Below are 56,360 nucleotides of genomic sequence, written 5' to 3' on the forward strand. Positions count from 1 at the left end.
GCGCCCGCCGCCCCCGCCGCCCCCCCCCCAACCCCCCCCCCCCCCCCCCCCCCCCCCCCCCCCCCCCCCCCCCCCCCCCCCCCCCCCCCCCCGCTTCGTCGTATCTCCTGCGCGGGACCTTCGGATGTGCGCTGATCGGCCGGTTGGTGACTGACCGCCGTTCGTCCGGTCCGGAGGCCGGTAGGCTGACCGCGCCGTGCTCCCGACCCCGAGGGTTGACATGAAGATCGCCGTGACCGGCTCGATCGCGACCGACCACCTGATGAGCTTCCCCGGCCGGTTCGCCGACCAACTCATCGCCGACCAGCTCGACAAGGTCTCGCTGTCCTTCCTCGTCGACGAGCTGGTGCTCCGGCGCGGCGGCACCGCGGCGAACATCGCCTTCGGGATGGCCCAGCTCGGGCTGCGGCCGGTGCTGCTCGGCGCGGTCGGCGCCGACTTCGCCGACTACCGCTCCTGGCTGGAGCGGCACGGCGTCGACTGCGACTCGGTGCACGTCAGTGAGGTCGCGCACACGGCACGCTTCGTCTGCACCACCGACACCGACATGTGCCAGATCGCCTCGTTCTACGCCGGGGCGATGAGCGAGGCCCGCAACATCGAGCTGGCCCCGGTGGCGCAGCGCCTCGGTGGCCTGGACCTGGTGCTGGTCAGCGCCAACGACCCGGCCGCGATGATCCGGCACTCCGGCGAGTGCCGGGATCGCGGCTACTCCTTCGTCGCCGACCCGTCGCAGCAGCTCGCCCGGATGGACGGCGCGGACGTGCTCGGCCTGGTCGAGGGCGCCGACTACCTGATGACCAACGAGTACGAGAAGTCGCTGCTGCAGAGCAAGGCCGGCCTGACCGACGAGCAGCTGCTCGACCGGGTCAAGGTGCGGGTCACCACGCTCGGCAAGCAGGGTGTGGAGATCGCCGGCCGGGAGATCGGCACGCTCCGGGTGCCGATCGCGCGGGAGATCCAGGCGGTCGACCCGACCGGTGTCGGCGACGGCTTCCGGGCCGGCTTCTTCGCCGCGCTCGACTGGGGCGTCGGCCTGGAGCGGGCGGCCCAGGTCGGCTGCCTGCTCGCCGCGCTCGTGCTGGAGAACTTCGGCGGTCAGGAGTACGAGGTCCGCCGGGACCTGTTCGTGAAGCGACTCGCCGAGTCGTACGGGGACGCGGCCGCCGAGGACGTCCGGCCGCACCTGCTGTGACCGGCCCCGCCGGCGGGCTGGACCCGAACGCGGCCCGCCCCGGCTCCGGCCAGCCGGTGCTCGTCGCGTTCGCCGGGCTGCCGGGGGTGGGAAAGAGCACCCTGGCCGCCCGCGTCGGCGCCGCGCTGCGCGCCCCGGTCCTGCCCGTCGACCCGGTCGAGCGCGCCCTGCACCGCTATGGCCTCACCGGCGACGTGCCCGGGATGGCCGCCTACGGCGCTGTCGCCGGGCTGGCCGAGGTGCAGCTCGGCCTGGGGCTCAGCGTGGTCGTCGACGCGGTGAACCCGGTCGCCAGCGCCCGGGGCCTCTGGCACGACGTGGCCGAACGGGCCGGGGTGCCGCTGCGGGTGATCGAGGTGCACTGCGGCGACGAGGCGGAGCACCGCCGCCGCGTCGAGGCCCGCCCGCCCGAGGAGAACGTCACCTGGGAACAGACGCTGCGCCGCCGGGCCGAGTACGAGCCGCTGATCGGCCCGCGCCTGGTGGTCGACACCGCGGTGGAGGGCGACCCGCTGCCGGGCATCCTCGCCTACCTGCGCTAGCCGCTCACCCGGACGTCGTAGGCGGGCCCCGGGCGCGCGTCCAGGAACTCGTGGCCGCGCATCCGGCACCACGCCGGGATGTCCACCGCCGCCGCCGGGTCGTCGGCGAGCACCCGCACCACCGCGCCGGCCGGCAGACCGGGCACCAGCCGGGCGAGATTGATCACCGGCAGCGGGCAGCGCTGCCCCCGGCAGTCCAGCACCTCGTCCGGCTCGCTCACAGGTCGGTCACCCCCGCCTCCGCACGCAGCCGCGCGACGATCCCGGGCAGCTCGGCCAGGAACCGCTCCACGTCCGCCTCGGTGGTCTCCCGGTGCAGCGACACCCGTACGTTGCCGTGCGACAGCACTCCCATCGCCTCCAGCACGTGTGACGGGCGCACCGTCGAGGACGTGCAGGACGACCCGGAGGACACCGCGAAGCCGCGCCGGTCCAGCGCGTGCAGCAGCGCCTCGCCGTCGACGTACAGGCAGGAGAACGTCACCAGGTGCGGCAGCCGGTCCACCGGGTCGCCGACCACCTCCACGTCCGGCACCTCGGCCGCCACCCGCGCCCGGATCCGGTCCACCAGCGGACCCAGCCGGGCCGCCTCGGCCGCCGCGTCGGCCGCCGCCGCGCGCAGGCTCGCCGCCGCCGCGACCACCGCCGGCAGGTTCACCACCCCGGGGGTACGCCCCGACTCCCGCTCGTCGGCCGGGTACGGCGACTCCCAGCGGGTGCCCTTGCGCACCGCCAGCAGCCCGACGCCGGGCGGCCCGCCCCACTTGTGCGCGCTGGCGGTCAGCACCGACCAGCCCGGCGGCAGCGGCGCCCGGCCGGCGAGCTGCGCCGCGTCCACGTACAGCGGCACGCCCGCCTCCGCGCACAGCTCCGCCGCGGCGGGCACCGGCTGCACGGTGCCCACCTCGTGACTGGCCCCGATCAGTGCGGCCAGGGCCACGCCGGGCGCGGCCACCGCCGCCGCCCAGGCGTCCAGGTCCAGCCGGCCCGACCGGTCCACGGGTACGGACACCGCCGCGCCGCCACCGGCCGTGTGCCGCTGCGCGGCGTGCAGCACCGCCGAGTGCTCGATCGCCGAGTGCACGAGCGTCGCGCCGGCCCGCCGTCTCCCCGTGAGGCCACCGAGCACGGCGGCGTGTGCTGCCGCCGTACCGCTGGGGGTGAAGGACAGCTCGTCGGCGCGGACGCCGAGGATCTGCGCGGCGGCCCCGCGGGCGGCGTCGAGGAGCTGGCGGGCGCGGCGGGCCGCCGAGTAGAGCCGGGCCGGGTCGGCCCAGCCGTCGTCCAGGGCGGCCAGCATCGCCTGCCGCGCGACCGGATGCAGCGGGGCCGCGGTGGCGGCGTCCAGGTAGACCGGGGAGGCGCTCATGAGGTTCCACGCTATCGCCCGGTTACGCCCAAGATCCCCCCGAAGGGGGTGGACAGCGACCCCAAGACGGCCTGGCCGGTCATGGTCGAGTAATCTGCGACCGTCGGTGACGCCTTTGCCGTCGGTGTCAGGAGAACAACCGCCGCGGCGCGCTAGGGAGGCAGGACCAGGTGGTCGCAAGGAGTTCGGAGGTACGGCGCTCGGCCGTACGGGACAGCGCTTCCCCGGGGGCCGGTGTGCGCCGGCGGCGTGGTGCTGGTCGAATCGCCGGGCTCGGTCTCGGCGCGGCGGCGCTGCTGGTCTCGCTCACCGGCTGCGACGTCGGCAAGGCGTTCGGCGGGTTCGGCTGGCCGCAGGGCGGCATCACGCCCGAGTCGCACCGCATGTACGACCTGTGGATCGCGTCCTGCATCGCGGCGCTCGCCGTCGGCGTGTTCGTGTGGGGCCTGATCTTCTGGTGCGTGGTCCGCTACCGCAAGCGCGGCAACGAGCTGCCGGTGCAGACCCGCTACAACCTGCCGATGGAGTTCCTCTACACCATCGCGCCGATCCTCGTGGTCTCCGTGCTCTTCTACTACACGGCGGTCGTGCAGACCGACGTGAACAAGCAGTCGAGGAACCCGGACGTCACCGTCGAGGTCGTCGCGTTCAAGTGGAACTGGCAGTTCAACTACCGCGACGGCCAGGGCCCGGAGGCCAACACCGTCGCCTCGGTGCTCGGCACCAGCGAGGTCATCCCGATTCTGGTGCTGCCCAGCGGGCGCTCGATCCGCTTCGAGGAGACCAGCCGCGACGTCATCCACTCGTTCTGGGTGCCGGAGCTGCTGTTCAAGCGGGACGTCATGCCGGGCAACGTGCGCAACACGTTCGAGGTCTCCAGCATCGACCAGGAGGGCGCGTTCGTCGGCCGCTGCGCCGAGCTGTGCGGCAGCTACCACGCCTTCATGAACTTCGAGCTGCGAGTCGTCTCGCCGGAGAAGTACGACCAGTTCCTGGCGGCCAAGAAGGCCGGCAAGTCGACCCAGGAGGCGCTCGGCGAGATCGGTGAGGAAGAGTACGCCACCGAGACGAAGCCGTTCGACACCCGGCGCGACGTGAACAACTTCAACCCGTCCGACGCGTCGGCCGGCGCGGGAAGCTGAGGGGTTCGGCATGAAGACCGAGTGGAAGATCTTCCTCACCATCGCCACGTTCCTCCTCGGCGCGACGATCCTCTACGGCGCCTGGACGTACGGCGACAGCGGCGGCCACATCGAGTGGATCGGCACCGTGGCGCTGCTGCTGTCCTTCCTGCTCTGCGCGATGTGCGGCGGCTTCTTCTGGTTCGTCTCCCGCCGTATCGACCTGCGCCCCGAGGACCGGCCGGACGGCGAGATCGCTGACGGCGCCGGCGAGGTCGGCTTCTTCAGCCCCGGTAGCTACTGGCCGTTCGGCCTGGCGCTGGCCGCCGCGATCGCCGGCCTGGGCCTGGTGTTCTGGCAGTTCTGGCTGCTGGGACTGGGCCTGGTGGCGGTCGTCTTCGCCGCCTGCGGGCTGCTCTTCGAGTACTACTCCGGCACCCGCCGCACCGCCGAGCACTGACCCGACACACGCCGAAGGCCCGCGCCCCCGTCCCCGGGGTCGCGGGCCTTCGGCGTTCCCTCCTCGCACCAGGGTCCGGACCGGAGCCGGGCCGGAGGGGAGGGGAGGGGAGGGGAGGGGTGCGGTTCAGGCGGCCCGGGGGTGGGACGGCCGGCGCGGGGTGCGGCGGCTGGACAGGCGCGTCGGGCGGAAGGTGAACGTGGCGATCACCACTGCCGCGCCGCAGCCGGTGCAGATCAGCTCGGGGCAGTCGGCGCCGTGCCCGTCGCCGCACGGCGGCGCCTCGAACAGCACGACGTCCGCACAGGTGTCGCAGTGCAGCTCGCGGTTCGACACGGGTGTCTCCTCTCGCTCCGGGCGCCGGCCGAAAGGCCGCAAACGGAAAGGCCGCAAACGGAAAGGCCGCAAACGGAAAGGCCGCAAACGGAAAGGTCGAAAAAGGAAAGGTCGAAAAAGGAAAATAACTCCCGTGTAGTTTGGCACGCGGGTACGACAAGACCCGCGTCAGGCCGCCGTCAGGCGGCGCGCGCCACCTCGAGCCAGCGCTCAAGCGCGGCGGCGGCGGCGCCCGAGTCGACCGCCTCGGCGGCGCGGCCCAGGTTGGCCCGCAGCGCCTCGTGCAGATCGCCGTCCAGCGGGCCCTGGGTGGCCAGCGCCACCGCCGCGTTGACCAGCACCGCGTCCCGTACCGGGCCGGTCTGGCCGGCGAGCAGGCGGCGTACCACGTCGGCGTTGTAGACCGCGTCCCCGCCGCGCAGGTCGGCCAGGGTGGCCCGGGGCACCCCGAGCTCCGCGGCGTCCAGCAGCGCCTCCGTGACGGTGCCCTGCTGGGCCACCCAGACCCGGGTGGGCGCGCCGGTGCTGAACTCGTCCAGGCCGTCCTCGCCGCGTACCACTATCGCGGAGTCGCCCCGGGCCGCGAAGACGGCGGCCATGACCGGGGCCATCCGCTTGTCGAAGCAGCCCACGGCGCCCGCGCGGGGCCGTGCCGGGTTGGTCAGCGGGCCGAGGAAGTTGAACGCGGTGGGTACGCCTATCTCGCGGCGGACCGGGCCGGTGTGGCGCATGCCGGGGTGGAAGCGGGCGGCGAAGCAGAAACCGATGCCGGCCTCGGTGACGCAGCGGGCCACCTGCTCGGGCTCCAGATCAAGGGGCACGCCGAGCTGCTCCAGCACGTCGGCGGTGCCGCAGGAGGAGGAGGCGGCCCGGTTGCCGTGCTTGACCACGCGCACCCCGGCCCCGGCGACCACGAGCGCCGCCATGGTGGAGATGTTCACCGTGTGGGCGAGGTCGCCGCCGGTGCCGACCACGTCCAGCGCAGTCGCGCGTACGTCCTCGGGCAGGTGCACCGGCACCGCGCGGGTCAGCATGGTCTCGACCAGGCCGCCCAGCTCGGCGGGCGTCTCGCCCTTGGTGCGCAGCGCCACGGCGAACCCGGCGATCTGCGCCGGGGTGGCCGAGCCGGCCATGATCTCGCCCATCGCCCACGCCGTGTCGGCGGTGGAGAGCTCCTCGCCGCGCAGCAGCGCGTTGAGCAGAAGCGGCCAGGTCCGTTCGCCCATGACGGGCCTCCCGAGCGGCGTGAGGAAAGCGGTTGGGGCACGCCACGGCCGCGTCGCCGTGGCGCGCGAAGGCCGGAGGGTCAGGCCGCGGCGTGGGTGCGGCGCAGCAGCTCCGCCACGGTGCTGCCGGCGACCACCGGGTCCAGCGGGTGGGTGAGCGTGGCGTCGACCTCGGCGTACGCGGCCAGCCAGCGGTCGGCGGCGCGCGCCAGCACCACGCAGGTCGGCGGCGCGTCGTCCCGGTCGTCCTTGATCTGGCGGGCGATGCCGATGCCGCCGCCGGGGCTCGCCTCGCCGTCGAGCAGCATCAGGTCGATCTCGTAGTCGTCGACCAGCCGGATGCACGCGTTGTACTCGTCGGCCTCGACGAACTCGATCTCGATTCCCGGCGCCGGCCGGGTGCCCACGGCGAGGCGCATCCGGTCGCGGACCTTCGGGTCGTCGCTGTAGAGCAGGACGGTGCAAAGACGATCGCTCATCGTGACGTGGCTCCCACCTCGTAGCTGCCCGCTGATCGTAGCCGTTGTCACATCCGGGCCGTCGGCCCGCCCGGCCGGGCTCGGGGCGTACCCCGGAACGGGTCTCAGGCGCTGGCCTCCGCGGCGCGCTGGCGGGCCTCCTGACGGTCCAGCTCGCGGTCGAGCCGGCGCGCCTCGCGCTCGGACTGCTTGACCCACTGGACGACGAGGACGGCGAGCATGGTGACGCTGACGAACTCGCCGCCGGCCCACAGGATGCCGCCGGCCACCACCTGGTCGTTCCAGGGGTCGGACCAGGACAGGTTGAGCGACGGGTACCAGTCGCCGCCGAACAGCGTGGTGCTCTGCATGATGGTCAGCCCGAGGACCGTGTGGAACGGCACCGAGAGCAGCATGAGCAACGCGCGTCCCGGATACGGCCAGCGGCCGGGCAGCGGGTCCAGGCCGAGCAGCGGCCAGAAGAAGACGCAGCCGGTGGCGATGAAGTGCGCGTGGACCAGCTCGTGCGCCCACTCGTGGCGCAGGGTGAACTCGTAGAGGTCGGTGAAGTACAGCGCGAACGGATTCACCACGAAGATGGCGAACGCCACAAGCGGGAAGCTGTAGATCCGGATCACCTTGCTGTGCACGATCGCGAGCAGCCGCTTGCGGGGCCGCACCGGCAGCGTGCGCAGCGCCAGCGTCATCGGGGCGCCGAGCGCCAGGAAGATCGGCGCGACCATGGACAGCACCATGTGCTGGACCATGTGCACCGAGAGCAGCGCGGTGTCGTACGCGCCGAGGCCGGTGAGCGTGACCAGCGCGATGCCGCCGAGGCCGGGGCCGAGGAACGAGACGGTACGGATGACCGGCCAGCGGTCGCCGCGCAGCCGCAGCCGGTGCACCCCGTAGAGGTAGAGGCCGGCGGCCAGGACGATGCCCAGCGTGAGCCAGCTGTCCAGCCGGGTCTCGGTGAACACCCGGGTCACGGTGAACGGCGGCGGGGCACCCTCGCCTCCCGCGGCCAGCGTCGCCGGAACAGCCGAGGTGACGGCGCGGATCTGATCGACGTGCAGCACGCTTTTCAGGGTAGGTCAGGCGAAGCGGACCACCACGATCGGGCCACGGAAGGGCCAGGTTTGGCACCCCGCTGATCCTCGGTCCCGGTCAGGGGCAATAATGACCGCGTGACTGCGGCCCCAGCCATTGACAAGAGCCGGATCCACTCCCTGACCCGACCCAACATGGTCAGCGTCGGGACGATCGTGTGGCTCTCCAGCGAACTCATGTTCTTCGCGGCGCTGTTCGCGATGTACTTCTCCATCCGCGCGGCGGCGCCGGAGCAGTGGGAGAAGCACACCGAGGTGCTGAACATCCCGTACGCGACCACGTTCACGGTGATCCTGGTGCTCTCCTCGATCACCTGTCAGATCGGCGTGTTCGCGGCCGAGCGCGGTGACGTCCACGCTCTGCGCCGGTGGTTCACGATCACCTTCGTGATGGGTCTGATCTTCGTGCTCGGTCAGTTGAACGAGTACCGGACCCTGGTGCACGAGGGCGTGAAGATCAACGAAGACGGTTACGGGTCGATGTTCTACCTCACCACCGGCTTCCACGGTCTGCACGTGACCGGCGGTCTCATCGCCTTCGTGATCTTCATGATCCGGACCACGATGGGCCGGTTCACCCCCGCGCAGGCGACCTCGGCGATCGTCGTGTCCTACTACTGGCACTTCGTGGACGTCGTGTGGATCGGGCTCTACGTCATGATCTACTGGCTCCAGTGATCTTGGCGCGTCACGAACCGCGCCGCTGCTCCGTCCCCTGAGACAAGGTCCAACCGGTTAAGGACACAGGTCATGACTTCTGACAACGACCGCCGACGCGGTCTGCTCGCGCGGCTGCGCGGGCGGCCCGTGGCGCGCAGCAGGGGCCGCCGCCGGCTGGGCGCCGCGGTCCGGCTGTTCGCCGCGCTGATGCTGGCCGGCGGTGCCTACACCGTCTTCGCCCCCGGCGTGCAGGCGCAGGACAACCCTCCGTTGACCGCCGCAGGCAACGAGGGCAAGGCGCTGTTCGACGTGAGCTGTGTGACCTGTCACGGTCGCAACGCCCAGGGCGTCGAGGGCCGCGGTCCGAGCCTGATCGGCGTCGGGGCGGCCTCGGTGGAGTTCCAGGTCAGCAGCGGTCGCATGCCGATGGCCCGGCAGGAGGCCCAGGCCATGCGCAAGCCGCCGCAGTTCACCGACGAGCAGGTGCGCCAGCTCGGGCAGTACGTCCAGGAGCTCGGCGGCGGCCCGGAGGTCCCCAACGGCGACCTGCGTGAGGGCGCCAACCTCTCCACCGGCGGTGAGCTGTTCCGGATCAACTGCTCCCAGTGCCACGCCTTCGGCGGTGGCGGCGGCGCGCTGTCCTCCGGCAAGTACGCCCCGAGTCTCGCCCCGGCCAGTGACCGGCAGATCTACGCCGCGATGCTGAGCGGCCCGCAGAACATGCCGGTGTTCGGCGACAACCAGATCACGCCCGAGGAGAAGGCGGACATCATCGCCTACATCCAGGAGACGCTGAAGCACGACGGCGACCCGGGCGGCTTCAACCTGGGCCGCTACGGCCCGTCGACCGAGGGTCTGGCGATCTTCCTGGTCGGCATCGTCGCGCTGGTCTTCGCGAGCCTGTGGATCGCAGGCAAGTCGTGACCGGACCGATCATTGCTTCCAGTGCCGTGGCGCCGGTCCCCGGCGTCACCCGTAGCGAGGTGACGGCATGAGCACCCACACCGAGCACCAGGCCCAGCAGGGCCCGGAGCCGCTCGACGTGAACGACCCGCGGCTCTCCCGGTTCGAGATCGTCCAGGAGGGCGCGCGGCGCGACGACATCGAGATCGTCCACTACGAGCCGCAGGTGGCCCCGGGCAGCAGGGCCGAGCGCCGGCTGACTCGTACGGTCGCCCTGATGTTCCTGCTGACCGGGGTCTTCGCGACCGCCTTCCTGGTGGTCTACATCTGGTGGCCGTGGCAGTGGGAGCCGGGTCGCGGCGGCGACAAGCTCTACACGCCGCTGCTCGGCGTGACGCTGGGCCTCGCGCTGCTGGGCATCGGCTTCGGCATCCTGACCTGGGGCAAGAAGCTGCTGCCCAAGGAGGTCTCGATCCAGGACCGGCACGACCAGGTCGACAACCCGGAGGGTCGCAAGATCACCGGTGAGACCATGCTCTACATGGCCGACGAACTCGGCGTGAAGCGTCGGCCGCTGCTGGGCATCTCCCTGCTCGCCGGCCTGGCCCCGGTGGGCGCGGTGGCCGCCGCCCCGCTGATCGGCGGCCTGATCGAGCAGCCGCACAAGAACAACCAGATGTTCACCACCGGCTTCCAGCCCGGCAAGGGTGGCGAGAAGATCCGGCTGATCCGCGAGGACGGCCGGCCGATCCGCCCCGCCGACGTCAGCGTCGGCGGCCAGCTCACCGTGTTCCCCGGAATCGACGGCGGCGTCAGCAACCTGCACGCCGACTCGCCCACCCTGCTCATCCACCTGCGGGAGGACGACGCACAGAAGTCGCGCGAGGCGAACGAGCGCAAGGGCCACGGCGACTACATGTGGGGCAACTTCGTCGCGTACTCCAAGATCTGTACGCACGCCGGCTGCCCGGCCAGCCTCTACGAGCAGCAGACCAACCGCCTGCTCTGCCCCTGCCACCAGTCCCAGTTCCTCATCACCGACAACGCCAAGCCGATCTTCGGCCCGGCTAACCGGCCGCTGCCACAGCTGCCGATCGAGGTGGACGAGGAGGGCTTCTTCGTGGCGAAGTCCGACTACACCGAGACCATCGGTCCCGACTTCTGGGAGCGGCCATGAAGCGCCGAAAGTTTGATGCGGCCGCGTTGCCGGCCAAGAGCGCGCGGGCGGTGGACGACCGCTTCCAGGTGGCCACGCCCCTGCGCAAGCTGCTGAACAAGGTCTTCCCCGACCACTGGTCCTTCCTGCTCGGCGAGATCGCGCTGTTCTCGTTCATCGTCCTGCTGCTCACCGGCGTCTTCCTGACGTTCTTCTTCGAGCCGGCGATGACCGAGGTCATCTACAACGGCAGCTACGCCCCGCTGCGGGGCACCCCGATGTCGGCCGCCTACGCCTCCAGTCTGGACATCTCGTTCGATGTCCGGGGTGGTCTGATCATGCGGCAGATGCACCACTGGTCGGCCCTGCTGTTCATGGCCGCGATCGTGGTGCACATGCTGCGGGTCTTCTTCACCGGCGCGTTCCGCAAGCCGCGTGAGACCAACTGGATCATCGGCTCGCTGCTGTTCTGGGTCGGCTTCCTGGCCGGCTTCACCGGCTACTCGCTGCCGGACGACGGCCTGTCCGGCACCGGTCTGCGGATCGCCTCCGCGATCATCCTGTCGATCCCGGTGATCGGTTCCTGGGTCAGCTCGTCGATCTTCGGCGGGGAGTTCCCCGGCACCATCATCATCAGCCGCTTCTTCATCGCCCACGTGCTGCTCGTCCCGGGCCTGCTGGTGGCGCTGATCAGCGTGCACCTCGGCCTGGTGTTCAAGCAGAAGCACACCCAGTGGCCCGGCCCCGGGCGGACCAACGACAACGTGGTCGGCGAGCGGATGTTCCCGCGCTACGCGCTCAAGCAGGGCGGCTTCTTCATGGTCGTCTTCGGCGTGATCGCGCTGCTGGGCGGTCTGTTCCAGATCAACCCGATCTGGCTGTTCGGCCCGTACGAGGCGTGGGTGGTCTCGGCGGCCAGCCAGCCCGACTGGTACGTCATGTTCCTCGACGGCTCGACCCGACTCATGCCGGGCTGGGAGATCCACATCCCGATCGGCAACGGGTACGTGATTCCACCGTTGTTCTGGCCGACGGTGGTGCTACCCGGAATCCTGGTCGGCCTGTCGACGATGTACCCGTTCCTGGAGGCGCGCCGCCTCAAGGACTACAAGCACCACAACCTGCTCCAGCGGCCCCGGGACGTTCCGGCCCGGACCGCCGTGGGCGCCATGGCGCTCGCCTTCTACATCGTGCTGACCCTCTCCGGCGCCAACGACGTCATCGCGGACAAGTTCCACATCAGCCTGAACGCGATGACCTGGGGCGGCCGGATCGGCCTGCTGATCATCCCGCCGATCGCGTACTACATCACGTACCGGATCTGCCTGGGCCTGCAGCAGCACGACCGGGAGGTGCTGGCCCACGGCGTGGAGACCGGCATCATCAAGCGGCTGCCCGACGGCCGGTTCGTCGAGGTCCACCAGCCGCTCACCTCGGCCGAGGGCCACGACGGTCACCCGCCGGCGCTCGACTACGTCGGCTGGGTGGTGCCCAAGAAGATGAACCGGCTCGGAGCCCTCGGCCCGGCGATCCGGGGCTTCTTCTACCCGATCGAGAAGCCGGCCGAGGCGCCGGTCTCGCCGGGACACCCGCCGGTCGAGGCCGCGCCGGAGCGGGAGGAGATCGGCAGCGGCGAGAGCCGTCGCTGACCCTCCCCGGTACGACTGACAGTGGCGCCCGCCGGATCATCCGGCGGGCGCCACAGCCGTTTCCGCCCCTGCCGTCCGGTTGCCTCCCGCGCACGCCGGGCGACCGGTGCACCGACGGCCGTCGCCCCCGACACGGACGGGTGGAATCGCAGGAATAACCCCGGTCAGCCGGGTATCCGTGCGGTCCGACGTCTCATGGGGGAGGAACGAATGTGGGGAATCAAACGCCTGGGCCTGCTGGCCGCGCTGGTGGTCGTGGGGCTGGCGCCCGCCGCCGCGGCGCAGGCCGCGGCGCAGCCGTCGACGCAGGACACGCAGTACCTGCAGGCGGTGCACCAGGTCAACCTGTTCGAGATCACCGCCGGTAACCTGGCCCAGCAGAAGGGCCAGAACCAGCAGGTCAAGGACCTGGGCAAGATGTTCGTCACGGACCACACCCAGCTGGACCAGACGGTGCAGTCGACCGCGCAGCAGCTCAACGTGCAGTTGCCGGCCGACCCGAGCGCCGACCAGCAGAAGGTCCTGGACAAGCTGAACAATCTCAACGGCGCCGAGTTCGACAAGGCGTGGGTGACCGCGCAGCTCGCCGGTCACGTCCAGGCGATCCAGGCCACCCAGACCGAGATCTCGCAGGGCTCGGAGCAGTCGGTGGTGCAGATCGCGCAGGACGCGCTGCCGGTCCTCCAGGCGCACTACGACGCGCTTGTGGCCCTGGCGCAGACCCTGGGCGTCCCGGTGCCGCAGACCAGCGCCAGCGGTACGCCCAGCCCGGGCGGCACCACGTCCCCGGGGGGCACCGAGTCGCCGGCTCCGGGCGGCACCCAGACCGAGGAGCCCGCTCCGGGCACCACGGAGACCCCGGTGCCCAGCCAGAGCTGACGTATCGCACGGTCGACGGTGGCCGGTCCGCCCGGGAGGGCAGGCCGGTCACCGGCTCGTGTCAGTCGGCGTTCGCCAGCCCGATCGCGAACGCCGACTCCAGGTCGTGCTGCGAGTAGGCGCGGAACGCGATGTGCGACTCGGTGTTCAGCACGCCCGGCACTTTCGAGATGCTGCCGGCGATGACCTGCGCGATCTGCTCGAACTCCCGGACCCGGACCATGGCGATCAGGTCGACGTGTCCGGCCACCGAGTAGACCTCGCTGACGCCGGGCAGGTCGGCCAGGGCCTCGGCCACCTCGGGGATGGAGTCGGTGGCGCAGTCGATCAGCACGATCGCGGTGATCACGGGACGTTTCTCCGTTCGTCGGCGACGAGGCCAATGCTAGAGCCAGTGGCCCTCACCGCGCCGCCGGGACGGTCAGGTCGTCGCCGGCCCGGATCACCTCGCGCAGGCGTTCCCCGGCCGCGACGCTCGCGCCCGGCCACACCACCGACCGGTCGACGTCGCCGTGCACCAGCGCCCCGGCGCCGACCACCGAGCCGTCGACCCGGCCGGTCACCGTCGCGGTCGGGTCCACCAGCCCGTGCGGGCCGGCCGCGTGCAGGTTGGCGGCCAGGTAGTCGGCCGGGGTGCCGGTGTCGTAGAACGTGCCCCGGTAGGGCACCACGGTCAGCTCACCGGCCGCCTCCGCGGGCCGCCACACCGCCCGGACCAGGTCGCCGAACGTGGCCGGCAGGTCGCGGACCAGCCGCCAGGGCAGCAGCGAGAAACCCACGAAGTCGTGGCCGTCGAAGGTCCCGAGGGCGTCCGGGTCGTCGGCGGGCCGGCCGAGCAGGCGTACGCCGTGCCCGTCCCAGCCGTCCAGCAGCGCGGCGATGTCCTTGCCGGGTGGCGCCTGCGGATCGGCCAGGTACGCGTCGGCGTTGCCGACCAGCACCCCCCGGCCGTCGATCCAGTCCCGCAGCCGGCCCACGCCCCCGGCGGTGCCCAGCGGAGCGCCCGGCTCGACGGACAGGTGCGCCCGTTCGCCCACCCGCGCGACCACCTGGTCACCCAGGTAGCAGGCGTTCACCGCCACCCGGCGTGGGCCGGTCAGGCCGAGCCCGGCCAGCCGGGCCAGCGCCCGGTCCAGCAGCGGGACGTTGCCGACCGGGCAGAGCGCCTTCGGCACCCGCTCGGTGAGCGGACGCAGCCGGGTGCCCTCGCCCGCGGCCAGCACCACAGCGCACACCTCGACGCCCGGCGCGGCCGCGGCGCCCGCGTACGCGACCGGGGTGCTCATGCGGCCGGCGGGTGCTCGCCCGCCCGCGGGCCGATGCCGTAGTACCCGAGCAGGTTGGCGGTGGCGCGGCTGAGCCGGGGCAGGTCGTCGAGCGGATGGAAGGCGGCCTCGAAGACCTCGGCGCCGTCCACCTTCAGCTCGGTGCGGGAGGCCGGCACCTCCGCCTCGAAGACCACGTCGACCCAGCCCTTGGCGTGCACCACCGCGTTCGGCACCGCCGGGCGCAGCGCGTCGGGCGACAGGCGGACGCCGGACTCCTCGTACAGTTCGCGGGCGGCGCCGACCACCGGGGCCTCGCCGCGTTGCAGCAGCCCGGCCGGCAGCGTCCAGCTGTACCCGGGCGGCTGGCGCAGCAGCAGGAGACGGCCCGCGCCGGTGGCCTCGGCGTCCCGCAGCAGGGTGACCGCGCCGACGATGTACTTCGGTACGGCCAGCCGGACCAGCCGCCGCCGCAGCGGGACCGGAAGCCGGTAGAAGAGCTTGTAGCCGAGGGCCCGTCCGGTGGCACGCGCGCGGGGGATCATGCCGTTCAGGCTAGTGGTCCCCGGGCGGGCCGGCTCCGCCTACTGCCGGTGGTCGACCAGATCGATCAGCTGCTGGACCACCGTGTCCGGCTCGACGGTGCGGTCGAAGACCGCCACCAGCAGCGTCTCCAGGTCGGGGTAGCCCAGTTCCTCGGACAACCGCAGCAGCGGAAGGTCGTTGGCCAGGCCCCGGTTGTGCTTGCGCAACGCCAGGCCGATGGAGGCCCGGCCGAGCCGGACCTTGTCGGCGATCGAGATGCCCGGCTCGGTGTGCTCGGCGAACCAGCGGTTGATCTGCATCTGGGCGTGCGGGGACTTCACGAAGCCCAGCCACTCCCGGCGTGGGCCGCGCGGGGCCGCGTCCGCCTCGAACCCGCTCTCCGCGTCGTTCTCGGTGAAGATCTCCACCACGTCGCCCTCCTCCAGTTCGGAGGCGAGCGGCGCGAGCCGGCCGTTGATCCGGGCCGCCAGGCAGCGGTCCCCGCGCTCCGTGCCCAGCTCGTACGCGAGGTCGACAGGGGTCGCGCCGGCCGGCAGCACCACCTGCCGCCCGTCGGCGACCACCTGGATCTGCGCCTCGGACAGGTCGCAGCGCAGCGACTCCATGAACTGCGTGGGGTCGACCGTCTCCTGTTCCCAGTCGAGCACCCGGCGCAGCCAGGCCAGCTCGTCCGCCCGGTCGACGGCCCGGCCCGCGGTGCGGGGGAAACGGTAGTGGGCGGCCACGCCGTACTCCGCCGAGCGGTGCATCTCGGTGGTGCGGATCAGCACCTCGACAGTGCGGTCCTGCGGCCCGCAGACGCTCGTGTGCAGCGACCGGTAGAGGTTGTTCTTCGGGGAGGCGATGAAGTCCTTGAAGCGGCCCGGCACCGGACGCCAGAGCCCGTGCACGGCGCCCAGCGCGGCGTAGCAGTCGGTCGCCGGACCGTCCACCACGATCGCGATGCGGGGCAGGTCGTACGGGGCGGTGTGGTCGCCGGCGACGGTGTCCTTCCAGATCGAGTAGAGGTGCCGGGGACGGGGGGAGACCTCGGCGTCGACCCGGTTGCGGCGCAGCGCCACCCGGGTGCGGGCCACCACGTCGGCGAGGTAGGCGTCCCAGCCGGGCCGGTCGTGCACGAACCGGGCGATCCGCGCGTGCTCCTCGGGTCGCAGGTGCAGCAGCACCACGTCGTCGAGCTCGCGTTTGAGCGTCTGGATGCCCAGCCGGTCACAGAGCGGGACCAGCACCTCCTGGGTCTTGCGGGCGATCCGCTCCCGGGATGCGGCCGAGCGGACGCCGAGCGTACGCATGTTGTGCAGCCGGTCGGCCAGCTTGATCACCAGCACCCGGACGTCCTTGCCGGCCGAAACGATCATCTTGCGGACGGTCTCCGCCTCCGCGGCCTTGCCGTAGAACGCCTTGTCGAACTTGGTCACGCCGTCGACCAGGTGGGCGACCTCGCGACCGAAGTCCTCCTGGAGCGCCTGGAGCGTGTAGCGGGTGTCCTCCACCGTGTCGTGCAGCAGGGCGGCGACCAGCGTGATGGTGTCCATGCCGAGGCCGGCGCAGATCTGCGCCACCGCCAGCGGGTGGGTGATGTACGGCTCGCCGCTCTTGCGGAACTGACCGCGGTGCATGTTCTCGGCGATCGTGTAGGCCCGGCGCAGCACCGAGGCGTCGGCGCTCGGGTGGATGCCGCGATGAGCCCGGACCAGTGTGGTGACCGGATCTCCGTCGGCAGTCGGCCAGGTGAGCAGGGAACGGAGGCGGCGGCCCAGCGGCAACTCGCCCTGGGTCGGGAGCGCGCCACCCAGGGCGGCGCCGTGTCCGGCGTCGACGTCCACCTGGGACACCTCCTCACCCCGGCCCTCGGCCACCGGAAGCCGGCGGCCGGGAGCAGAGCCCGCGAAACGGGCAGGTCTGCACTCCTTTAACAGACTAAGGGAGGCAAGGTAGTCCGATCGGTCAGTTGGTCATGAGCGTTCGGTCGAGAGTTTGGCGGATCCGCCACTCTCCGCCTTCGCCAGCAGGTCGCGGAAACGCCCCGCGCCGGCCACCGGCGAGGCCCATCCGGCGGTCGTCTCGACCAGCCGGGTCTCCGGTCGCTCCAACCAGGACAGGATCCGCTCGGTCTCCTCGGCGGTCGCGGCCGGCACCGGACCGTGCCCGGGCAGCACCGTCTCGGCGGTGGCCCGGATCGCGGCGATCGTGGGGCGCGGGTGGACACCGGGCGGGGACACCCCGGCCCCGGCGAGCCGGCCGTGCCGGACCAGCGCCAGCTCCCAGCCGCCCCGGGCGGCCGGGCGGGCGGCGGCCAGCTCGGCGATGCCGGTCAACGCGGCCAGCCGCTGCATCCGGACCGCCGCGCGCAGCACCGCCACCAGCCGGCCGCGTACCGCTGCTGCCTCCTCGTAGCGCTGGGCGGCCGACAGCACCTCGATGCGGGCGAGCAGCGCGTCCACCACCACACCCGGGTCGTCGCTGGTGGCGGTGCGGAACGGCGTCGCCGCGCGGTCGTCGTACTCCTCGGGGGTGATCCGGTGTTCGCAGGGCGCCGGGCAGCGGCCCAGCTCGGCCAGCGCGCAGGCCGGCATGGTGGTGCGCCGGGAGAGCCGGTGCGTGCACTGACGCAGCGGCACCGCGTCGTGGAAGCCGGCGGCGGCCAGCTCCGCGGCCTGCCGGGACCGGAACGGCCCCAGGTAGGCCGTGTCGGTGGGCGCGATGTCGCGCACGATCGACAACCGGGGGTACGCCTCGTCGGTGAGCTTCAGCCACACCTGGCGCTCCGGATACTTCGACCGGCGGTTGTACGGCGGCGCGTGGGACGCGATCAGCCGCAGTTCACGGACCTCCGCCTCCAGCGAGTGGGCGCACTCGACCGCCTCCACCCGTTCGGCTGCGGCGAGCATCTCGGAGATCCGGGCCCGCTTCTCGGCGGCGGTGAAGTAGCTGCGGACCCGGGTGGCGATGTCGCCGGACGTGCCGACGTAGAGCGGCCGGTCGTCGGCGGCCCGGAAGATGTAGACGCCCGGCACCTTGGGCAGCCCGTCGGCGAGGTGCCGCTTGCGGCGCTGGGTCGGGGTGACCGCGCGGGCGAACTCGATCGCCTCGCCGACCGTGTCGACCCGGTGCCCGCCGAGGCGGCCGATCAGCCCGTGCAGCACGTCGACGGTGGCCTTGGCGTCGTCCAGCGCCCGGTGGTTGGGCTGGGTGGCGGTGCGGAAGTAGGCGGCGAGCGTGCCCAGCTTGCGGTTGGGCACCTCGTCGCGGGTGAGCACCCGCCGGGCCAGCGCGGCCGTGTCCAGCACCCGGGGGTTGGGCCAGCGGTAGCCGTGCTTCGCGCAGGCCGCCTTGAGGAAACCCACGTCGTACGGCGCGTTGTGGGCGACGAGCACGGCGTCGCTGATGAACTCCAGGAAACTCGGCAGCACCTGCTCGATCGGCGGAGCGGGCAGCAGCATGGCCTGGGTGATGCCGGTGAGCACGGTGATGAACGGCGGGATCGGCACGCCCGGGTTGACGAGCGTGGCGAGCACGCCCAGCTCCTCCCCGCCGCGGACCTTCACCGCGCCGATCTCGGTGATCCCGCCGCCGTCGGGCGCGCCCCCGGTGGTCTCCAGGTCGACCACCACGAAGGTGGTCGCGTAGAGCGGCAGCGCCGGGTCGACACCGCTGCCCGCCGGGTCCAGGCCGGCCAGCGGCTCCTGGACGTACTCCGCTCGTGTCACCCGCGGGACGCTAGCGGCACGGTCCGACACTCCTGTCACTGCCGTCCCAGGAGCTACCACGGGGTACGATGAGAGATCGGCTCACTCACCGGGCGGTGGGCCCGTTCGGGGTGGGAGACTTGCCTCATGCCCCTCACCGAGCCGTACGACGACCACTCCTCCGCGGAGGAGCCGGTGGTCGGCGTGCCCGCCGATGAGGGCACACCCCCGACGGTCGAGCCCGAGCCCGTGCTGCCCGAGCCGGTCCGGCAGCGGATCGTCACGCTCACCGCCGCCGTGCTGCCCGGCCTGCCCGCCGACGAGGTGCCGGTGCCGCTGCGGCGGGTCGCCAAGTTCGCTCCCAACCGCCGGGCCCGCCTCGGCGCGCCCGCGATCGCCACCCAGCTCACCGCCGACCCGCTGTTCCGGCAGCGGATCACCGCCCGGGTGCTCGCCGACGCCGGCGACCTCGGCGCGGCGGTGGTCGAGGGCACCGCGCCCGCCGCCGCCGATCCGGTCGAGGTGGCCGCCCTGGCCTACCTGGCCCGGCCCCGGGGCTGGCGGGAACTGATCGAGGCCAGCGGCGAGGCGGTACGCGCCGAGGCCGACAGCGCGGTCGTGGCCGAACTGGTCCGCGAGGCTGAGCAGCGCGCCGCCCGCGCCGAGCACGACCGGGCGGTGGCCCGGGTCGAGGCGGAGAAGCTGCGCGACGAACTGGCCCGGGTCCGGGAGGAGCTGGGTCAGCTCCGCGAGGAGGCCCGCCAGTTGACCCGTACCCTGCGGGAGACCCAGGCCCGCGAGCGCAAGGCCACCGAGACGCTCGCCACCGAGCGGGGGCGGGCGGCCCGCGCCGCCGCCGACGCGGACGCCGAGCTGCGCCGCGCCCGGGCCCGGCTGGCCGAGGCGGAGGCCGCCGCCGGGGTGGCCCGGGCCAGCGCCAAGGAGGCCCGCTCGGTCGACGACGCGCGCCTGTGGCTGCTGCTGGAGACCATCGGCCAGGCCGCCGTGGGGCTGCGCCGGGAGCTGGCGCTCGACCCGGTGGACAAGCTCCCGGCCGACTTCGTCGCCGACGCGTTCGCCGAGCAGCCGGGCACCGCGCCGGCCGGGCCGTCGACGCGGGCCCGCGACACCGACGACCCGGCCCGCCTCGACCAGTTGCTCGCGCTGCCGCGGGCACACCTGGTGGTGGACGGCTACAACGTCACCAAGCGCGGCTTCGGCGAGATGTCGCTGGAGCAGCAGCGCAAGCGGCTGATCACCGGGCTGGGCGGGATCGCCGCGCAGACCGGGGACGAGGTCACTGTCGTCTTCGACGGGGCGGAGCGGATCCACGGTCTGCCCCCGGCGCCGCGCGGCGTGCGGGTGCTGTTCTCCCGCAAGGGCGAGACCGCCGACGAGCTGATCCGCCGCCTGGTGCGCGCCGAGCCTGCCGGGCGGCCGGTGGTGGTGGTCTCCTCCGACCGCGAGGTCGCCGACGGGGTACGCCGGCACGGCGCGTACCCGCTGGGCGCCGACTCGCTGCTGCGGCGCCTGGCCCGTTCCTGACCGGATGATCGTGTTCGCGGCGGCTGCTGCCTCGTTGTCCGGTTCTGTCATACCCGAGCGTTAGCGTCGTGGTGACCGACGGTGGTGGCTTCTTCCCCGACCGCCACCGGCGACCCGTCAGGAGGCGTTGATGCTGATCGACTGCGACACCTGCGCCAACCGTGGTGCCGGCTGCTCCGGCTGCCTGGTGACCGCCCTGCTCGACTCCGACCCGGCCGACCTGGGTCCGGCCGAGCACCGGGCGATCGAGGTGTTCGCCCGGGCCGGATTCGAGGTGGAGGTGCTGCCGTCCGCACCGGTCGCGGCGCCCGTGCCCGCCGCGCGACGGGCGCCGGCACCCCGCCGTCCCGGCCGTCGCCGGATCGCCTGACGCTGCCCACTGCGAGCCTTGCGAGGTGCCACAACTCCAAGATCGGCGCGTTCGGCCGGGGCCGGGGACGGCGCGGCCGGGCACGTGTCGGCGCGGTGGGCCCCGATCGGGGCCGGGCCATAGGATGGGCGGTCACGGCGGGAGGGGAGCGGCATGACGCGGACGGGGCACCACGGCGGGGTGGGTCGGTGACCCCGCGCGCCTGGGCGCTGCTGACCCTCGGCGGCCTGGCGGTCGCGCTGCTGGTGGCGGTGGTGCTGCTGGTGCCGTGGAGCCGGCCGCCGGCGCCCCGCGCCGACCAACTCGCGGCGCTGCGGGAACTTCCGGCCGGGCAGGTGGCCCGGGGCCGGGAGTTCCACGGCGCGCTCCGCCCGTCGGCCTGGTCGGCGCTCGCGGTCGGGCTGGTGGTGGCGTTGCTGCTCGGGCTGACCCCGCTGGGCGCGCGCCTGGTCGAACTGGTCGGCCGTCCTTTCGGCGGGCACTGGGTCGCACAGGCGGTGCTCGGCGGGCTGGCCGTCATCTTCCTCGCCGACCTGCTCACACTGCCGTTCGCGGCCTGGCGCCGTACCGTGCTGGTCCGCTACGGGCTGAGCACCCAGAGCTGGGGTGGCTGGGCGGTCGACCTGCTCAAGTCGTACGCGGTCAGCGCGGTGATCGGCGCGCTGGTCCTGCTCGGCTTCTACACGGTGGTCCGGCTCGCCCCGCGCTGGTGGTGGGCGTTCGGCGCGGCCGGTGCGGCAGCCCTGGTGGTGGTGCTGTCGTTCGTGCTGCCGGTGCTCGTCGAGCCGGTGTTCAACCGGTTCACCCCGATGGAGCCGGGTCCGCTGCGCAGCGAGCTGACCGCGATGGCGGCCCGGGACGGCGTACCGGTGCGCGACGTGCTCGTCGCCGACGCGTCCCGGCGTACCAGCGCGGTGAACGCGTACGTCTCCGGACTCGGTCCGACGCGGCGGGTGGTCGTCTACGACACGCTGTTGCGCGAGGCCGAGCCGGCGGAGGTGACCAGCGTGGTCGCCCACGAGCTGGGGCACGCCAAGGACCGGGACGTGTGGACCGGCACGCTGCTCGGCGCGCTCGGCGCCGCCGCCGCGGTGGTGGCGCTCTACCTGATCGGGTCCTGGACGCCACTGCTGCGGCTCGCGGGCGTCGACTCGATCGCCCAGCCCCGGGCGTTCCCGCTGCTGATCGCGCTGGTCACGATCGCCGGCCTGCTCGCCACCCCGGCGCAGGCGCTCGTCTCCCGCCGGATCGAGGCCCGCGCCGACGCCCACGCGCTGGCGCTCACCGGCGACCCGGCGACGTTCGAGGCGATGCAGCGGCGGCTGGCCGGGGTCAACCTGGCCGACCCCGACCCGCCGCGCTGGGAGCGCCTCTGGTCGGCGACCCACCCGTCCACCGTGGAGCGGATGGCCGCCGCCCGCGCCTACGCCAGGGAGCCGGGCCGATGAGCCGCACCTTGCTGATCACCAACGACTTCCCGCCGCGCCCCGGCGGCATCCAGTCGTTCGTCCACAACCTCGCGGTGCGCCAGCCGCCCGGCTCGGTGGTGGTGTACGCGTCGAGCTGGCGCGGTGCGGAGAAGTTCGACGCCGACCAGCCGTTCGAGGTGGTCCGGGAGCGGACCCGGGTGCTGCTGCCCACGCCGCTGATCGCCCGGCGGGCGGCGCGGCTGGCCCGCGCCTACGACTGCGACACCGTCTGGTTCGGTGCGGCGGCCCCGCTGGGGTTGCTCGCCGCGGGCCTGCGGCGGCGGGCCGGGATCCGCCGGGCGGTGGCGCTGACCCACGGGCACGAGGTCGGCTGGGCGGCGCTGCCCGGCGCCCGGTCGGCGCTGCGCCGGATCGGCCGGGGCGTGGACGTGACCACCTACCTCGGCGAGTACACCCGGGAGCGGCTGGCCCGCGCGCTGGACGGGCTGACCGAGCTGCGGCGGCTCGCACCCGGCGTGGACGTGGACACCTACCACCCGGACGTCGACGGCAAGGAGGTCCGCAGGCGGCTCGGGCTGGCCGACCGCCCGGTGGTGGTGTGCGTGTCACGGCTGGTGCCCCGCAAGGGCCAGGACATGCTGATCCGCGCGCTGCCGGCGATCCGCCGCCGGGTGCCCGACGCCGCGCTGCTCGTGGTCGGCGGCGGACCGTACCGCTCGACGCTGGAGAAACTGGCCCGGCAGACCGGGCTGGAACGCGACGTGGTCTTCACCGGGTCGGTGCCCTCGGCCGAACTGCCCGCCCACTACGCGGCCGGCGACGTCTACGCGATGCCGTGCCGCACCCGCAACCGGGGGCTGGACGTGGAGGGCCTCGGGATCGTCTACCTGGAGGCGAGCGCGACCGGACTGCCGGTGGTGGCCGGTGACTCCGGCGGCGCCCCGGACGCGGTCCGCGAGGGGGAGACCGGGTACGTCGTCGGTGGCCGGGACGTGGCCCAGCTCGCCGACCGGGTGGCCACGCTGCTCGCCGACCGGGATCTGGCCCGGCAGTTCGGCGCCGCCGGCCGTGCCTGGGTGGAGCGCGAGTGGCGCTGGGAGACGCAGGCGCAGCGGATGGCCGCCCTGCTGACCGGCTGACCGCGCGCCGCCGGATCAGGTGGCGGGGGGTCAGGTGGCAGGGCCGGCCGGTCAGGAGGCCGCGTCTCAGGGGGCCGCGTCGACGTGGGCGGGCACCCGGCCCAGGTGCGGCGCGGCCGGACCGGGACGGCCGAAGTGCCAGCCCTGCCCGGCGTCGCAGCCGATCGCGCGCAGCCGTTCGGCCTGGTCGGCCGTCTCCACCCCCTCGGCGGTGACGGTCAGGTCCAGCGCGTGCGCCAGCGAGACGAGCGAGGCGAGGATCCGCTCGTCGGTGCGGCTGCCCGGCGCGCGCAGGCCGCTCACGAACTCGCCCGCCACCTTCAGCTCGTCGACCGGCAGGTCCCGCAGATACGCGAGGTTGCAGTATCCGGTGCCGAAGTCGTCTATGGCGACCCGGACACCGAGGTCGCGGAGCACCCGCAGAGCCCGCACCGGCTCGACCACGGTGCTCATCATGGTGCTCTCGGTGATCTCCAGTTGCAGCCGGTGCGGCGGCAGGCCGGTGCGCCCGAGCACGCCGCGTACCTCGGTCACCAGGTCGCTGCGGTGCAACTGCCGGACGGCGAGGTTGACGCTGACGAACGGCGCGTCCCCGTCCACGTCGGGCCAGGCGCCCGCCTCGCGGCACGCCTCGGCCAGCACCCAGCTGCCGAGCCGGACGATCAACCCGGTCTCCTCGGCCAGCGGGATGAAGCTGTCCGGCCGCAGCACACCCAGCTCCGGGTGACGCCAGCGCACCAGCGCCTCCATGCCGACCACCCGCCCGTCGCGCAACGACGTCAGCGGCTGGTAGTCGAGGTAGAACTCGCCCCGGTCCAGCGCGGCGGGGATCGCCGCGGACAGCGCGTACCGGGCCAGGTCGCGGCGGTTGCGGTCGGCGTCGAACAACGACCAGCGGGCCCCGCCGGCGGCCTTGGCCCAGTGCAGCGTGCTGTCGGCCGCGCGCATCAGATCCATCGGCGAGGTGCCCGCGACCGGCCGCTCCACGATGCCGATGCTCGCGGACACGGTCAGCTCGTGGCCGTCGACCAGCGCCGGCTCGCGTATCGCCGCCAGCGCCACCTCGGCGACCTTCACCGCGTCGTCGGTGCCGACGGTGCGTTCCACGAGGATCACGAACTCGTCCCCACCGAGCCGGGCCACCAGGTGTTCACCGAGCGCCCGGTGCAGGCGCTGGGCCACTGTCACCAGCAGCGAGTCGCCGACCTGGTGGCCGAGGGAGTCGTTGACGACCTTGAAGCGGTCCAGGTCGAGGAAGCAGACACCGACCCGGTCGGCGCCCCGCCCGGGCGCGGTGATCGCGGCGGTCAGCCGTTCGGTGAACAGCGTGCGGTTCGGCAGGCCGGTGAGCGGGTCGTGGGTGGCCTGGTGCCGGAACCGGGCCTCGCTGTCGCGCAGCGCCCGTTCCGCCTGCGCCCGGGCCATCATGGCGGCCCGGCGGATGGACTCCTGCTCGTCGAGCGTGCGGTCGCGCAGGGCACGGGCGTACCCGGTGGCGACTGTGGCGAGCAGCCGCGCCATCCGGTCCTCGACGTCGTCGACGACCAGGTCGAGATCGCGGACCAGGCGCAGCTGGATCACCTCGACGGTGCGGCCGAGCCCTTCCGCGGAGGCGATGTGCGCCTGCACCAGCTCCGCGCCGACCTGCTGGCCGATCCGCATGTCGAACGGCTCGGCACGCAGCGCCTGGGCCAGCCGCTCGGTGAGCCGTTGCAGCGTTTCCTCGAGTTGCGACTGGGCCATCGGCAGGTAGCTGGTGCCGGAGACCGCCTTGGCCCAGGCCCGGGCGAAGACGCCCGGGCGGCAGCGGGCCGCGTCGTCACGCACCGAGCCGCCCCACCCCGCCCATGAAGACGGCCCGCTCGGCGTTCTCCGCCTGGTCGGGGGAGTCCGGCCGCCACTGCGGCACCCACACCACGCCCGGGTCGACCACCTCGAAGCCGTCGAACAGCGTGGTCAGCTCGGCCCGGCTGCGGATCCAGAGCCGGCTGTCGGTGCGCCGGTAGACCCGTTCCGCCTCGGCCCGCTCGCCGGTGCCGGCGCGGCCGTCCTCGCTCGCCTGGGAGAGCACCAGGTGACTGCCGGGCGCCAGAGCCGTGCGCAGCGTCCGCAGGATCTCCTCGGGACGGTCGGCGTCCGGGATGAAGTGCAGCACCGCCACGATCATCACGGCGACCGGCTGGGTGAAGTCCAGCAGCCGGGTGACCTCCGGGTGGGCCAGGATCGCCTCCGGCTTGCGCAGATCCTCCTGGAGCACGACCGCGTTCTCGTTGCCGGCCAGGATCTCGTGGCTGTGCGCCACCGCCACCGGATCCACGTCGACGTAGACCACGCGCGACTCCGGGTCGATCCGCTGGGCGATCTCGTGCACGTTGCCGACGGTCGGGATGCCGGAGCCGATGTCCAGGAACTGACGGATGCCGGCGTGGGCGAGGTACTGCACCGCCCGGCGCAGGAACGCGCGGTTGGCCTGGGCCATCAGCGGAGCCTCCGGCACCGCCTCCACCATCGCGCGGGCGGCCGCCCGGTCGGCCGCGAAGTTGTGCGATCCCCCGAGGTAGTAGTCGTACATCCGGGCGACACTGGGGCGCTCGATGTCGATCGTCTCGGGTGCCCAGTCCGGCCGCTGCATGTCCTGCCCCTCGGGTGTCGGCGACACGCGGTCCGCGCCGTCGCGTGGACCACCCGGGTATTCTGCCCCTCCGCCGTCGCGGTGCAAAGACCGCCGTCGCTACGCGTCCGGCCGTTCACCGTACGCGACCAGGCGTGGCGTCGGAGCCGCGAGAGGCCCGCGTCCGTGGCGGACGGGGCCTCTCGCGGCGGTGTGCCTCAGAACTTCGGGGCGTCCGGGGCCTCCAGCAGCCCCAGCCGCAGCGCGGTCATCAGCGCCTGCGCCCGGTTCGCAGCGCCCAGCTTCTCGTAGAGCTTGGAGATGTGGGTCTTGGCGGTCGACTCGCTGACGAAGAGCTGCTTGGCGATGCCGGCCACGCTCATGCCGTCGGCGAGCAGGCGCAGCACCTGGCCCTCGCGGGGGGACAGCTGCGGACCGGACGGCGCCAGCCGGCGCTTCATCGCCTCGGCCAGGTCGGCGGCGGTGAACGCGCTGGGGGAGGAGGCGGCGTGCCGGGCGGCGGCCACCACCTCGTCGGCCGGGGCGGTCTTCGGCACGAACGCGCTCGCACCCGCCTCCAGGGCACCGAAGAGCTGGTCGTCGCCGGCGTACATGGTCAGCACGACGATGCCCATGGACGCGCTGGACTTGCGCAGGGCGCGGGTGGCCTCCAGGCCGCTGCCGTCGGGCAGGCGCAGATCCATGATCACCACGTCGGGCTGGAGCGCGCCGGCCTGACGCACGCCCTCCGCGGCGGTGGCGGCCTCGCCCACGACCTCGAACTGACGGTCGCGCTCGAACGCGTGACGCAGCCCCTTGCGGATGAGGTCGTGATCGTCGACCAGGAGAACCTTGGTACGGGTGGCCGGTGTCGGACTGCTGGTCATCCTCGGGTTACTCCCCTTCTGCTGCTGCGGCGCTGCCGCGCACCTTATCGCGCCGGGGCGACGAACCGAGCACCACCGCCACAGTCGTCCCACTCGGCTGTCGCGGCCTGATCTCCAACCGGCCTCGGATACGTTCCGCCCTCTCCGCCATGATCGCAAGGCCATAGTGCCCGTCCGGGCGCTGGTCACCGATGCCGTGACCGTCATCCGACACTTCGATTCGGGCGAACGGGGGATCCACCTCGCACGTGACCCACAGGTTCGAGGCGCCGGCGTGCTTGCGGGCGTTCGTCACCGCCTCCTGCGCGATCCGCAGCATCTCGGCCTCGGTGGCGGCGGGCAGCCGGGCGGTGGACTCGTCGAGCGACAGGTGCACCCGCAGGCCACCGGAGGCGCCGACGGTGCGGGCGTACTCGGCGATGGCGGCGGCCAGGCCACCGTGCCGGTCCACCTCGCTGCGCAGCTCGAACAGGCTCAGCCGCAGCTCGGTGATCACCCGGGTGACCTCCTGGCGCAGCGTACGCAGCGAGTCGGCGGTCTCGTCCGCGTCGTCGTGCACGGTGGCCAGCGCGTTGTCGATGCCGTACCCGACCATCACCAGCTCCTGGGCGACCCCGTCGTGGATCTCCCGGGCCAGCCGCTGCCGCTCCTCGTTCGTCGCCAGCGAACGCACCTCGTCGAAGAGCAGCGCCGCCTCCAGCCGCAGCGCCGCCGGGCCGGTCAGCGCCGTCACCCGGGACACCACCGGCGGCGGGTACGCGGCGGCGGTGTCCGCCTCGATCACCACCAGGCCGACCGTGCGTACGCCCGCCACCAGCGGGACGATCAGCGCGGACACCTCGCCGGAGTGCCGCGACCGGGCCTGCGAGCGCGACGAGACGGTCGGTTGCTGGCTGGCCCAGGCGTCGGCGATGGCCGAGTCGGCGTCGAGCGTCGTCTCCCAGTCCACCCGGTCCGCGCCGATCTGCGCGAGCACCACGAGCCGGCCGCCGCCGCTGGCGGACAGCACCGCGCCCCGGTCGGTCTTGGCCACCACCCGCAGCTCCTCGAGCAGGTGCTCGGAGATGCCGCCCGGGTCCAGGGTGGCGCCGGGCAACTGGCGGGCCACCGTACGGAGCTGGGTGAGCAGGCGGGTCGCCTCGGCGTACGGCTGGGGTTTGCCCTCGCCGCGCATCCGCATGACGCGCTGGAGCGTGCCCGCGGTGTAGAGGCCGAGCCCGGCCAGGATCAGCCACTGGGCGCAGACCGTGAGGTAACCGACCTGGCCGAGTTGCGGTCCGCCGTCGACCTTGGTGAACGCGGCGCTGGCCAGCAGCGTCGCCGCCGCGACCACGAGCAGCGCGGCGCCCTCGCGGAACCGGCGGCCCAGAGCGGTCACGGTGACCGGCACGGCGAGGTACGGCAGCACCGCCGAGGCGCCCAGCCCACCGGTCACACCGGACAGATGGGTGTCGGCGGCGACCTGGCTGGCGGCCAGCCCGAGCACCACCACCTCGGCGAAGCGGCTGAACGGGGCGAGCAGCCGGTGTTGCGGTGCGAGCACGGCGGGCAGGCCCGCGACGCCCAGCAGCGCGATCCACCAGAGCTGGGCGGCGTCGCGGGTGGCGAACAGGGTCAGGGCGGCGACCAGCGCGAGGAGGACCGCGCGAGCCGCTACCGCGAGGGGCTGCGTCGACGGCTGGCGGGATGTGGAGGCGGGCACGTGACGGATGGTAGTCAGCCCCGGTAGATCTCGGCGATCTCCGAGGCGTACGTCTTGTGCACGACCTGACGCTTGACCTTCAACGACGGGGTCAGTTCACCGGTGGTCTCGGCGAAGTCCTGCGGCAGGATCCGGAACACCTTGATCGCCTCGGCCTTGGAGACCGCCTGGTTGGCCTGGTCGATCGCGGACTGCACCTCGGCGCGCAGCGCCGCGTCCTCGCGCAGCTCGGCGATGCTCGTGGTCTCCGGGCGCCCCTGCCCGGCCAGCCACTTCGGCAGCGCCTCCTCGTCGATGGTGACCAGGGCGGCGATGAACGGCTGCCGGTCGCCGACCACCACGCACTGGCTGATCAGCGGGTGCGCCCGTACCTGGTCCTCCAGCACCGCCGGGGCGACGTTCTTGCCGCCGGCGGTCACGATGATCTCCTTCTTCCGGCCGGTGATGCTCAGGTAGCCGTCCTCGTCGAGCTGCCCGAGGTCGCCGGTGCGGAACCAGCCGTCGGTGGTGAGCGCCTCGGCGGTGGCCGCGTCGTTGCGCCAGTAGCCCTGGAAGACGATGTCGCCGGCGATCAGGACCTCGCCGTCGTCGTCGATCCGGATGGTGACGCCCGGCAGCGGCCGGCCGACGGTGCCGATCCGGGTGCCGCTGGGCAGGTTGGCGGCGGCGGCCGGCGAGGTCTCGGTGAGGCCGTACCCCTCGCAGATGGTCACCCCGACGCCGCGGAAGAAGTGCCCGAGCCGCGCGCCGAGCGGCGCGCCGCCGGAGATGGCGTCGCGGCACCGGCCGCCCATCGCCGCCCGCAGCTTGCGGTAGACCAGCTTGTCGAAGAGGGCGTGTTGCGCGCGCAGGCCAAGGCCCGGACCGCCGGGCAGCTCCTGCGCCTCGCTCCACGCGATGGCGACCTTCTCCGCCCGTTCGAAGATCTTGCCCTTCCCCTCGGCCTCGGCCTTCTGCCGCGCGCCGTTGTAGACCTTCTCGAAGACCCGGGGTACGGAGAGCACGAACGTCGGCTTGAAGTCCTGGAGCTCGGCGACCAGGTCCTTGGTGTCCGCGCAGTGCGCCATGGTGGCCCGGGCGTGCACCACGCCCACCTGGATGAGCCGGGCGAAGGCGTGCGCGAGGGGCAGGAACAGCAGCGTCGAGGCGCCCTGGCGGAACAGGTTCGGCAGCACCGGCACCGCGTTGGCGATGTCGGTGTAGATGTTGCGGTGGGTCAGCACGCAACCCTTGGGCCGGCCGGTGGTGCCGCTGGTGTAGATGATCGTGGCGACGTCGTCGGCCTTGAGCAGCGAGCGGCGGGTCGCCACCTCGGCCGGGTCCACCGACGCGCCGGCGGCGACCAGCTCGCCGACCGCGCCCAGCTCGATCTGCCAGACCTCGCGCAGTTCCGGCAGCCGGTCCCGGACGCCGGCGACCAGGGTGGCGTGCGCGGTGCTCTCCACCACCACGGCCACGGCGCCGGAGTCGCCGAGGATCCAGGCGGCCTGCTCGGCGCTGGACGTCTCGTAGATCGGCACGGTCACCGCGCCGGCCGCCCAGATCGCGTAGTCGAACAGCGTCCACTCGTAGCGGGTGCGGCTCATCAGGCCGACCCGGTCGCCGGGGGAGACGCCCGCGGCGATCAGGCCCTGCGCCAGCGCCACCACCTCGTCGCGGAACTGGCGGCAGGTCACCTCCTCGCGCGCGCCCGTCCCCGCGGCGGGGCGGACGAACTGCACGGTGTCCGGGGCGACCTCGGCGTTTTCCCAGACCGGGTCGGTCAGGTTGGCCGCGTCGCCGACGGTGACGATCGGCGGGACGGAGAACTCGCGCACCTGCACTCCCTCGTGCTCTACCGGCGGGGGGCCGGCCTGGTCGGCTCTGTCGAAAACCTACCCGCACACCCCCGGGGGCCTGCCAGGGAGGTTGCTCGCCCGGCTGGTGGGACACCGTCCGGCGGGTGGAGCGGGACCGGCCGGGACGCGGCCGGGTAGCCTCCCCCCATGGCGGACTCCTCCACCCAGTCGATCATCGTCGGCGCGTCACCGGACCGGGTGGCGGCCGTCATCTGCGACTTCCCGAGCTATCCCGAGTGGGCCGAGGCGGTACGCCGGGCCGAGGTGATCGAGGAGTACGAGGACGGCTACGCCAGCCAGGTCCGCTTCACCCTCGACGCGGGCGTGCTGGCCGACGAGTACGTGCTGGCCTACGAGTACGCCGAGGACATCTCGCGGATCGAGTGGCGCCTGGTCGCCCCGTCGAAGATGCAGCGCTCCCAGCGCGGCTCGTACGACCTGGTGGGCAACCCGGACGGGACGACCACGGTGACGTACACCCTGGAGGTGGAGCTGTCCGTGGCGATGCTCGGCATGTTCCGCCGCAAGGCCGAGAAAATGATCATGGACGCGGCGTTGAAGCAGCTCAAGCGCCGGGTAGAACCACCCGGTGCGGCGCAGGAGACCCGACCGTCGTCCCGGTAGTCACGCTGGAGGAGCCGAACCATGGGCACCACTGATCCGGGTTCGGCCCGGGAAGAGGCCGAGCGCCTCGTCGCCACACTGCTCGCCGGCGCGAAGCTGGCCGCCGCCGCGCCCGGCCCGGGCGCCTGGGGTCCGCTCGGTGGGATCCTCTCCGGTGTCCTCGGTCACACCCCGACCGGCGCCGGTTCCGCGGCGGAGCCCTCCGGCAGCACCGGTTTCGCCACCGGCTCCCCGGAATGCTGTGTCTGCCCCCTCTGTCGCGGTATCGCCGCGTTGCGGGATCCGAGTCCGGAATTCGCCGAGCGGCTCGCCACCGGCGCCGGGGACCTGGCGGCCGGGGTGGCCAGCGTGCTGCGCGCGTTCACCCCCGCCGAGCCGCAGCGTTCCGCCGACGACGGCGCCGCCGAGCCGGCCGGATCCGGGGACCACGTGTGGCGCGAGGCGACCCGTACCGGGCATGATTCTCAGCCGGCACCCGAGCAGGACGTGTGGTCCGCCGCCACCCGGGGGGAGGGCGCGGCCGATTCGGGTGCCACCGCCGACGCCGCCGGGCCGCCGGAGCCGGGCACGAGCCGGCCACCGGCCGGCCGTCCCGTGGTGCCCGCCTCGCGGGCGTCCGGCGAGGTGGGCGCGGACGCACCAGGCGACGGAGCCTGACCACCGGACATCCCGGGACCGTACGGCCGGTTCGGCCGGTTCCCGGGCAGCACAGCAGAGGGGAGTGGCAGCGGTGACGCTGACCATCGGAGTCGACGTCGGTGGCACGAAGGTGGCCGGCGGTGTCGTGGACGACGCCGGCACGGTACTCGTGCAGACGCGACGGGACACCCCCGCCGACGACGTGGCCAAGACCCGCGACGTCATCATCGAGGTGGTCACCGAGCTGGCCGCCGGTCACGCCGTGGGGGCGGTCGGCATCGGCGCCGCCGGCTGGATCGACGCCTCCCGCTCCACAGTGCTGTTCGCCCCGAACCTGGCCTGGCGGGACGAGCCGCTGCGCACGTACGTCGGCGACGCCACCGGCCTGCCGGTGATCGTGGAGAACGACGGGAACGTGGCCGCGTGGGCGGAGTTCCGCTACGGCGCGGCCCGCGACGCCGACGACTCGATGGTCATGTTCACCATCGGCACCGGCGTCGGCGGTGGCATCGTGCTCGGCGGTGACCTGGTCCGCGGCGCCAACGGCATCGCCGCCGAACTGGGCCACATGCTCACCGTGCCGGACGGCCACCAGTGCGGCTGCGGCCGGCTGGGCTGCATCGAGCAGTACGCCAGCGGCAGCGCCCTGGTCCGCTTCGCCCGCGCCGCCGCCCGGCAGGAGCCGCACCGGGCCACCGCGTTGCTGGAGCTGGCCGGCGGCGAGGCCGAGACGATCACCGGCCCGATGGTGACCGCCGCGGCCAAGGGCGGCGACCCGGTCTCCACCGAGGCGTTCGCCCAGGTCGGCCGCTGGCTCGGCACCAGCCTCGCCGACATGGCGCAGATCCTCGACCCGCAGGTGCTGGTGGTGGGCGGTGGCGTGATCGACGCTGGTGACCTGCTGCTCGGCCCGACCCGGCGGTCGTTCGCCGACGCGCTGGCCCAGCGCAGCCGCCTGCCCGTCGCCGAGGTACGCCCGGCCGAGTTGGGCAACACCGCGGGCGTCATCGGCGCCGCCGACCTGGCCCGGCGGATCTGACATGACGGACACGGGTGTGCCGCTGCGGGTGGTGTCGTACAACATTCACAGCCAGCGCGACGACACCGCCGCCCTGGCCGAGGTGGTCCGGACGGCGGCGCCGGACGTGGTGATCGTCCAGGAGGGACCGCGCCGGTTCCGGTGGCGGCAGAAGTGCGCCGCGCTGGCCGAGTCGTTCGGCATGGTGGTGGGCGCCGGTGGCCTGCCGTCGCTGGGCAACGTGCTGCTGACCAGCCTGCGGGTGCGGGTCGTCGACGCGAGGTGCCAGCGCTACCCGCTGACGCCGGGACGGCACATGCGCGGCGCCGCGTACGCGCAGTGCCGCGTCGGCGGCGTCGACGTGCTGCTTGCCGGCTCGCACCTGTCCACCGACCCGGCCGAGCGGCCGGCCCAGGCGGCGGCGTTCAAGCGGGAGCTGGCCGCGTCCACACTGCCCGTGGTGGCCGGCGCCGACATCAACGAGGGTCCGGACGGGCCGGCCTGGCAGACGCTCGCCGAAGGGCTCACCGACACGGCGCTCGCCGCCGACCGGGCCGACCGGCTCACGTTCTCCTGCGCCGACCCTCGTCGCCGCATCGACGCGCTGTTCGTCGACCCCCGGATCACGGTCGTGGATTACGACGTGGTGGACACGCCGCTGACCCGCCGCGCCAGCGACCACTTCCCGGTCCTGGTGGACCTGCTGCTGCCGCCCGCCTGACCGGAGCGGACCGCCGGGGGAAGTACCCGGGCCCGGCGGTCCACCGGCGTCACGCCCGCCTGGGCCGTGACACACGGTCAGGTGCCCGCCGGCCGGAAGGACCACCCCTCGCCGCCTTTGCTCTGCCGCCATATGCGCATCAGCTACCCGCCGTGACCGGCGGGCCGCGTCCTGGCCGGACGGCCGCGAGGCATAAGCGCAGCTCGCGGCGGTGCTGCGTCTGTGGCGGCAGAGCAAAGGGCACACGAGGATACGCCTGCGGGGCTGCCCGTTCAGCCACGCTCGGTGACCGGCCCTGCGTGACGCTGTGTCAGGGGAGCCGGGCGGGTGGGCGCGGCGCCGGATCCGGTGGCTGGACAACGGCGGGCATTCTCGGCAGGATTTCGCGGTGTCCTCCACCACCGACCCCGGCCGCCCCGATCCGGACCGGACTGTCGTACCGAGCCGTGACGAACGCCCGGTCTCCGATCGGGGCGACACGGTCTGCGTCATCGGCGCCGGCGCCAGCGGTCTGACCGCCGTCAAGAACCTGCGCGAGGCCGGCTTCGGCGTGGACTGCTACGAGCGGGAGACGGGCGTCGGTGGCGCCTGGAACTGGCGGCACGACCGCAGTCCGGTGTACGCCAGCACGCACCTGATCTCGTCCCGGCCGTTCACCCAGTTCCCCGACTTCCCGATGCCCGACGACTGGCCGGATTACCCGCACCACAGCCAGTTGCTGTCCTACTTCGAGCGGTACGCCGACCACTTCGACCTGCGCGAGCACATCTGGTTCGGCACCGAGGTGGTCCGCGTCGAGCCGGTCGACGGGGACCGCTGGGACGTGACCACGCGCAGCACCGGCGGCTACGGCCCCGAGCGCACCTCCCGGTACTCCGCCGTGGTGCTCGCCAACGGCCACAACTGGTCGCCGAAGCTGCCCCGCTACGAAGGGCTGGAGGAGTTCCGCGGCGAGGTCATGCACGCCTCGTCCTACAAGGACCCGGCGCAGTTGCGCGGCAAGCGGGTGCTCGTCGTCGGCGCCGGCAACACCGGCTGCGACATCGCGGTGGAGGCGGCCCAGCAGGCGTCGCACTGCTGGCACTCCACCAGACGTGGCTACTGGTACGCCCCGAAGTACGTCCTCGGCCGCCCCGCCGACCAGGTGAACGACACGCTGCTGGCGTTGCGGGTGCCGCTGCGGGTACGGCAGTGGCTCTACCACTGGACGCTACGGCTGACCGTCGGCGACCTGACCCGGTTCGGCCTGCCCAAGCCGGACCACCGGGTCTACGAGACGCACCCGATCGCCAACAGTCAGCTCGTCTACTACGTCGGTCACGGCGAGATCACCCCGGTGCCGGACGTCGCCCGGTTCGACGACCGCGCCGTGGAGCTGACCGACGGCCGGCGGATCGACCCGGAGCTGGTCGTCTTCGCCACCGGCTACCTGCCGCGCTTCGAGTTCCTCAAAGGCCGGGTGCTCGGCGACGAGGACGGCTCCGGGCGGCCCCGGCTGTGGCTCAACGCCTTCACCGCCGGTCATCCCACGCTCGCCGTGGTCGGCCTGGTGCAGCCGGACTCCGGCATCTTCGCGATCTCGCACTGGCAGAGCGTGCTGTTCGCCCGGCTGCTCACGCTGCGCGCCACCCGGCCGGAGCGGGCCGCCGCGTTCGACAGCAGGGTCCGGGCCGGTCTCGGCGAGCGGTACTCGGCAAAGGTCAAGGACAGCACCCGGCACTGGTTCGAGGTCGGGCACGCCGACTACCTGCGCGCGCTCCAGCGGGCGCTGCACGAGCTGGAGGAGGGCACCAGGTGAGCGCGAGGAACGCAGCGCAGCGGAGTCCCGCAGTCGCGAACGAAAGGCCGGCACGGTGAGCGCGAGGAACGCAGCGCAGCGGAGTCCCGCAGTCGCGAACGAAAGGCCGGCACGGTGACGGCCGAGCGGGTGCGGGTGGTCCGGTCGTGGGAGTGGGCCCGGCCGGAGCGGCCCGCCCGCCGCGAGGTGATCGCCGCCGTACCGGACCGGGAGGAGGCGAAGCCGCCGCTGCTGTTCGTGCCCGGCTTCGGGCACGGCGCGTGGGCGTTCGCCGAGCACTGGCTGGGGCACGCCGCCGGTCGCGGCTTCCCGGCGTACGCGCTGAGCCTGCGCGGGCACGGCGGCAGCGAGCCGGCGCCGGAGGCGACGCTGCGCTCGTACACCCATGACGTGACGCAGGTGGCGGCGAGCCTGCCGCGGCAGGCGGTGCTGGTGGGGCACGGCGCCGGCGCCCGGGTCGTGGCGCACGCGCTGGCCCGCTACCCGGCGCGGGCCGCGGTGCTGGTGGCGCCGGTGCTCGGCGGATGGGCGACGTTCGGTACGGCGTTGCGGCGCAACCCGGTCGGCACGGTGCCGGCGGTCTTCGGCGCCGGGCTGCGGCTCAACCGGCGGCAGTTGTTCAGCCCGGAGCTGCCGGACGCCGACGTGCGGCGGCAGCTGGCCCGGCTGGGCCGGGCCGGGCGGCGGGCGCAGTGGCAGTTGCTGACCGGCCGGTCCCCGGAGCCTGCGGTGGGCCGGCCACCGGTGCTGGTGCTCGGCAGCCCGGACGACCGGGTGCTGCCGGCGACGGCGCTGACCAAGGCGGCCCGGCGGTACGCCTCGGCGCCGCTGCTGTTCCCCGGCATGGGCCACGACCTGATGCTCGACGCCCGCTGGCGCGAGCCGATCGACGCGATCCTGGACTGGCTGGACAAGGACCCGGCGCCCGCCCTCGGGTGAGCGCCCGGGGCGCCGGTCACCGGGCCGCGGGGCGGCGGCCGCCGAGCGGTCCGCTCTCCTCCAGCGCGCTGAGGTAGGACGCCGCCCAGGCGTGGATGTCGTTGTGGGCCAGGTGTGCGCGCATCGCGTGCATCCGGGCCGTCACGTCCTCCGGGCCGGCGCGCAACGCGGCCAGCAACCCCTGCTTGAGGCCGTCGAGGTCGTGCGGGTTGACCAGGTACGCCTGCTCCAGTTCGGCGGCGGCGCCGGCGAACTCGCTCAGCAGCAGCGCGCCGGTGCCGTCGACCCGGGCCGCGACGTACTCCTTCGCGACCAGGTTCATGCCGTCGCGCAGCGGCGTCACCGCCATCACGTCCGCGACCCGGTAGAGCGCCACCAGCTCGGCGCTGTCGAACGGCTGGGTGAGGTAGTGGATCGCCGGCTCGCCGACCCGGCCGAACTCGCCGTTGATCCGGCCGACCTGGTGCTCCACCCGGTCGCGCAGGATCTGGTACTGCGCCACCCGGTCGCGGCTGGGCACCGCCACCTGGACCAGCACCGTGTCCCGGACCTTGATGTCACCGTTCGCCAGCAGCTCCCGGTACGCCTTGAGGCGCTGCTCGATGCCCTTCGTGTAGTCCATCCGGTCGACGCTGAGGATCACCTGCTCCGGCTGGCCGAGATCCTGCCGTAGTCGGCGGGCCCGCTCGGCGACCTCGGGGCGCGACGCGAGCGCGGACATCTCGGCGGTGTCGATGGCGACCGGGAAGGCGCCGACGCGCACCACCCGGCCGTCCACGCCGATCCGCCGGTCGGTGGCGGGCAGGCCGAGCACCTTGGTGGCGAGCTGGGCGAAGTTGTGCGCGGCCTGGGCCCGCTGGAAGCCGACCAGGTCGGCGCCGAGCATGCCGCGTAGCAGCTCGGCCCGGCGGGGCAACTGCATGAACAGTTCCGGCGGCGGGAACGGCACGTGCAGGAAGAACCCGATCCGCAGGTCGGGGCGCAGCTCGCGGAGCAGGCCGGGCACCAGCTGGAGGTGGTAGTCCTGCACCCAGACCAGGCCGCCCGACTCGGCCACCTGGGCCGCCGCCTCGGCGAACCGCTGGTTGACCCGCTGGTACGCCTCCCACCAGCGGCGGTGGTATTCCGGCTGTTCGACGGCGTCGTGGTAGAGCGGCCAGAGGGTGGCGTTGGCGAAGCCCTCGTAGTGGTCGCGGAAGTCCTCGGTGCTCAGCGGCACAGTGTGCATCCGGACGCCGTCCACGTCCGGCAGTTCGGGAGCCGGACCGGTGCCGCCGGCCCAGCCCACCCAGGTCGCGGGCGTGTGCCGCAGCAGCGGGTGCAGGGCACTCACCAGGCCGCCGGGGCTGCGGCGCCACTCGAAGGCGCCGTCGGGCGCCACGCTGTCGTCGATGGGGAGGCGGTTGGCCACCACCACGAGGGGGCTCTGTCGCATCTCGGGCATTCCGCTCAGCAGGGGACCGGCGACCCGGAGTAGACGCAAGCCGGACAGCCGGTGCGGGACGTGACGTTCAGCCTATTACTACTGACCGTAAGTTACACGCTTGTTACGCCTCGGCCCGGGGTGGGCGGCGTCCCGGCATCCGGGCAGGAGCCGACGACGCGGCGTCAGACGACCGCGCCGTCGTCCGGGTCGTGGTCGTCCCGGTCACCCGGGCGCAGCCGCCAGATCAGCATCACGAAACCGGCCAGGATGCCGGTGAAGCCGAGCAGCGTCACCACCGACGGGTCGACCAGCGACACCACGGTGGGGGACAGGAACAGCAGGAAGCCGAGCACGATGCAGGCCACGCCGAGCACCGCGTACTTCGAGAAGCGGGGCAGCGGGGGCGGCGGGGGCGGAGTGTAGTGCTCCTCGTCCGAGGCGTCGTCGGGCAGGCCGGCGCCGAACGTGTCCAGACCGTCGAGGAGTGAGGGCTCGTCGTGCCGGTCCCGGCTGACCGAGACGCCGGAGACGTCGGCGGCGTACGGCAGCCGGCGCACGTCGGTGGCGGTCGGACCGGCGGGCTCCTCGGCCCGGCCGCCGGCGGCGGTGCCCGGCACGGGCGGGTCGTCCACGTCCTCCGCGGCGGGCCAGGGGTGGCTGCCGGCGCTCGGCGCGGTGTGGAAACCAGCGACGATCTTCGCCCACTCGGCCTCGATGTCCGGCTCGTCGGCGCGCGGCGGGTCGCCCGCGCCCTCGTCGGCGAGCTGGGTGAGGTAGTCGCGGGCGGTGGTCAGGTGCGATCTGTCGACGTAGAGCCGGTCGACCGGGCGGGCCGGGACGGTGGTGGTGCGGGTCACCGGGTTCAGGTCGGCCGAGGGCTGGAGGTAGGCCGCGATGCCACCGGCGGCGAGCACGTCGAGCAGGTGCTCGCCGACGCGTGGATCGACGTCGCCCGCGACCGCGTACTCGGCCGCGTCGAGCCCGTTGTCCCGTCGTCCCCGACGGGGCCCGCCCCCTGACAACGGACACCCCCTTCGCCGATCCCTGACCTTGCCCTGAATCGTGACACGTCGGCACCCGGTTCCGGGAGTGCGTTGTGGCGTGCCGCTCGTCGTTCGTACCCTCTTCCCGGAGTCCGGCCGGCGCGGACGGCGCCTCCGGGGCCGCGCGGAGACCCGTCCGCCGGCATCGGCACGGGACGGACGCCGGTGTTGTACTGGCTGCTGAAGTACGTCATTTCGCGGCCCGCTGCCGAGGTTGATTCCCTCTTCACTCGCTGATCGTCGAGCGAAAAGTCACATCCATCGCGAAAGCCGAATACTTCACCGGTAACGGCCTCGTCCACCCCGGAGCCGCCCGGTCGTCCCGGCTCGACCCTCAGCCCGCCCCGGCGATCCGCAGCAGCCCCGCGGCGGCGTGCCGGCCGGCGAACGCGCGTACCCGGTCCAGCGTCGCCGCGGCGGCCGGCGGATCCGCCTCGGTCAGCGGCCCGACAGCCAGCGCGGACGCGATCATCTGGTCGGTCACGTCGGTCATCTCCGCGTACCCCTCGGCCGCGGTGGTGAGCAGCCGGCCCGCCCGCGCGGCGTCGCCGTCGCCCCGGGCCAGCGCCGCCTCGGCCGACCGCCCGGCCGAGCGCGCCCAGCGGGTGGCGCGCGGCGACCGCGCCAGCAGGTCGCGCACCAGCACCGCGGCGTCGCCACCGAGCAGCGCGGCGACGTGTCCGATCGCCGGCACCCACTCGGCGAACGGGATCATCCGGGTCTGCCGCCAGTCCTCGTCCAGCTCGGTGAGCAGCGCCACCGCCTCGTCCCGGCGGCCCTGCACCGCGCGGCAGAGCGCGGCGTGCGCCAGCGTGGAGCGCAGCACCCGCTGGAAGCCGCTGCGCCGGGCCGCGACGAGCGCCTGGTCCACCAGGTCCTCGCCGGTGCCCGGCCCGGCCGGATCGTCGCTGAGCGCCCTGATCCAGCCGGACACGGCCACGATGTGCAGGTCCCACTCGTCGGTCGGGCGCCGCGTCGACCCCTCGGCCATCCGCAGCGCCGCCGACCAGTCCCCGCTGTAGTACGACCGGGCCCACTGATCGCTGAAGTTCACCGTCAGCGCGTGCTCGCCGGCCAGGTCCAGAGACCGCTGCTCGTCGATCAGCCGGGCCGAGCCGGCCAGGTCGCCCTCCTCCTGCAGCACCCAGGACAGGTTGTGCACCGCGCGGCGGCGGCTGGTCAGCCGCTCCACCCGGCACTCCTCGGTCAGCTCGGCCAGCTCGGCGTACGCCTCCTCGGCACCGGCCTGGTAACGGACCACGGCGAGCGTGATGCGCGCGTTCGCCCGGGCCTCCCGCATCCCCAGCCGCTCGGCCAGCTCGGCGGCGGTGCGCGCGGCAACGCACGCCGGTTCGGTCTCCGCGTCGAGCATGTGCGCCCGGGCCAGATCCAGCAGCACGCCCACCTTGTCCTCGCTGTCCGGCAGCGTGGCGTGCAGCCGGATGGCCCGGTCCAGGCAGCGCATCAGCTCCGAGCGGTCGGCCCGCGCGAAGGCCGCCGTGGCCAGCAGCCGCCACGCCTTCGCCGCGCCGGGCCGGTCCCCGGTGTCGGCCAGCCGGTCGGCCAGGGCGGTGAGCAGCGCCGTGCCGCCGCCGTCGAGGAAGCCGTCCCGGTCCCGGTAGAACGCCAGTTCGGCCCGGAACAGCTCCAGCGCCGGGTCCGGACCGCACTCCACGCTCAGCGCGCGGTCCACCAGCGTGGCCGCGGTCTCCAGCGCGTGCAGGTCGTACGCCCGGCGCGCGGCGCGGTGCAGCGCGGACCGGGTCGCGCCGTTGTGCGAGGTCTGATCCAGCCCGACGGTACGGGCGATCTCGTGCGCCGCCCACCTGTGGTTGGCCAGCACCTCGGCCAGGTCGTGCTGCCGGCCGTCGGCGAGTTGCTCCAGCCAGTCTGCGGTGCGCTGGTGCCGGGCGACCCGCTCGGCCCGGGGCAGCCGCTGATAGCAGACGTCCCGGACCAGCACGTGCCGGAACCGGTACTCCGCCTGGCCGGGCATGGTCGACACAGGCAGCTCGTAGACGAGGTCACGGCGCTGGAGGTGGTGCAGCGCGCGCTCGACCCACTCCGCCGGGCGGCCGAGCGCCAGCGCCACCGGCGCCGCCCAGAACTGCACGCCGACCACCGAGGCGGCCTGGAGCACCGAGCGGTCGGCCGGATCGAGCAGGTCCAGCCGGTTGGCGATGACCGCCTGCACGGTACGCGGCATCCCGGCGCCCGCGGTCGGGTCGACGAGCGCGAGCGCGGCCGTCCGCTCCGCCAGCCCGCCGTCGAGCAGCATCCGCGCGTACTCCTGGGCGTAGAGCGGGTTGCCGTCGGCGAACTCGATCAGCGGCGCCCGTGCGTCCTGCGGCAGCGTGGCCTGGCCGAGCAGCAGCGAGTAGAGCGTGTCGATGTCCCCGTCGTGCATCGGCGGCACCGAGATGGACATCGCCCCGCTGATCGTGCCGGTCCAGGCCGGATGCCGTTCGCGCAGCTCCGGGCGGGCGGTCGCGACGACGAGCAGCGGCACGTTGCGGGCCGCCGCGCCGAGCTGCTCGACGAAGGACAGCATCGCCTCGTCGGCCCAGTGCATGTCCTCGAAGACGAGCACCGTGGGACCGGTCGCCGCCAGCGTGAGCAGGAAGCGCCGCCACGCCGCCTCGGTCTCGGCCGAGGTGAGTCGTTCGCCGGTGACGCCGACGAGCGGGCCCAGCGCCTCGGCCAGCCGTACCGCGTGCGGGTCGGCGAGGAGGCCCAGCCGCTCCCGCAGCCGGTCCCGGATGGTGGCCGGGTCGTCGACGCCGGTCAGCTCGGCCCAGCTCCGGACGATGTCGGCCAGGGCCGCGTAGGTGACGTTCTCGCCGAACGGCGGGCACTGGCCGGTCAGCCAGGTGACCCGGGTGCCGGGCAGGCTGGCGGCGTGCCGGGCCAGTTCGCGCAGCAGCCGGCTCTTGCCCACCCCGGCCGGGCCGAAGACGGTGAGCAACTGCGAGGTGCGTTCGGTCAGCGTGCGGTGCAGCGCGCTGACCAGCAGCCCTCGCTCGTGGTCCCGGTCGACCATCGGGGTCAGCTCGGCGGTCTGCCCGTCGCGCCGGGGCCGCGCCCGCACGGCCAGCCAGATCCGGCTCACCGCGGACCGGCCGCGCAACGTCACCGGCGGCTGGTCGTCGTACTCCATCTCGCGCCGGGTCGCCGACCAGGTGCTCTCGTCGACCACCACGCCGCCGACCGGGGCCAGCCCCTGCAACCGGCTGGCGGTGTTCACCACGTCGCCGGTGACGAACGCCTGGCCGCCGTCGCGCGCCGCGGCCAGGTCGACAAGGGCCTCGCCGGTGGCGATGCCGACCCGGAACCCGAGCGGCGGATGCGGTCCGGCCGGCTGCTTGGCCAGGCTGCGTTGCAGCTCCAACCCGGCGCGTACGCAGCGCAGCGCGTCGTTGTCGGTGGCCACCGGCGCGCCGAACAACGCCATGACCGCGTCGCCGATGTACTTCTCCACCACGCCGCCGTACTGGTGCACCAGCCGGCGCACCGTGGCGAAGTACGCCTGTTGCAGGCCGCGGGCCTGTTCCGGGTCGGCCCGCTCGGCGTATGTCGTGAAGTCGACGATGTCGATGAAGAGCACGCTGACCTGCCGGCGGTCCTCCTGCACCGTGACCGCGTGGTCGCGCAGCGGCTGACCGCAGTTGGTGCAGAAGTTGGCGTCGGCGTCGTTGGCGTGGCCGCAGCCGGGGCAGGCCGCCGCGAGCGGGCGCCCGCACCCACCGCAGAAACGGTCGTCCGGCCCGGCGGTCCGCGAGCACTGTCCACAGGTGAGGTCGATGTCCGGCTCCGTACGCGTGAGATCCCCAGTGTCCCGCGCGGCCGCGCAGTCGGGTACCCGACGGGTCGGCGGACGTCGCGGCTGTTCGGCCGGGTCTAGTCTCCCCTAGCAGGAAGTCCCGTCGACAGGGAGTTTGCCGTGCACGTCCGGCTGTCCACCTCATGGACCGATCCACGGGGGACGGTGTGGGCCGTGGGCGACACTGTCGACGTGGACGCCGTCACCCTCGCCGAACTGGAGGAAAAAGGCATGGTGGAGCAGCCCGCGGGTAGCGGATCGAGCGAGACCACGACCACCACGACGACCCCGCCGAAGAAGACCGACCCGTCGAAGATCGGCCCGGGCCCGAGCGCGCCCCCGGCGGACACCGACAACGACTGACCCGGCGTACGACGAACGCGGCGGGGGCCGGCGGGACGACCGCCGGCCCCCGCCGTCGTCGTGTCAGCGGTCGTTCATGCCGGCCCGGCGGCGGAGCGCGGCCACGTCGGTGACCACGATGCGGCGTCCCTCGGTGCGCAGCCAGCCCCGGCTGGCGAACGAGCCGATGGCCTGGTTGACGCTCTGCCGGGAACCGCCGGCCATCTCGGCGAGCTGGCTCTGGTTCAGCTCGATGGTGATCATCGGGGCCTGGCTCTCGCCGGCCAGCCGGACCAGCGTCTTGGCGACCCGGCCGGGCAGGTCGAGGAAGACGTGGTCGGCGTTCTGCTCGGTGAGCCGGCGGATCAACTGGCCCAGCGAGCGCATCACCGCGTCCAGGATGCGCGGGTTGGAGTGCACCAGCTCCATGAACGCGGGCCGGGACAGCGCCAGCGCGGCGCAGTCCTCGATCGCCTCGGCCGACGCCGAGCGGGTGGAGGCGTCCAACAGGGACACCTCGCCGAGCACGTCCGGGGGTCGGATCACCGACAGCACCGCGCGCTCGCCGGTGGGGGCGGTGCGGAACACCGCCACCGCGCCGCGGCGCAGCACGATCAGCGACTCGCCGGGGTCGTTCTCGACGAAGAGCAGTTGGCCCTTGCGGTAGGTGCGCGGTACGGCCGCGGCGATGACGCGCTGCCGCACCTCCGGCTCCAGCCCGGCGAACATCTCCACACCCGTGAGCGCGTCACCCGGCTCCGGCAGGCGAGACTCCACGGCTCAACCCCTCCCCGGTCAGAAGTCACGACTCGCACACCGGGTGAAGCTGTGAGTCCCGGTTCCAGACAGTTCAACCGGTTCGGCGCCCGACGGCGGTACACATCAGATCATGACGCTCTCGTCGCGTGCTGTACACCCCTGGAAACACTTCCGTGACCATGCCCGGTCGCCGCCGGCACGCCGCCGACCTCGGCGGACGCCCCGGCGACCGGGCCGCGCCGTCGATGGGCGAAGATGGGTGCGATGGTCTACCGCTATTTCTACGACTGCGAATTCATCGAGGACGGCCGCATCGTCGACCTGGTGTCGATCGGCGTCGTCGACGAGTACGGCCGCGAGTTCTACGCGGTCTCCACCGAGTTCGACGACTCCCGGGCGGTGCCCTGGGTGCGGCGCAACGTGCTGGACAAGCTCCCCTCGCCGGCCGACCGGGCCTGGCGCTCCCGTGAGCGCATCCGTGACGACCTGCACGAGTTCCTGCTGGAGCCGGTGCGGGACCGGCCGGGTGAGCAGTTGGAGCTGTGGGCCTGGTACGCCGCGTACGACCACGTCGTGCTGGCCCAGCTCTGGGGCGCGATGCCGGCGCTGCCCCGGGAGATCCCCCGCTTCACCAAGGATCTGCGCCAGCTCTGGGACGACCGGGGACGCCCTCGGCTGCCGGACGCCGAGGCCGACCGGCACGACGCGCTCGTCGACGCGCGGCACAACCTGGCGCGGTGGCGGGCGATGATCGCGCGGGAGGTTTGACCGGTTCCGCCCAGGGCACGGGAGCGGCAGCTACGCCGACCCGAGGACAGGAGTGCCCCATGAGCAAAGAGCCGACAAACGCCGCGGACGCCCGTCGCCGGGTCACCGAGCTGATCCGGGACGCCCGGATCTGCCTGCTCACCACCACCGGCGTGGACGGGCGTCTGGTCGGCCGCCCGATGGGGTTGCAGGAGGCGGAGTTCGACGGCGACCTGTGGTTCTTCGCGTACGCCGACTCGGCGAAGGTCCGGCAGATCCGGGTGAACCCGCAGGTGAACGTCGGTTTCTCCGACCAGCGGCACCACGCCTGGGTGTCGGTGGCCGGCACCGCCACGGAGGAGTGGGACGCCGAGCGGGCGAAGAAGCTGTGGAACCCGCTGCTGAAGGCGTGGTTCCCGGACGGGCTGGACACGCCCGGGCTCACGTTGATCAAGGTGCACACCGGGTCGGCGGAGTACTGGGACTCGCCCGGCAGCACCGTGGTGAACCTGTTCGGCTTCGCCAAGGCGGCGGTGACCGGCAAGCCGCCGAAGGCGGGGGAGAACCACGAGGTCAGCTACTGACGGGTAGCCCGTCCGCCGTCCGGAACGGCCCGGGGTGCGGTGTCGGCGTACACCTCTGCCGACTACAGTGCGCAGTGACGGCCCGCCCCGGGCCGGCAACGGCGCCGATGGTCTGATCTGACACATATCCTGGGGCTTATCCGGGCTTCACCTGATGCTCCAGGAGGATGAGCAGATCATGCGTATCGGCGTGCTCACCGGCGGCGGCGACTGCCCAGGTCTCAACGCGGTGATTCGGGCGGTGGTCCGCAAGGGCGTCGCCACCTACGGTCACGAGTTCGTGGGCTTCCGGGACGGCTGGAAGGGCCCGCTCGAGGGCCTGACCAAGCCGCTCGGCATCGCCGAGGTGCGCGGCATCCTGCCGCGCGGCGGCACCATCCTCGGCTCGTCCCGCACCAATCCGTTCAAGATCGAGAACGGCGTGGAGCGGATCAAGGAGAACCTCGCCGCCCAGGGCGTGGACGCGCTGATCGCGATCGGCGGCGAGGACACGCTTGGCGTCGCCACCAAGCTGCACGAGCTGGGCGTCCACGTCATCGGCGTGCCGAAGACGATCGACAACGACCTGGGTGCGACCGACTACACGTTCGGCTTCGACACCGCCGTCAACATCGCCATGGAGGCGATCGACCGGCTGCACACCACCGCGGAGAGCCACCACCGCACGCTCGTGGTCGAGGTCATGGGCCGGCACGCCGGCTGGATCGCCCTGCACGCCGGCCTCGCCGGTGGCGCCAACGTGATCCTGCTGCCGGAGCGGCAGTTCGACGTCGAGCAGGTGGCTGGCTACGTCGAGAAGCGCTTCCAGCACCAGTACGCCCCGATCGTCGTGGTCGCCGAGGGCGCCCAGCCGCTGGACGGCCAGATGGTGCTGCACAACCAGGAGCTGGACTCGTTCGGTCACGTCCGTCTCGGCGGTATCGGCCAGTGGCTGGCCGAGCAGCTAGAGGCGAAGACCGGCAAGGAGGCCCGCACCGTGGTGCTCGGCCACATCCAGCGCGGCGGCACCCCGACCGCGTTCGACCGGGTGCTCGCGACCCGGCTCGGCCTGCACGCGATCGACGCCGTACACGAGGGCGACTGGGGCAAGATGGTCGCGATGCAGAGCACGGACATCGTCCGCGTCCCGCTTGCCGACGCCACCCGCGAGCTGAAGACTGTGCCGCTGGAGCGGTACGCCGAGGCCGAGGTCTTCTTCGGTAGCTGATCGACGGCGCGCGGCGTGGCGGGGCCGTCGACCGGCCCGCCACGTCGCGCCCACATGACCCGGGAAGGGGTACGGCTGATGGCAGATCAGGTGCGCACTGTCGCGGTGATCGGCGCCGGCAAGATCGGCGAGCTGATGCTCTCCGGTCTGCTGCGCTCCGGCTGGCCGGTGGAGCGGCTGCTCGCCACCGCGCGGCGGCCGGCCCGGGCGCGGGAGCTGACCGAGCGCTACGGCGTACGGGTGGTGGACAACCTGACCGCCGTGGCCGAGGCCGAGGTGCTGGCGGTGTCGGTCAAGCCGCAGGACGCCGCCGCGCTGCTGGACGAGATCGGCCCCAAGGTGCCGGCCGACAAGCTGGTCATCTCGCTCTGTGCCGGCCTGCCGACCGCCTTCTTCAACCGCCGGCTGCCCGAGGGCACCCCGGTGGTCCGGGTCATGACCAACACCCCGGCGCTGGTCGACAAGGCGGTGAGCGCGATCTCGGCGGGCGCGTACGCCACTGGCGAGCACCTCGCGCTGGCGGAGGGGATGTTCTCCCCGCTCGGCGCGACGGTGCGGGTGCCCGAGTCGCAGCAGGACGCGGTGACCGCGCTCTCCGGCTCCGGCCCGGCCTACTTCTACCTGCTGGTCGAGGCCATGATCGACGCCGGCATCCTGCTCGGCCTGCCGCGTCAGGTCGCGCACGAGTTGATCGTGCAGACGGCTGTCGGCTCGGCGGTGATGCTGCGCGACTCCGGCGAGCACCCGGTGAAGCTGCGTGAGGCGGTCACCTCGCCCGCCGGCACCACCATCTCCGCGATCCGTGAGCTGGAGAACCACGGCGTACGCGCGGCCATGCTGGCGGCGCTGGAGGCGGCCCGGGACCGGGCCCGGGAAATCGCCGCCCAGGCCGAGTGACGCTCAGCCGGACCGCGACGCCGGCCGCGGGTGCCGGCGCAGCAGCAGGACCAGCACGGCCAGGGCGATCAGCCCCCACAGCGGCACCCAGTGGGGCCGGTGCTGGGCCAGCGTGCCGATCGCGCCGCCGACGCTGTAGCTGATCAGGGCGAGCAGCCCGAGCAGGGTGCCTCGCCGGGCCCGGCTCCGGCCGGCGGTGGGGCCCAACAGCCAGTGGGCGGCCCGCTCACCCGTCTTCGTCATGGTGCCCGACTGGTAGGTGATCGGCGTCGCGATGCCCGCGGTACGCGTCGCCACCGTGGTCAGGCTGCCCATGGCGACCGCCCCGGCGGCGGCGAGCAGGACACGTGACGGCATGCCGTGCCGGCCGTACGTGAGCGCCAGGTTCAGCACCGTCCAGACCACCATGGCGACCTCGGTGACCGCGATGTCGACCAGTGGGGCCGTGGTCTGTCGTGCCCGGTCGCGCAGCAGGTTGACCAGGCCGGCGGTGGTCGAGAACGCGACGATGGACGCGGCCGAGACCGGCCAGGCGGGATGCGCGCCGGCCGGCCCCATGCCGAGGAAGATGGCGTTGCCGGACTGGTTGGCGACGAACGCGCCGTACCGCAGGAACGCGAAGGCGTCCAGCGCGCCGGCGGTCACGACGGCCAGCACCAGCGCCGCGAGCGGGTGGCGGAACTCCCGGTAGGAGTCCGCGGAGCCGTCCGACCGGTTCACCCTTCCCCCGTCCGCGTGCAGGAGCGACCCCGGCGGCGTCCGGGAGTTTCGCTGCCGGGCCGCCGAGGCGAACCTACTATATGTCGCATATGTGGGGTTTCGGCCGCATCCCTGGGCGGTCGCCGGCGGACGGGGTGACATGGCGTCGAGCGGACGCGCGGCCGGCCGCCCCAACTCCTGAAATCTCTCTGAACGGGCTGCGACCCGACTAAGCCGCCCTTACCGTAACGGAATAGCTGAAACCGTACAGAAGGTGCGGACGAAGGGATCACGACGTGCATCTCACGCCGAGGGAATTCGACAAGCTGACGATCCACTCGTTGGCGATGGTGGCCAATGCCCGGAGGGCGCGCGGAGTCAAGCTCAACCATCCCGAGGCGGTGGCGGTGATCTGCGCCGCGGCGCTGGAAGGCGCGCGCGAGGGCAAGACCGTCGAGGAGGTCATGAACGACGCGAGCCACGTGCTCACCGCCGACGACGTGATCCCCGGGGTGGCGGACCTGATTCCGATGCTCCAGGTCGAAGCGGTCTTCACCGACGGGTCGCGGTTGATCACCGTCCACTCACCCATCCAGTAGAGCAGCGACCGGAGGCCGTGGTCTCCGGCAGAGCGGGGGCGACATGGCGAAGCAACACCCGGGACCGAACTCCAAGCACCTTCGGCCCATCGGCGGCTACAAGCTCAGCGACCAACCGCTGGAACTCAACGCCGGGCGGCCGGTGACCGAGGTGGTCGTGCACAACACCGGTGACCGGCCCATCCAGGTCGGCTCCCACTTCCACTTCTTCGAGGCCAACCGCTTCCTGGAGTTCGACCGCCCGGCGGCGTTCGGTAAGCGGTTGAACATCCCGGCCACCACCTCGATCCGGTTCGAGCCCGGCGACCGCAAGACCGTCCAGCTCGTCCCGTACGGCGGCTCCCAGCGGGTCTACGGCTTCAACGGCCTGGTCCAGGGCTGGACCGGCGACGGGCCGATCCCCGGGTACCGGCCGGACCGGGCCGAGGCGCTCCACCAGGCCCAGACGCGCGGCTTCAAGACGACGCCGCAGGGCCAGGGCAAGGACCAGGCCAAGGGCAAGGACCAGGACAAGAGCGGCAAGGGCAAGAAGTAGCCCGGCCTTTCCTTCGACGCGCCAGAGCTGGAGCGAGAACGCATGAGTCAGATCTCACGGCAGGAATATGCCGGAATGTACGGCCCGACCACGGGCGACCAGATCCGGCTGGGTGACACCGACCTCTACATCGAGATCGAGAAGGACCTGCGGGTCCTCGGTGACGAGGTCATGTACGGCGGTGGCAAGACCCTGCGCGACGGCATGGGCAGTGCCAGCCAGGCCACCAGCGCCGAGGGCGTGGTGGACCTGGTGATCACCAATGTGACGATCGTCGACGCGCTGGTCGGCGTGGTCAAGGCGGACGTGGGGATCAAGGACGGCAGGATCGCCGGGATCGGCAAGGCCGGCAACCCCAACATCATGGACGGGGTGACGCCGGGCCTGGTGACCGGTCCGGGCACCGACGCGATCTCCGGTGAGCACCTGATCCTGACCGCCGGCGGCATCGACGCGCACGTCCACCTGGTCACCCCGCAGCAGGTGTGGGCCGCGCTCAGCAACGGCGTCACCACCCTCTGGGGCGGCGGCACCGGGCCCACCGACAGCACGAACGGCGTCACCATCACGCCCGGCCCGTGGAACATCCAGAACATGATGCGGTCCTTCGAGGACCTGCCGATCAACATCGGCCTGCTGGGCAAGGGCAACAGCAGCGGCCGGGCGCCGCTCGTCGAGCAGATCATGGCCGGGGTGCCCAGCTTCAAGATCCACGAGGACTGGGGCGCACCGCCCGCGGTGATCCGGTCCTGCCTGGCCGTGGCCGACGAGTACGACGTCCAGATCAGCATCCACACCGACACGCTCAACGAGAGCGGCTACATCGAGGACAGCATCGCCGCCTTCGAGGGCCGGACCATCCACACCTTCCACACCGAGGGCGCCGGTGGCGGGCACGCGCCGGACATCATCAAGGTCGCCGGCCAGATGAACGTGCTGCCCGCGTCGACCACGCCCACCGTGCCGTACGGCATCAACAGCCAGTCCGAGCTGTACGACATGATCATGGTCTGCCACAACTTCAACCCGAAGGTGCCCTCGGACGTCGCCTTCGTGGAGAGCCGGATCCGCACCGAGACCATCGCCGCCGAGGACGTGCTCCTCGACGAGGGCGTCATCTCGATGATGCAGAGCGACTCGCAGGCCATGGGCCGGGTGGGGGAGACCTGGCTGCGCACGATCCAGCTCGCCGGCCAGATGAAGAACGTCCGCGGCAAGCTGGCCGAGGACTCCGACGCCAACGACAACTTCCGCGTCCTGCGCTACGTCGCCAAGATGACCATCAACCCGGCGATCACCCAGGGCGTCTCGCACGTCATCGGCTCGGTCAGTCCGGGCAAGCTCGCCGACCTGGTGCTCTGGGAACCCGCGTTCTTCGGCACGAAGCCGAAGATGGTGCTCAAGGGCGGCATGATCGCCTGGTCGATCATGGGCGACCCGAACGCGTCGCTGCCCACCCCGCAGCCGGTCTACTACCGGCCCATGTTCGGCGCCACCGGCTCCCAGCTCGCCAGGAACTGCGTGACGTTCGTGTCCCGCGCCGCGCACGAGTCGGGTGTGGCCGAGCGGCTCGGCCTGCAACGGCAGGTCATGCCGGTCTACGGCTGCCGCAACCTGACCAAGCGCGACATGGTGCGCAACGACCGTACGCCGAAGCTCGAAGTCGACCCGGAGACCTTCGCCGTGAAGATGGACGGCGTGCACGCGACAGTGCCGGCGGCCAAGAACCTCCCCCTCAGCCAGCTCTACTTCTTCAGCTGACCCGGCGCGGCGCCCGCCCCGGCCGGACCGGCGGCGGGCCGCGTGAAAGGAGAACAGATGCTCGTCGAAACGGTACTCGGCAACGTGAACGAGCCGGCCTGGACCGAGCGGCTCCGGGAGGCCAAGGTCGACGACCTGGTCCTCGACCAGTGGGACGCCCAGAAGAGCCGGCTGCGCCGGACCACCAGCCTCGGCACCGAACTGGCGCTGTCGCTGGCCCGCGGCGTACGGCTGCGTGACGGCGACGTCCTCGCCTGGGACGACGCCACAGCGACCGCGGTGGTGGCCCGGATCGCGCTCGGCGAGGTGATGGTCGTGCACCTCGACACGCTGCACGGGGAGTCCCACGAGATGGTGGTCCGCTCGGCCGTCGAACTCGGCCACGCGATCGGCAACCAGCACTGGCCGGCGGTGGTGAAGGGCACCAAGATGTACGTCCCGCTCACCGTGGACCGCAAGGTCATGGACTCCGTGATGCGCACCCACGCGTTCACCGGTCTCACCCACGAGTTCATCCCCGGCACCGAGATCATCGCGTACCTGGCCCCGCACGAGTCGCGGCGCCTGTTCGGCGGGGCCGACTCGACCCCGCACACGCACCTGCCCGCCGATCTGAACTGAGGGGCCGGGTGTCCACGGTGACCGAGGCCCTGAAACTGCTCCAGTTCGGTGACTCGGTCTTCCCGGTCGGCGCCTTCTCCTTCTCCAACGGACTGGAGACGGCCGTCGAGCAGGGCGCGGTGCACGACCGGACCACGTTGCGGGAGTTCGTGCGTACCGTCACGCGCGCCGCCGCCACCGGCGACGGGGTGGCGCTGCTCGTGGCGCACCGCGCCGCCCGCGCCGGTGACCTCGACCGGATCCGGGCGGCCGACGAGGCCGTACACCTGCGCAAGATCAACGAGGAGACGCGGACGATGACCGTCCGCATGGGGCGCAAGCTGGCCGAGGCCGCCGAACGGGTGGTGGGGGAGTCCCTGCTGCGCAAGCGCCTCGCGGAGAGCGGTGGCGGCGTCCCGGTCACCTACCCGGTCGCGATCGGCGTGCTCTTCGCCGAACTCGGCGTGGGCGAGGCGGACGCGTTCGCCGCCCACCAGTACGGCGCGGCGTCGATGGTGCTCGGCGCGGCGGTCCGGCTGATGCGGGTGGACCACCTCGACACCCAGTCGATCCTCTTCGCGGTCAACGAGCGGGTCGGCGAGGACTACGAGGAGGTGCGCACCGCCGGGCTCGACGACATGCAGAGCTTCGCGCCGCACCTCGACCTGCTGGCCGGCGCGCACCAGCACGCACACGTACGGATGTTCATGAGCTGAGCGCTCATCCACCTGAAGGGCTTCGGAAATGAAATCAGCGAGTCGGATCGGTGTCGGCGGCCCGGTGGGCAGTGGCAAGACGGCCATCATCGAGGCCGTCGTGCCCCGCCTGGTCGAGCAGGGCCTGCGCATCCTGGTCATCACCAACGACGTGGTCACCACCGAGGACGCCAAGCACGTCCGCCGCGCCCTGACCGGCGTGCTGGTGGAGGAGCGCATCATCGGGGTGGAGACCGGCGCCTGCCCGCACACCGCGGTACGCGAGGACCCCAGCATGAACCTCGCCGCGGTGGAGGACATGGAGGCGCGGTTCCCGGACAGCGACGTCGTGCTGATCGAGAGCGGCGGCGACAACCTCACGCTCACCTTCAGCCCCGCGCTCGTCGACTACTTCATCTACGTGATCGACGTGGCGGCCGGCGACAAGATCCCGCGCAAGAACGGTCCGGGCATCTCCAAGTCCGACATCCTCGTGATCAACAAGACCGACCTGGCCCCGTACGTCGACGCCGACCTGGACGTGATGGCCCGCGACGCCGAGCTGATGCGCGGCGGCAAGCCGTTCGTGTTCACCAACTGCAAGACCGGCGAGGGCATCGACGACCTGGTGGACCTGGTCCGCCGCAACGCGCTGTTCGACGCCGAAGTGCTCGCATGACCACTCTGGACTCCGTCCGGGAACTCGCGCCGTACCAGGACCAGCCGGCGCAACTGCCGGCCGCCGCGAACGGCAAGGTGGGCATCCTCCGGCTGGGGTTCGAGCGGCGCGAGGACCGGACGATCCTGCGCGACGTCTACCGGCAGTCCCCGCTGCTGGTGCAGCGCGCCCTGTACTGGGACGAGGAGATGCCGGGCCTGCCCTGCGTCATGATCCTCACCACCTCCGGCGGCGTGCTCCAGGGCGATCGGCTGCGCATCGACGTCGACCTCGGGCCCGGCGCGCAGGCGCACCTGGTCACCCAGGCCGCCACCAAGATCCAGGAGATGGACGCCAACTACGGCACCCAGACCCAGAGCTTCACCCTGGCGCAGGACGCCTACCTGGAGTTCCTGCCCGAACCGGTGATCCCGTTCCGGCGCAGCCGGTTCGTCTCCGACACCGTGGTCCGGCTGCCGGAGACCGCCACCATGCTGTACGCCGAGGTGCTCCAGCCCGGCCGCAAGTACTACCGCCAGGGCGAGATCTTCGCGTACGACCTGTTCTCCACCACGCTGCGGGCCGAACGGCCGGACGGACGGCCGCTGTTCGTCGAGAAGTTCGTGATCACTCCCGGCCGCTTCCCGGTGTCGCGGATCGGGATGATGGACCGCTTCCACGTCTTCGGCAACGTCGTGCTGCTCACCGACCCGGACCGGGCGGCCCGGGTCTTCGAGCGCACCGCGACACCGGTGTGGGACGAACAGACGCCGCTGGCCACCGCGGTCAGCCGGCTGCCGAACGACGCCGGCCTGGTGTTCAAGGTGCTCGGCCAGGAGACCGAGCCGGTCCGCGCCGCGGTCCGCGCGTTCTGCGTGGCCGCCCGCGAAGAGGTGACCGGCTGCACCTTCCCGCCGGTCTTCAGCTGGCGTTGAGCGAGGAGAAGACCGACATGGCCGACATCGGACGAGGCTGGCACCACCTGGCCGACCGGAACCCGCTGGTCCGGTTCGTCGACGCGTGCCTGCGCGGCGCCGCCCAGGTGGTGCTGCAGAACAATCCGCTGAGCGGCCTGCTCATCCTGATCGCGCTCGCCTGGGGCGCGTTCGAGAACGGGACACCCCGGGTGTTCGGCGGCGGCGTGCTCGGCCTGGTCGTGGGCACCGCCACCGCGCTGGCACTGCGGGTGGACCTGGGAAGCTGGCGTAAGGGCCTGTTCGGCTTCAGCCCGCTGCTGACCGGACTCGCGGTGCCCACGTTCCTCGACCAGCGCCCGCTGATGTGGCTCTACCTCGTGCTCGGCGCGATCGGCACGGTGGTGGTCACGCTCGCCCTCAACGCCGTCTTCACACGTTGGAACCTGACCGCCTACACGTTCCCGTTCGTGCTCACCACCTGGTTCCTGCTGATGGGGGCGTACCAGTTCGACAGGTTCACGGTGCTCACCAAGCTGACGCCGAAGTTCCCCGGTGAGGGGCCACTGAGCGGCGGCACGTTCGACGGGGGCCTGATCCCGACCTTCCTCAAGGGCGTGTCCCAGGTCTACCTGATCGAGAGTTGGGTCACCGGACTGCTCATCCTCGTCGCCCTGCTGATCAACTCCCGGTGGTCGGCGCTGTTCGCGGTGATCGGCACCGTCGGCGCGACGCTGCTGGCGCTCTGGTTCGGCGCCGACGGCGCGTCGCTGGACAAGGGCCTGTTCGCCTTCAACGCGGTGCTGACCGCGATCGTGGTGGGCGCTGTCGCGCACCGCCCCGGCGCTCTGGTGACCGTCTACACGCTGTTCGGCATCGCACTCACGCTGTTCGTGCAGATGGCGCTGACCACCATGCTCACCCCGCTCGGCATCCCGGTGCTGACCGGTCCGTTCAACATCGCCGCCTGGCTGTTGCTGCTGCCGGACCGGCACTTCGCGCCGATGCCCAACCACGAACGGGTGGAGGACACCGCCCTGTCCACCGTTCGCGACTCCGTCCACCTGCGAGACAAGGGGGGAAACCATGTCCGCTCCGAACGCGGGTGACACCGCCTGGGTGCTTGTGTGCGCCGGCCTCGTCCTGTTCATGACGCCGGGCCTGGCCGCGTTCTACGGCGGCATGGTCCGCACCCGCAACGTGCTGGCGATGCTGCAACAGAACATGATCGCGCTGGGCGTGGTCAGCCTGACGTGGGTGCTCGTCGGCTACACCATCGCCTTCGGCGACGACGCCGGCAGCGGGCTGTTCGGCAACCTGGAACTGTTCGGGCTGACCGACCTGAAGGTGCCGCCCGCACCCAACCTGCACGTGGTCGACGGCCGGATCACCATCCCGACGCTGGCGTTCGTGCTGTTCCAGATGATGTTCGCGGTGATCACGCCGGCGCTCGTCACCGGCGCCACGGCGGGCCGGCTGAAGTTCGGCGGCTGGGTGCTGTTCCTCGCGGTCTGGTCGGTGGTGGTCTACGCGCCGATCGCGCACTGGCTCTGGCACCCCGGCGGCTGGCTGGCCAAGTTCGGCACCCAGGACTGGGCCGGCGGGCTCGTCGTGCACGCCAGCGCCGGCGCCGCCGTGCTGGCCGTCCTGCTCGTCGTCGGTCGCCGCCGGGACTGGCCGCACACGGCCGCACCACCGAACTCGATCCCGCTGACGATCGTCGGCGCGGGCATCCTCTGGTTCGGCTGGTTCGGCTTCAACGGTGGCGACGGCCTCCAGGCCAACGGCCTGGCCGCGCAGGCCGTCCTCAACACGCACCTCGCCGCCGCCGCGGCGATGCTGGTCTGGCTGGCGCTGGAACGCGTCACCGACGGGCACAGCACCGTCGTGGGCGCGGTCTCCGGCGCGGTCGCGGGCCTGGCGACGGTCACCCCGACCGCCGGGTACGTCAACGCGGCCTCGGCCGTCGCGATCGGCGCGCTGGCCGGTCTGGTCTGCCACTTCGCGCTGAAGCTGAAGTACCTGCTGCGCCTCGACGACGCGCTGGACGTGCTCGCCGTGCACTTCGTCGGCGGCATGCTCGGCACGCTCCTGCTCGGCCTGTTCGGCAACAGCGGGGTCAACCCGCTCGGCGCCGACGGGCTGTTCCTCGGCGGCGGGGGCGGCCTGCTGTGGCGCCAGCTCGTCGGCGTGGTGAGCGTTGTCGCGTTCTCCTTCGTCCTGACCTGGCTGATCGCCGCCGGGGTGCAGGCGCTCATCGGCCTGCGCGTGCCGCTCGCCGACCAGGAACGTCTGGACCAGGCGCAACAGGGCGCTGACGCGTACCACCTGGGCGGCGTCACCAGCCTGACCGCGCCGGGGGCGCCCCGGCGCCGTACCGGAGCGACGCCGGCCGGCGAACCGGCCGTGCCGCCCGGCCAGCGGGTACGGGTGGTCACCGCGTTGCTGGAACCGGATCCGGCGGCGAACAGCGCCGACCTGCGCGACGCGCTGCTGCGCGCGGGTGCGATCTCGGTCATCGTCAGCGACGCCGCCGTGGCGACGACGACGCCGCAGGCGAGCCTGCTGCCGCGTGGCTACTGGCAGGACCAGCCGCTGTCGGCCCGGTTGCGCGTCACGGTGCTGATCGGTGCCGACGGGGTGGGGGCGGTGCTGGACGAACTGGACCGGATGGGGGCCCGCCGGAGCGACACGTTCGTGCAGGAGGCGGAACGCGTCCAATCCTGACAGTCCGCGGATCGGTGCCGGCGGGCAGCTCACCGGAGGAGGTCACGACAGGCCCTCGTGACCTGTATGGGATGGCGCTGGGTCACCTCAATCAACAGTGGCTGATGCCCTGAGGGCCGGAATGGAATCGATCTTCTGGACGCTGAGGCTTTCCCAGTAGATGCCGGCCGGGCGCTGGGTTCGGCGGCACTCGATCATCTCGTCCGGCGTGACGATCAAGTCGACCCGGAAGTCGTGCGACGACTCGGGAAGCGGTCCTTCAACGACCTGTAGCGAATGCACCGTCGTTGCGAGGATGGTGGAGGGGCCGACCAAGCCGGCCTCGGTGAGCAGGGCGACCTCGATGTCCGAGTAACCCGCGCCCTTTCCGATCCGTACCCCGTCACGATTGACCGCAACGCTGCACCTCGCGTTTTGCCTCATCGATGTTCATGTGCCTCCTCATGACGACATCAGAGCGAGAGTCCGAGGCGACCTCTGCCACAGTCGTCATCGGCTCACGCCGTCCCGTTCTCCCGCAGGT

At 72.6% G+C, this 56,360-nt stretch carries 55 protein-coding genes and 1 pseudogene (1 of these 56 cut by a window edge); 33 read left to right on the plus strand and 23 right to left on the minus strand.

Translation table 11 applies throughout. The features are described 5' to 3' along the window. The first annotated feature begins 220 nt into the window (after positions 1 to 220). Positions 221 to 1,195 carry a carbohydrate kinase family protein gene (locus tag ACFYON_RS16885; protein WP_354869918.1) on the plus strand — a complete coding sequence of 325 codons (975 nt, stop codon included), beginning with the start codon at positions 221 to 223 and terminating at the stop codon, positions 1,193 to 1,195. Next, the gene (locus tag ACFYON_RS16890) at positions 1,192 to 1,737 is read left to right on the plus strand and encodes an ATP-binding protein (RefSeq protein ID WP_354869921.1); all 546 of its coding nucleotides are present in this window, start codon (positions 1,192 to 1,194) and stop codon (positions 1,735 to 1,737) included. The genes ACFYON_RS16885 and ACFYON_RS16890 overlap by 4 nt, the downstream gene beginning before the upstream one ends. Here ACFYON_RS16890 and ACFYON_RS16895 read toward each other — a convergent pair. Both ACFYON_RS16895 and ACFYON_RS16900 read right to left on the minus strand, forming a co-directional pair. Beyond that, the gene (locus tag ACFYON_RS16895; protein ID WP_354869923.1) at positions 1,734 to 1,958 is read right to left on the minus strand and encodes a sulfurtransferase TusA family protein; all 225 of its coding nucleotides are present in this window, start codon (positions 1,956 to 1,958) and stop codon (positions 1,734 to 1,736) included. The genes ACFYON_RS16890 and ACFYON_RS16895 overlap by 4 nt on opposite strands. After that, on the minus strand, positions 1,955 to 3,106 hold the full coding sequence (locus tag ACFYON_RS16900) for an aminotransferase class V-fold PLP-dependent enzyme (protein WP_354869926.1): 1,152 nt from the start codon (positions 3,104 to 3,106) through the stop codon (positions 1,955 to 1,957). Before ACFYON_RS16900 ends, ACFYON_RS16895 begins: the two co-directional genes overlap by 4 nt. Before the next feature lie 170 nt (positions 3,107 to 3,276). On the opposite strand from ACFYON_RS16900, the gene coxB reads away from it, so the two are divergent. Together coxB and ACFYON_RS16910 are read left to right on the plus strand one after the other, a co-directional pair. After that, complete coding sequence (coxB, locus tag ACFYON_RS16905; protein WP_354869929.1) at positions 3,277 to 4,248, plus strand: cytochrome c oxidase subunit II; 972 nt, start codon at positions 3,277 to 3,279, stop codon at positions 4,246 to 4,248. 10 nt (positions 4,249 to 4,258) lie between these two features. Continuing rightward, positions 4,259 to 4,687, plus strand: coding sequence for a cytochrome c oxidase subunit 4 (locus tag ACFYON_RS16910; RefSeq protein WP_354869932.1), 429 nt, complete (start codon positions 4,259 to 4,261; stop codon positions 4,685 to 4,687). Between the two features lie 126 nt (positions 4,688 to 4,813). On the opposite strand, the gene ACFYON_RS16915 is transcribed toward ACFYON_RS16910, so the two are convergent. From ACFYON_RS16915 to ACFYON_RS16930, 4 genes are all read right to left on the minus strand, one after another. After that, a complete protein-coding gene (locus tag ACFYON_RS16915) occupies positions 4,814 to 5,023 on the minus strand; it encodes a hypothetical protein (protein ID WP_354869935.1) in 210 nt (69 codons plus the stop codon). 179 nt (positions 5,024 to 5,202) lie between these two features. After that, the gene (gene trpD, locus ACFYON_RS16920) at positions 5,203 to 6,249 is read right to left on the minus strand and encodes an anthranilate phosphoribosyltransferase (protein WP_354869938.1); all 1,047 of its coding nucleotides are present in this window, start codon (positions 6,247 to 6,249) and stop codon (positions 5,203 to 5,205) included. 80 nt (positions 6,250 to 6,329) lie between these two features. Next, positions 6,330 to 6,728, minus strand: a complete 399-nt coding sequence (locus ACFYON_RS16925) for a hypothetical protein (protein ID WP_091421042.1) — start codon at positions 6,726 to 6,728, stop codon at positions 6,330 to 6,332. 104 nt (positions 6,729 to 6,832) lie between these two features. Next, positions 6,833 to 7,786 carry a cytochrome c oxidase assembly protein gene (locus tag ACFYON_RS16930; RefSeq protein WP_387188776.1) on the minus strand — a complete coding sequence of 318 codons (954 nt, stop codon included), beginning with the start codon at positions 7,784 to 7,786 and terminating at the stop codon, positions 6,833 to 6,835. 108 nt (positions 7,787 to 7,894) lie between these two features. Here ACFYON_RS16930 and ACFYON_RS16935 point away from each other — a divergent pair, with 108 nt between their 5' ends. The 5 genes from ACFYON_RS16935 to ACFYON_RS16955 all read left to right on the plus strand — a co-directional run bounded on the left by ACFYON_RS16935 (position 7,895) and on the right by ACFYON_RS16955 (position 13,063). Further along, complete coding sequence (locus tag ACFYON_RS16935; protein WP_354869940.1) at positions 7,895 to 8,494, plus strand: heme-copper oxidase subunit III; 600 nt, start codon at positions 7,895 to 7,897, stop codon at positions 8,492 to 8,494. A 72-nt stretch (positions 8,495 to 8,566) separates the two neighbouring features. Continuing rightward, entirely contained in the window at positions 8,567 to 9,400 is an 834-nt protein-coding gene (locus tag ACFYON_RS16940) for a cytochrome c (protein ID WP_354869943.1), read from the plus strand. A 67-nt stretch (positions 9,401 to 9,467) separates the two neighbouring features. Continuing rightward, positions 9,468 to 10,556 carry a Rieske 2Fe-2S domain-containing protein gene (locus tag ACFYON_RS16945; protein WP_354869945.1) on the plus strand — a complete coding sequence of 363 codons (1,089 nt, stop codon included), beginning with the start codon at positions 9,468 to 9,470 and terminating at the stop codon, positions 10,554 to 10,556. Continuing rightward, a complete protein-coding gene (locus ACFYON_RS16950) occupies positions 10,553 to 12,184 on the plus strand; it encodes a cytochrome b N-terminal domain-containing protein (protein WP_354869947.1) in 1,632 nt (543 codons plus the stop codon). Before ACFYON_RS16945 ends, ACFYON_RS16950 begins: the two co-directional genes overlap by 4 nt. 210 nt (positions 12,185 to 12,394) lie before the next feature. Beyond that, complete coding sequence (locus ACFYON_RS16955) at positions 12,395 to 13,063, plus strand: DUF4142 domain-containing protein (protein WP_354869949.1); 669 nt, start codon at positions 12,395 to 12,397, stop codon at positions 13,061 to 13,063. 61 nt (positions 13,064 to 13,124) lie between these two features. On the opposite strand, the gene ACFYON_RS16960 is transcribed toward ACFYON_RS16955, so the two are convergent. The 5 genes from ACFYON_RS16960 to ACFYON_RS16980 form a co-directional block, all read right to left on the minus strand. Then, complete coding sequence (locus tag ACFYON_RS16960; protein ID WP_354869952.1) at positions 13,125 to 13,412, minus strand: Lrp/AsnC ligand binding domain-containing protein; 288 nt, start codon at positions 13,410 to 13,412, stop codon at positions 13,125 to 13,127. A gap of 52 nt (positions 13,413 to 13,464) precedes the next feature. Next, positions 13,465 to 14,349, minus strand: coding sequence for a sugar phosphate nucleotidyltransferase (locus ACFYON_RS16965; RefSeq protein ID WP_354869955.1), 885 nt, complete (start codon positions 14,347 to 14,349; stop codon positions 13,465 to 13,467). After that, complete coding sequence (locus ACFYON_RS16970) at positions 14,346 to 14,873, minus strand: NUDIX domain-containing protein (RefSeq protein ID WP_354869958.1); 528 nt, start codon at positions 14,871 to 14,873, stop codon at positions 14,346 to 14,348. Before ACFYON_RS16970 ends, ACFYON_RS16965 begins: the two co-directional genes overlap by 4 nt. Positions 14,874 to 14,912: 39 nt before the next feature. Further along, positions 14,913 to 16,700 carry an HD domain-containing protein gene (locus ACFYON_RS16975; RefSeq protein WP_355097119.1) on the minus strand — a complete coding sequence of 596 codons (1,788 nt, stop codon included), beginning with the start codon at positions 16,698 to 16,700 and terminating at the stop codon, positions 14,913 to 14,915. A 129-nt stretch (positions 16,701 to 16,829) separates the two neighbouring features. Beyond that, on the minus strand, positions 16,830 to 18,584 hold the full coding sequence (locus ACFYON_RS16980) for a DEDD exonuclease domain-containing protein (RefSeq protein WP_357708976.1): 1,755 nt from the start codon (positions 18,582 to 18,584) through the stop codon (positions 16,830 to 16,832). A 126-nt stretch (positions 18,585 to 18,710) separates the two neighbouring features. Between ACFYON_RS16980 and ACFYON_RS16985 the strand changes: the two genes are divergently transcribed. The 4 genes from ACFYON_RS16985 (at position 18,711) to ACFYON_RS17000 (ending at position 23,047) form a co-directional block, all read left to right on the plus strand. Beyond that, a complete protein-coding gene (locus tag ACFYON_RS16985) occupies positions 18,711 to 20,108 on the plus strand; it encodes an NYN domain-containing protein (protein WP_354869966.1) in 1,398 nt (465 codons plus the stop codon). 130 nt (positions 20,109 to 20,238) lie between these two features. After that, the gene (locus ACFYON_RS16990) at positions 20,239 to 20,478 is read left to right on the plus strand and encodes a hypothetical protein (RefSeq protein ID WP_354869968.1); all 240 of its coding nucleotides are present in this window, start codon (positions 20,239 to 20,241) and stop codon (positions 20,476 to 20,478) included. A gap of 188 nt (positions 20,479 to 20,666) precedes the next feature. Continuing rightward, positions 20,667 to 21,926, plus strand: coding sequence for a M48 family metallopeptidase (locus ACFYON_RS16995; protein WP_355095750.1), 1,260 nt, complete (start codon positions 20,667 to 20,669; stop codon positions 21,924 to 21,926). Further along, entirely contained in the window at positions 21,923 to 23,047 is a 1,125-nt protein-coding gene (locus ACFYON_RS17000; RefSeq protein ID WP_387320906.1) for a glycosyltransferase family 4 protein, read from the plus strand. Before ACFYON_RS16995 ends, ACFYON_RS17000 begins: the two co-directional genes overlap by 4 nt. A 66-nt stretch (positions 23,048 to 23,113) precedes the next feature. Here the strand turns inward: ACFYON_RS17000 and ACFYON_RS17005 are convergent, their stop codons facing one another. The 5 genes from ACFYON_RS17005 to ACFYON_RS17025 form a co-directional block, all read right to left on the minus strand. Beyond that, positions 23,114 to 24,874, minus strand: a complete 1,761-nt coding sequence (locus tag ACFYON_RS17005; protein ID WP_387320908.1) for a putative bifunctional diguanylate cyclase/phosphodiesterase — start codon at positions 24,872 to 24,874, stop codon at positions 23,114 to 23,116. Further along, positions 24,867 to 25,679 (minus strand): SAM-dependent methyltransferase, encoded by an 813-nt coding sequence (locus ACFYON_RS17010; protein WP_354869976.1) that lies wholly within the window; start codon positions 25,677 to 25,679, stop codon positions 24,867 to 24,869. Before ACFYON_RS17010 ends, ACFYON_RS17005 begins: the two co-directional genes overlap by 8 nt. 197 nt (positions 25,680 to 25,876) lie before the next feature. Next, on the minus strand, positions 25,877 to 26,545 hold the full coding sequence (locus tag ACFYON_RS17015; protein ID WP_013287678.1) for a response regulator transcription factor: 669 nt from the start codon (positions 26,543 to 26,545) through the stop codon (positions 25,877 to 25,879). 7 nt (positions 26,546 to 26,552) lie between these two features. After that, entirely contained in the window at positions 26,553 to 28,247 is a 1,695-nt protein-coding gene (locus tag ACFYON_RS17020) for a GAF domain-containing sensor histidine kinase (RefSeq protein ID WP_354869980.1), read from the minus strand. A gap of 14 nt (positions 28,248 to 28,261) precedes the next feature. Then, positions 28,262 to 30,064 carry a long-chain fatty acid--CoA ligase gene (locus ACFYON_RS17025; protein ID WP_354869982.1) on the minus strand — a complete coding sequence of 601 codons (1,803 nt, stop codon included), beginning with the start codon at positions 30,062 to 30,064 and terminating at the stop codon, positions 28,262 to 28,264. Positions 30,065 to 30,232: 168 nt separating this feature from the next. Here ACFYON_RS17025 and ACFYON_RS17030 point away from each other — a divergent pair, with 168 nt between their 5' ends. From ACFYON_RS17030 to ACFYON_RS17055, 6 genes are all read left to right on the plus strand, one after another. After that, positions 30,233 to 30,709: an SRPBCC family protein gene (locus tag ACFYON_RS17030; protein ID WP_354869985.1), complete on the plus strand. Its 477-nt coding sequence runs from the start codon at positions 30,233 to 30,235 to the stop codon at positions 30,707 to 30,709. Positions 30,710 to 30,730: 21 nt separating this feature from the next. Next, positions 30,731 to 31,366: a hypothetical protein gene (locus ACFYON_RS17035; RefSeq protein WP_354869988.1), complete on the plus strand. Its 636-nt coding sequence runs from the start codon at positions 30,731 to 30,733 to the stop codon at positions 31,364 to 31,366. Positions 31,367 to 31,439: 73 nt separating this feature from the next. Then, complete coding sequence (locus tag ACFYON_RS17040) at positions 31,440 to 32,387, plus strand: ROK family glucokinase (RefSeq protein ID WP_354869991.1); 948 nt, start codon at positions 31,440 to 31,442, stop codon at positions 32,385 to 32,387. 1 nt (position 32,388) lies between these two features. Further along, positions 32,389 to 33,087: an endonuclease/exonuclease/phosphatase family protein gene (locus ACFYON_RS17045; protein ID WP_354869993.1), complete on the plus strand. Its 699-nt coding sequence runs from the start codon at positions 32,389 to 32,391 to the stop codon at positions 33,085 to 33,087. Between the two features lie 388 nt (positions 33,088 to 33,475). Continuing rightward, positions 33,476 to 34,885 (plus strand): NAD(P)-binding domain-containing protein, encoded by a 1,410-nt coding sequence (locus ACFYON_RS17050; RefSeq protein WP_357708992.1) that lies wholly within the window; start codon positions 33,476 to 33,478, stop codon positions 34,883 to 34,885. A gap of 114 nt (positions 34,886 to 34,999) precedes the next feature. Further along, on the plus strand, positions 35,000 to 35,824 hold the full coding sequence (locus tag ACFYON_RS17055; protein ID WP_357708995.1) for an alpha/beta fold hydrolase: 825 nt from the start codon (positions 35,000 to 35,002) through the stop codon (positions 35,822 to 35,824). A 16-nt stretch (positions 35,825 to 35,840) separates the two neighbouring features. Here ACFYON_RS17055 and ACFYON_RS17060 read toward each other — a convergent pair whose 3' ends face one another. The 3 genes from ACFYON_RS17060 to ACFYON_RS17070 all read right to left on the minus strand — a co-directional run bounded on the left by ACFYON_RS17060 (position 35,841) and on the right by ACFYON_RS17070 (position 42,095). Beyond that, entirely contained in the window at positions 35,841 to 37,259 is a 1,419-nt protein-coding gene (locus ACFYON_RS17060) for a trehalose-6-phosphate synthase (RefSeq protein ID WP_354869999.1), read from the minus strand. 173 nt (positions 37,260 to 37,432) lie between these two features. Continuing rightward, positions 37,433 to 38,272, minus strand: coding sequence for a DUF308 domain-containing protein (locus ACFYON_RS17065; RefSeq protein WP_354870001.1), 840 nt, complete (start codon positions 38,270 to 38,272; stop codon positions 37,433 to 37,435). Between the two features lie 355 nt (positions 38,273 to 38,627). Next, complete coding sequence (locus ACFYON_RS17070) at positions 38,628 to 42,095, minus strand: ATP-binding protein (protein ID WP_387190845.1); 3,468 nt, start codon at positions 42,093 to 42,095, stop codon at positions 38,628 to 38,630. Positions 42,096 to 42,287: 192 nt separating this feature from the next. Between ACFYON_RS17070 and ACFYON_RS17075 the strand changes: the two genes are divergently transcribed. Continuing rightward, complete coding sequence (locus ACFYON_RS17075) at positions 42,288 to 42,476, plus strand: hypothetical protein (protein ID WP_387190833.1); 189 nt, start codon at positions 42,288 to 42,290, stop codon at positions 42,474 to 42,476. Positions 42,477 to 42,539: 63 nt separating this feature from the next. Here ACFYON_RS17075 and ACFYON_RS17080 read toward each other — a convergent pair whose 3' ends face one another. After that, positions 42,540 to 43,232 carry a Crp/Fnr family transcriptional regulator gene (locus tag ACFYON_RS17080; protein ID WP_013287664.1) on the minus strand — a complete coding sequence of 231 codons (693 nt, stop codon included), beginning with the start codon at positions 43,230 to 43,232 and terminating at the stop codon, positions 42,540 to 42,542. Between the two features lie 246 nt (positions 43,233 to 43,478). Here ACFYON_RS17080 and ACFYON_RS17085 point away from each other — a divergent pair, with 246 nt between their 5' ends. The 4 genes from ACFYON_RS17085 (at position 43,479) to proC (ending at position 46,649) form a co-directional block, all read left to right on the plus strand. Beyond that, positions 43,479 to 43,982, plus strand: coding sequence for a polyadenylate-specific 3'-exoribonuclease AS (locus tag ACFYON_RS17085; RefSeq protein WP_354870007.1), 504 nt, complete (start codon positions 43,479 to 43,481; stop codon positions 43,980 to 43,982). Between the two features lie 59 nt (positions 43,983 to 44,041). Continuing rightward, positions 44,042 to 44,545, plus strand: coding sequence for a pyridoxamine 5'-phosphate oxidase family protein (locus ACFYON_RS17090; protein ID WP_354870010.1), 504 nt, complete (start codon positions 44,042 to 44,044; stop codon positions 44,543 to 44,545). A gap of 178 nt (positions 44,546 to 44,723) precedes the next feature. Next, entirely contained in the window at positions 44,724 to 45,752 is a 1,029-nt protein-coding gene (locus ACFYON_RS17095; protein ID WP_354870302.1) for a 6-phosphofructokinase, read from the plus strand. A gap of 78 nt (positions 45,753 to 45,830) precedes the next feature. Further along, positions 45,831 to 46,649: a pyrroline-5-carboxylate reductase gene (proC, locus tag ACFYON_RS17100; protein WP_354870012.1), complete on the plus strand. Its 819-nt coding sequence runs from the start codon at positions 45,831 to 45,833 to the stop codon at positions 46,647 to 46,649. A gap of 3 nt (positions 46,650 to 46,652) precedes the next feature. Here the strand turns inward: proC and ACFYON_RS17105 are convergent, their stop codons facing one another. Beyond that, positions 46,653 to 47,369, minus strand: coding sequence for a YoaK family protein (locus ACFYON_RS17105; protein WP_354870015.1), 717 nt, complete (start codon positions 47,367 to 47,369; stop codon positions 46,653 to 46,655). Positions 47,370 to 47,644: 275 nt separating this feature from the next. Here ACFYON_RS17105 and ACFYON_RS17110 point away from each other — a divergent pair, with 275 nt between their 5' ends. The 9 genes and pseudogenes from ACFYON_RS17110 (at position 47,645) to ACFYON_RS17150 (ending at position 55,837) form a co-directional block, all read left to right on the plus strand. After that, on the plus strand, positions 47,645 to 47,947 hold the full coding sequence (locus tag ACFYON_RS17110; protein ID WP_354870018.1) for an urease subunit gamma: 303 nt from the start codon (positions 47,645 to 47,647) through the stop codon (positions 47,945 to 47,947). 43 nt (positions 47,948 to 47,990) lie between these two features. Further along, positions 47,991 to 48,326, plus strand: a pseudogene (locus ACFYON_RS17115) (urease subunit beta); the annotation flags it as partial. A 198-nt stretch (positions 48,327 to 48,524) separates the two neighbouring features. Then, entirely contained in the window at positions 48,525 to 50,243 is a 1,719-nt protein-coding gene (locus ACFYON_RS17120; RefSeq protein ID WP_354870025.1) for an urease subunit alpha, read from the plus strand. A gap of 57 nt (positions 50,244 to 50,300) precedes the next feature. Then, positions 50,301 to 50,864, plus strand: coding sequence for an urease accessory protein UreE (gene ureE, locus ACFYON_RS17125; protein WP_354870027.1), 564 nt, complete (start codon positions 50,301 to 50,303; stop codon positions 50,862 to 50,864). Positions 50,865 to 50,881: 17 nt separating this feature from the next. Beyond that, positions 50,882 to 51,559 carry an urease accessory protein UreF gene (locus tag ACFYON_RS17130; RefSeq protein ID WP_354870030.1) on the plus strand — a complete coding sequence of 226 codons (678 nt, stop codon included), beginning with the start codon at positions 50,882 to 50,884 and terminating at the stop codon, positions 51,557 to 51,559. A gap of 28 nt (positions 51,560 to 51,587) precedes the next feature. Further along, a complete protein-coding gene (gene ureG / locus ACFYON_RS17135) occupies positions 51,588 to 52,217 on the plus strand; it encodes an urease accessory protein UreG (protein ID WP_354870033.1) in 630 nt (209 codons plus the stop codon). Continuing rightward, a complete protein-coding gene (locus ACFYON_RS17140) occupies positions 52,214 to 53,131 on the plus strand; it encodes an urease accessory protein UreD (RefSeq protein WP_354870035.1) in 918 nt (305 codons plus the stop codon). Before ureG ends, ACFYON_RS17140 begins: the two co-directional genes overlap by 4 nt. Before the next feature lie 17 nt (positions 53,132 to 53,148). Then, positions 53,149 to 54,219, plus strand: a complete 1,071-nt coding sequence (locus ACFYON_RS17145; RefSeq protein ID WP_354870037.1) for an urea transporter — start codon at positions 53,149 to 53,151, stop codon at positions 54,217 to 54,219. Further along, positions 54,197 to 55,837: an ammonium transporter gene (locus ACFYON_RS17150; RefSeq protein WP_354870039.1), complete on the plus strand. Its 1,641-nt coding sequence runs from the start codon at positions 54,197 to 54,199 to the stop codon at positions 55,835 to 55,837. Before ACFYON_RS17145 ends, ACFYON_RS17150 begins: the two co-directional genes overlap by 23 nt. Before the next feature lie 87 nt (positions 55,838 to 55,924). Here the strand turns inward: ACFYON_RS17150 and ACFYON_RS17155 are convergent, their stop codons facing one another. Further along, positions 55,925 to 56,260: a 5-formyltetrahydrofolate cyclo-ligase gene (locus ACFYON_RS17155; protein WP_354870041.1), complete on the minus strand. Its 336-nt coding sequence runs from the start codon at positions 56,258 to 56,260 to the stop codon at positions 55,925 to 55,927. A 74-nt stretch (positions 56,261 to 56,334) separates the two neighbouring features. Then, positions 56,335 to 56,360: part of an inositol monophosphatase family protein coding region (locus tag ACFYON_RS17160; protein WP_357709018.1), annotated on the minus strand (this coding region is incomplete at its 5' end). Its footprint extends 884 nt past the window's final position; the window shows 26 of its 910 annotated nt.

Source organism: Micromonospora sp. NPDC005686 (assembly GCF_042871665.1).
Taxonomy (GTDB): Bacteria; Actinomycetota; Actinomycetes; order Mycobacteriales; family Micromonosporaceae; genus Micromonospora.

Excerpts from the sequence above, each read along its gene's own strand:
- ACFYON_RS17090 (WP_354870010.1), top strand. The coding sequence starts at position 44,042 with ATGAGCAAAGAGCCGACAAACGCCGCGGACGCCCGTCGCCGGGTCACC.
- ureE (WP_354870027.1), top strand. The coding sequence starts at position 50,301 with ATGCTCGTCGAAACGGTACTCGGCAACGTGAACGAGCCGGCCTGGACC.
- ACFYON_RS16985 (WP_354869966.1), top strand. The coding sequence starts at position 18,711 with ATGCCCCTCACCGAGCCGTACGACGACCACTCCTCCGCGGAGGAGCCG.
- ACFYON_RS16955 (WP_354869949.1), top strand. The coding sequence starts at position 12,395 with ATGTGGGGAATCAAACGCCTGGGCCTGCTGGCCGCGCTGGTGGTCGTG.
- ACFYON_RS17045 (WP_354869993.1), top strand. The coding sequence starts at position 32,389 with ATGACGGACACGGGTGTGCCGCTGCGGGTGGTGTCGTACAACATTCAC.
- ACFYON_RS17120 (WP_354870025.1), top strand. The coding sequence starts at position 48,525 with ATGAGTCAGATCTCACGGCAGGAATATGCCGGAATGTACGGCCCGACC.
- ACFYON_RS17010 (WP_354869976.1), bottom strand. The coding sequence starts at position 25,679 with ATGCAGCGGCCGGACTGGGCACCCGAGACGATCGACATCGAGCGCCCC.
- trpD (WP_354869938.1), bottom strand. The coding sequence starts at position 6,249 with ATGGGCGAACGGACCTGGCCGCTTCTGCTCAACGCGCTGCTGCGCGGC.
- ACFYON_RS16950 (WP_354869947.1), top strand. The coding sequence starts at position 10,553 with ATGAAGCGCCGAAAGTTTGATGCGGCCGCGTTGCCGGCCAAGAGCGCG.
- ACFYON_RS17140 (WP_354870035.1), top strand. The coding sequence starts at position 52,214 with ATGACCACTCTGGACTCCGTCCGGGAACTCGCGCCGTACCAGGACCAG.
- ACFYON_RS16990 (WP_354869968.1), top strand. The coding sequence starts at position 20,239 with ATGCTGATCGACTGCGACACCTGCGCCAACCGTGGTGCCGGCTGCTCC.
- ACFYON_RS16910 (WP_354869932.1), top strand. The coding sequence starts at position 4,259 with ATGAAGACCGAGTGGAAGATCTTCCTCACCATCGCCACGTTCCTCCTC.
- ACFYON_RS16970 (WP_354869958.1), bottom strand. The coding sequence starts at position 14,873 with ATGATCCCCCGCGCGCGTGCCACCGGACGGGCCCTCGGCTACAAGCTC.
- ACFYON_RS17085 (WP_354870007.1), top strand. The coding sequence starts at position 43,479 with ATGGTCTACCGCTATTTCTACGACTGCGAATTCATCGAGGACGGCCGC.
- ACFYON_RS16885 (WP_354869918.1), top strand. The coding sequence starts at position 221 with ATGAAGATCGCCGTGACCGGCTCGATCGCGACCGACCACCTGATGAGC.
- ACFYON_RS17035 (WP_354869988.1), top strand. The coding sequence starts at position 30,731 with ATGGGCACCACTGATCCGGGTTCGGCCCGGGAAGAGGCCGAGCGCCTC.
- ACFYON_RS16900 (WP_354869926.1), bottom strand. The coding sequence starts at position 3,106 with ATGAGCGCCTCCCCGGTCTACCTGGACGCCGCCACCGCGGCCCCGCTG.
- ureG (WP_354870033.1), top strand. The coding sequence starts at position 51,588 with ATGAAATCAGCGAGTCGGATCGGTGTCGGCGGCCCGGTGGGCAGTGGC.
- ACFYON_RS17015 (WP_013287678.1), bottom strand. The coding sequence starts at position 26,545 with ATGACCAGCAGTCCGACACCGGCCACCCGTACCAAGGTTCTCCTGGTC.
- ACFYON_RS17030 (WP_354869985.1), top strand. The coding sequence starts at position 30,233 with ATGGCGGACTCCTCCACCCAGTCGATCATCGTCGGCGCGTCACCGGAC.
- ACFYON_RS16965 (WP_354869955.1), bottom strand. The coding sequence starts at position 14,349 with ATGAGCACCCCGGTCGCGTACGCGGGCGCCGCGGCCGCGCCGGGCGTC.
- ACFYON_RS17060 (WP_354869999.1), bottom strand. The coding sequence starts at position 37,259 with ATGCGACAGAGCCCCCTCGTGGTGGTGGCCAACCGCCTCCCCATCGAC.
- ACFYON_RS17000 (WP_387320906.1), top strand. The coding sequence starts at position 21,923 with ATGAGCCGCACCTTGCTGATCACCAACGACTTCCCGCCGCGCCCCGGC.
- proC (WP_354870012.1), top strand. The coding sequence starts at position 45,831 with ATGGCAGATCAGGTGCGCACTGTCGCGGTGATCGGCGCCGGCAAGATC.
- ACFYON_RS17095 (WP_354870302.1), top strand. The coding sequence starts at position 44,724 with ATGCGTATCGGCGTGCTCACCGGCGGCGGCGACTGCCCAGGTCTCAAC.
- ACFYON_RS17145 (WP_354870037.1), top strand. The coding sequence starts at position 53,149 with ATGGCCGACATCGGACGAGGCTGGCACCACCTGGCCGACCGGAACCCG.
- ACFYON_RS16945 (WP_354869945.1), top strand. The coding sequence starts at position 9,468 with ATGAGCACCCACACCGAGCACCAGGCCCAGCAGGGCCCGGAGCCGCTC.
- ACFYON_RS17155 (WP_354870041.1), bottom strand. The coding sequence starts at position 56,260 with ATGAGGCAAAACGCGAGGTGCAGCGTTGCGGTCAATCGTGACGGGGTA.
- ACFYON_RS17150 (WP_354870039.1), top strand. The coding sequence starts at position 54,197 with ATGTCCGCTCCGAACGCGGGTGACACCGCCTGGGTGCTTGTGTGCGCC.
- ACFYON_RS16940 (WP_354869943.1), top strand. The coding sequence starts at position 8,567 with ATGACTTCTGACAACGACCGCCGACGCGGTCTGCTCGCGCGGCTGCGC.
- ACFYON_RS16925 (WP_091421042.1), bottom strand. The coding sequence starts at position 6,728 with ATGAGCGATCGTCTTTGCACCGTCCTGCTCTACAGCGACGACCCGAAG.